The following is a 55,037-nucleotide window of genomic DNA, read 5'->3' as shown; positions in this document are numbered from 1 at the left end:
CACCAGAGCCCGGCCCCTTCCGACCTGCGCACTTGGCGAGGCTCCTGACGTGCTGTAATGCACCGATCACACGTTGAACCGGAACTCCACCACGTCCCCGTCCTGCATCACGTAGTCCTTGCCCTCCATGCGGGCCTTGCCCTTGGCGCGGGCCTCGGGGACCGAGCCGGTTTCGACCAGGTCGGCGAAGGAGATGACCTCGGCCTTGATGAAGCCCTTCTGGAAGTCGGTGTGGATGACACCGGCCGCCTCGGGGGCCGTGGCGCCCTTCTTGATGGTCCAGGCGCGGGATTCCTTGGGGCCGGCCGTGAGGTAGGTCTGCAGGCCGAGGGTGTCGAAGCCGACGCGGGCGAGGGTGGCGAGGCCGGGCTCCTCGGCGCCGACCGACTCCAGGAGCTCCAGGGCGTCCTCCTCGTCGAGCTCGGCGAGGTCCTGCTCCAGCTTGGCGTTGAGGAAGATCGCCTCGGCGGGGGCGACCAGGGCGCGCTGCTCGGTCTTGAAGTCCTCGTCGACCAGCTCGTCCTCGTCGACGTTGAAGACGTAGAGGAACGGCTTGGTGGTGAGGAGGTGGAGGTCGTGCAGGAGTTCGGCGCGGTCCGAGCCCTGGACGATGCCGTGGGAGAAGAGCGTGTCGCCCTTCTCCAGGATCTCCTTGGCCTCCTCGACGGCCTTGACCTTCGGGGCCACGTCCTTCTTGATGCGCGACTCCTTCTGGAGGCGCGGGAGGACCTTCTCGATCGTCTGGAGGTCGGCGAGGATCAGCTCGGTGTTGATCGTCTCGATGTCGTCCTTCGGCGAGACCTTGCCGTCGACGTGTACGACGTTCTCGTCCTTGAAGGCGCGGATGACCTGGCAGATCGCGTCGGACTCACGGATGTTCGCGAGGAACTTGTTGCCCAGGCCCTCACCCTCCGAGGCGCCGCGCACGATGCCCGCGATGTCGACGAAGTCGACCGTCGCGGGGAGGATGCGGTCGGAGGAGAAGATCGAGGCCAGCTGGGCCAGGCGGGCGTCGGGGACGCCGACGACACCCACGTTGGGCTCGATCGTGGCGAACGGGTAGTTGGCCGCCAGCACGTCGTTCTTGGTCAGGGCGTTGAACAGGGTCGACTTGCCGACATTGGGCAGGCCGACGATTCCGATCGTGAGCGACACGTTGCGACTTCCCGTAGTGAGAGGGTGAGCGGGCCAGGGGCTGCTGCCCGTGCCGGCGGGCCGGCCGATCCACCAGTTTACGGGGTTCGGTGCCCCCGGCCGGCGGCCGCGTCGAACACCTGGCCAAGCTCTCCTCTTCGGCTTGGTTTCGGCGTGTCTGGGCCCCGACTGGGCACATTAACCGACCTAAGTTGGTCCGATGGAGCAACGCAGGACCCGCCCCCGCCAGCCCGGACCGCGCCGGGGCGCCCCCCGTGCGCCGCTGCCGCCGCAGGCGAGACGGCGGCCGGGGACGCCCGAGCGCCGGCCCGCTCCGGGAAGGTCGCGTCCGGCGCCGGTGGCGGGACCCGCGCGGCTGCCGGGTCCACGGCTCACGGGGCTCGGCTGCGGCCTCTTCTGCATGGCCGCGATGTTCCTGCTCGGCTTCCTCGACGACCTGCTGTTCGGGGCGTCCCTGACCGTGTACGGCGTGCTGTTCCTGCCGGTGTCCGCGCTGAGCGCGCTGTGGGTGCGCGGGGGCGATCTGCTGACCGCCCCCGTCGTCGTCCCGATCGCCTTCGCCGTGGGTCTGCTGGCCGTCGCCGACGGCGGCGGCGGTTTCCTGGGCGGGGTGATGGGCCTGGTGACGGCCCTGTCCACGCAGGCCGGCTGGCTCTACGGCGGAACGCTGATCGCCGGGGTGATCGTCATCGTCCGCCGGATCCGGATGGTCCGGCGCCGCCGCAGAGCCTGACCACGGGCCGCGGGCCGTGGTGGCCGCTACCTGGCCAGGCGGCTACTTGGCGTGGTGGGCCGCGCGCATCGCCGCGCCCACGATCCCCGCGTTGTTCTGCAGCTGGGCCGGGACGATCTCGGCCTTGACGCCCTGGATGAACGGCAGGAACTTGTCGGCCTTGCGGCTCACCCCGCCGCCGATGATGAACAGGTCCGGGGTGAAGAGCATCTCGACATGCGCCAGGTACTTCTCGACCCGGCCCGCCCACTGCTCCCAGCTGAGGTCATGGTCCTCCTTGACCTTGCTGGACGCCTTCTTCTCCGCGTCGTGGCCGTCCAGCTCCAGGTGTCCCAGCTCGGTGTTGGGGACCAGCTCGCCGTCGACGAACAGGGCGCTGCCGATGCCGGTGCCGAAGGTGAGCAGGATGACCACGCCCTTACGGTCCCGGCCGGCGCCGAACTCCATCTCGGCCACGCCGGCCGCGTCCGCGTCGTTCACCACGGTCACCGGGAGACCGCCGAGCCGCTCGCTGAACAGCGTGCGCGCGTCGGTGTCGATCCAGCTCTTGTCGACGTTCGCCGCCGTGCGGATGTGAGTGCCGTCGGTGATCACGCCGGGGAAGGTGAGCCCGACCGGGCCGCTCCAGCCGAAGTGGTCGACCACCTGCTTGACCCCGTCGGCGACGCTGTCGGGCGTCGCCGGGTGCGGGGTCAGCACCTTGCACCGCTCCTGGGCCAGGTCGCCCTTGTCCAGGTCCACGGGAGCGCCCTTGATCCCGGAACCACCGATGTCCACGCCGAAGATCTGCATGGCTACACGTTACGTCGTACGACTGACAGTCACGACGCCGGAGGACTGTACGGACGGTCCTTACGCCCCGGCGCCGGTGCCGCCGCGCTCGGCGACCAGGGTGGCCGCCTCTTCGCGCAGGTCACGGCGGAGTTCCTTGGGAAGGGAGAAGGTGATGGACTCCTCGGCCGCCTTGACGATCTCGACGTCTCCGTAGCCGCGCTCGGCGAGCCACTCCAGGACCTGCTCGACGAGCACCTCGGGCACGGAGGCACCGGAGGTGACGCCGACGGTCGTCACGCCCTCCAGCCAGGCCTCGTCGATCTCGTCGGCGAAGTCGACCAGGTAGGCCTCGCGGGAGCCGGCCAGCTTGGCGACCTCGACGAGCCGCTTGGAGTTGGAGGAGTTGCGGGAGCCGACCACGATGACCAGTTCGGCCTCGGCGCCCATCTGCTTCACGGCGAGCTGGCGGTTCTGCGTGGCGTAGCAGATGTCGTCGCTGGGCGGCGAGATCAGCTGCGGGAACTTCTCCTTCAGCGCGTCGACGGTCTCCATGGTCTCGTCGACGGAGAGGGTGGTCTGGGAGAGCCAGACAACCTTGGACTCGTCGCGGACCTCGACCTTGGCGACGTCGGCCGGGCCGTCCACCAGCTGGATGTGGTCGGGGGCCTCGCCGGAGGTGCCGATGACCTCCTCGTGGCCCTCGTGGCCGATCAGGAGGATGTCGTAGTCCTCGTTCGCGAAGCGGACTGCTTCCTTGTGGACCTTGGTGACCAGCGGGCAGGTCGCGTCGATGGTGGCGAGGCGGCCGCGCTCGGCCTCCTCGTGGACGACGGGGGCGACGCCGTGCGCGGAGAACATCACGATGTTCCCCGGCGGGACCTCCTCGGTCCGCTCGACGAAGATCGCGCCCTTCTTCTCCAGGGTCTGCACGACGTACTTGTTGTGGACGATCTCGTGCCGGACATAGATCGGGGCCCCGTACTGTTCCAGGGCCTTCTCGACGGCGATCACGGCGCGGTCCACACCCGCGCAGTAGCCACGGGGGGCGGCGAGCAGGACACGGCGGCCAGGCGAAGCAGTCATGGCACCCATCGTAAGGCCGCGTTCGGGGGGTCGAAGATCGCGTCCGGGTGACGATCCCGGGGAGACCGGCGGGCCGGCCGGGTTGTGGTGCCGGTCTGCCTGTCAGTGTGCGCCGTTACTCTCGGCGCATGGCTTTGAACACGTCCGCCGAAGCTCCCGTTCCCGTCGGGGAGATCTCCCGGCTCATCGGGGGGTGGATCGACCGGCTCGGGGCCGTCTGGGTCGAGGGGCAGATCACCCAGCTCTCGCGGCGGCCGGGGGCAGGCGTCGTGTTTCTGACGTTGCGGGATCCGTCGCACGACATCTCGATCGGCGTCACCTGCTACCGGCAGGTGTTCGACGCGGTGGCCGACGTGGTCGGTGAGGGGGCCCGGGTCGTCGTCCTCGCGAAGCCGGAGTGGTACGCGCCGCGTGGGCAGCTGTCCCTGCGGGCCGCCGAGATAAGGCCGGTCGGGGTCGGGGAGCTGCTGGCGCGGCTGGAGATGCTCAAGAAGACGCTGGCCGCGGAGGGGCTGTTCGCCGCGGAGCGGAAGAAGCGGCTGCCGTTCCTGCCGCAGTTGATCGGGCTGGTGTGCGGGCGGGCCTCGGCCGCCGAGCGGGACGTGCTGGAGAACGCCCGGCACCGGTGGCCGGCGGTGCGCTTCGAGGTGCGGAACGTGCCGGTGCAGGGCGTGCACGCGGTGCCGCAGGTCGTGCAGGCCGTGAAGGAGCTCGACGCGATGGAGGAGGTGGATGTGATCATCGTCGCGCGCGGGGGCGGCAGCGTGGAGGATCTGCTGCCGTTCTCCGACGAGCAGTTGGTGCGCACGGTCGCCGGGTGCCGTACGCCCGTGGTGTCCGCCATCGGGCACGAGCCGGACACCCCGCTGCTCGACTACGTCGCCGACCTGCGTGCCTCCACCCCCACCGACGCCGCCAAGAAGGTCGTCCCGGACGTCGGGGAGGAGCTGGAGCGGGTGCGGATGCTGCGGGACCGGGGGCGGCGGAGTGTCGACGCGCTGGTGGCGCGGGAGGAGCGGGGGCTGGCGCATGCGCTCGCGCGGCCGGCCATGGAGGATCCGCACCGGATGGTCGACGAACGCGCCGATCACGTCTCCTCGCTGGTCGACCGTTCGCGGCGCACCCTCGGGCATCTGCTCGACCGCGCCGACTCCGAGCTGACGCACACGCACGCGCGCGTGGTGGCCCTCTCCCCCGCCGCCACGCTGAAGCGCGGTTACGCCGTGCTGCAGAAGGGCGACGGTCATGTGGTGCGGGACCCCGGGGACGTCGAGCCGGGTGAGGCGTTGCGGGCGCGGGTCGCGGAGGGCGAGTTCACGGTGCGGGCCGACGGTTGACGCCGGGTCGGACGAGTCGATGAGAAAGGTCAGTGCATGAGCAGCAGGACGGAAGAGGCCGCCCTCTCGTACGAGCAGGCGCGGGACGAGCTGATCGAGACCGTGCGGCGGCTGGAGGCCGGCGGGACGAGCCTCGAGGAGTCCCTCGCGCTCTGGGAGCGGGGCGAGGAGCTGGCCAAGGTGTGCCGGCGGTGGCTGGAGGGGGCGCGGGCCCGGCTGGACGCGGCGCTGGCCGAGGAGGAGGACGAGGGGGCCGAGGGGGAAGGGGCCGCGGAGGAGGGCTGAGCGGGGCGGTCCGCCTGCGGTCGTTGTGAGGCGGATCACTACGGTCCGGTTTTTGTTGAACCTTGAATCTTCCCTCGCTTATCGTCGTGCCGTCAGCTTATCCGGACCACGGTCCGGATGTGAATCGCGACGCGACCTCTAGGAAGTTCAACCATGTCTCTCGTTCTCGACCCCACCGCTCAGGACCTGCTGTTCCGCGAGGCCCGCACCGCCAACACCTTCACCGACGAGCCGGTGACCGACGAGCAGGTCCAGGCGATCTACGACCTGGTCAAGTTCGGCCCGACCTCCATGAACCAGTCGCCGCTGCGCGTGGTCCTGGTCCGCTCCCCCGAGGCCCGTGAGCGCCTCGTGCCGTACATGGCCGAGGGCAACCAGAAGAAGACCGCCACCGCCCCGCTGGTCGCGATCCTCGCCGCGGACAACGAGTTCCACGAGGAGCTGCCGGAGCTCTTCCCGCACTTCCCGCAGGCCAAGGACGCCGTCTTCGGCGACCGCGCGGTGCGTGAGGGCAGCGCGGCCCTGAACGCCGCCCTCCAGGCCGCCTACTTCATCATCGGCATCCGTGCCGCCGGCCTCGCCGCCGGCCCGATGACCGGCGTCGACTTCGCGGGCATCCAGAAGGAGTTCCTGGACGACGACCACACCCCGTTCGTGGTCGTCAACATCGGCAAGCCGGGTCCGGACGCCTGGTTCCCGCGCTCCCCGCGCCTGGCCTACGACGACGTCGTCACGACCGTCTGAGTCGCAGCACCGGCGCGGATGCGGAAGAGGCCCCCGGCAACGGCGCCGGGGGCCTCTCGCGTTCGCCGGTCGGGGCGCACCCGCGGGGCGGGTCGCCTGCGGGGCGCGTCGCCCGCGTCAGGACGTCTTCAGCGCCGCGGCCATCTTCGTCAGCTGGGTGAAGGAGGCCGTGCCGGCCACCACCGTGGTCGAGCCGGAGGTACCGGCCAGCACCAGCGCGTCGTAGCGGCCGCCGGTGTAGTGCGTCCAGGTGCGGTCGCCGATCTTCTCGGTCGTCTTCGTGGCCGACGCGCCCTGGCTGGCGTCGTCGATGAAGTCCGCGCGCTTCTGAGTCGACTGCTCGACCTGGACGTACTGACCGTCGGGGGTCTGGTAGCCGAGGTGCCAGCGGTCCCCGTCCTCGCCCTGGAAGCGGACCGAGGTGGCCTTCCAGGTGCTGGGCAGACCCTCCGGCGCGGCCACCGGGTAGCTCGCCGCGCGCCGTGCCGTCAGCAGCTCGACCCGGTAGTCGACCCGCTGGATGTCGGGAGCGTGATCGTCGTGCGGGACGAGCAGGTAGATGAAACCCGCCGCGAGGCCGATCAGGGCCAGGGAGAGAATCATGTCCCGGACCGTCTTCTGCTTGCCGTTCGTGCCTGCCACGCCCCCTATCGTCGCAGGTGCCCGCGGCGCTCATCCGTGGGGTCCCCTGCTCATTTTGTCAGCCTGGCGATAGAGTCGACGGGAAAACCCTCATCCGGCCGTCGTCGTATCAGAAAGGTGCGCTCCGATGACCGAGAATCATCATCACCTGCCGTCCGAACTCGATGTCCCCTCCGAGGCCCCCGACCGCAACCTCGCCCTGGAGCTCGTCCGGGTGACCGAAGCCGCGGCGATGGCCGCGGGGCGCTGGGTGGGCCGCGGCGACAAGAACGGCGCCGACGGCGCCGCGGTGCGCGCCATGCGGACCCTCGTCTCCACCGTGTCGATGAACGGCGTGGTCGTCATCGGCGAGGGCGAGAAGGACGAGGCCCCGATGCTCTTCAACGGAGAGCGCATCGGTGACGGCACCGGTCCCGAGGTCGACATCGCCGTCGACCCCATCGACGGGACGACGCTGACCGCGAAGGGCATGCCCAACGCGATCGCCGTGCTGGCCGCGGCCGAGCGCGGGGCCATGTTCGACCCGTCCGCCGTCTTCTACATGGACAAGCTGGTCACGGGCCCGGAGGCGGCGGACTTCGTCGACATCAACGCGCCCGTCTCCGTCAACATCCGGCGGGTCGCCAAGGCGAAGCGGGCCACCCCGGAGGACGTGACCGTCGTCATCCTCGACCGGCCGCGGCACGAAGGGATCATCAAGGAGATCCGGGAGGCCGGCGCGCGCATCAAGCTGATCTCCGACGGTGACGTCGCGGGGTCGATCTACGCGCTGCGCGAGGGCACGGGCGTCGACATGCTGCTCGGGATCGGCGGCACGCCCGAGGGCATCATCTCGGCGTGTGCGGTGAAGTGCCTGGGCGGCACCATCCAGGGCAAGCTGTGGCCCAAGGACGACGAGGAGCGGCAGCGGGCCATCGACGCCGGGCACGATCTGGACCGGGTCCTGACGACGGAGGACCTGGTGACCGGCGAGAACGTGTTCTTCGTCGCCACCGGCATCACCGACGGGGAGCTGCTGCGGGGCGTGCGGTACCGGTCGGAGACCGCGCTGACCGAGTCGATCGTGATGCGGTCGAAGTCGGGGACGGTGCGGCGGATCGACTCCGAGCATCGGCTGCGGAAGCTGCGCGCCTACAGCACGGTCGATTTCGACAAGGCGAAGTAGCGCCCAGGGGGAGGGGGCTGCCGGCCGTACGCGGCTGCAGGTGCACTGTGGCTGGTCGCGCAGTTCCCCGCGCCCCTTTGGGGCGCTGACCCGCGGGGCGCTGAAAAGTGTCCCCAGGCAGTGCGAAAGGCGCCCTCGGTGCGGTGAGGGCGCCTTTTCGTCAGCCTGCCTGTGCTATGCGGTTGGCCGCCGCCGCCCTCGCCGCCTTCTTCAGTTCCATGTCGCGGCGCCTGCGGCGGGCCAGGACCACGCGGCGTTCGGCGGCGGTGAGGCCGCCCCAGACCCCGTAGGGCTCGGGCTGGAGCAGCGCGTGTTCGCGGCACTCGACCATCACCGGACAGCGGGCGCAGACCCGCTTGGCCGCCTCCTCCCGGGACAGCCGGGCGGCGGTGGGTTCCTTGGAGGGTGCGAAGAACAGGCCTGCCTCGTCGCGCCGGCACACCGCCTCGGTGTGCCAGGGGGCGTCTTGGTCCCTGTCCCGCACTGGCACCCGCTGGGCCGGTACGGCAGCTACCTGCAGGGACGAATGCGGCGGTTGCAGCACGGGTCTACTCCTGACGACGGCTTCGCGAGCGAGAGACGATGCAGCAAGGCCTACCCGCTGTGCGCGGGCCTATGCACAGCGTCCTCAACAGCCGTAGGACGGCGGCTTGTTCACGACCCCTGGGGCCGCCGGGCCGGGAGTGATTCGCGACCGTCAACGGTCCAGGTGTTTGCGCAGCTTTCTGTCGACCTTGTCCTGAACCCGGTCCAGGATGTCCTCGATGAGCTTTCCGCGCTTCGGCCGCGCCTCCACATTGCCGAGGACGGCCCACCCGTCGACGTAGACGACCGGCGCGTCGGGATCGACCGAATCCAGCGTGTCCGCCTCGAAGTTGCCCAGCACGCCACCGCCGGTGCCGCGCAGCGACACGTTCTCCGGGACGCGGATCTGGACGTCGCCGAAGACCGAGACCGCCTTGATGACGACCTGCTGGTACTCGAAGATCGCCTCGGTGAGGTCGAGCTCGATCGAGCCGAAGACCGCGTAGGCGTGCAGCCGGCGGCCGGCCCGCCAGCGGCCCCGGCGGCGGGCGCTGCTGAAGACCGCCACCACGTTGCCGTCCGCCTCGACGGGGATCGCGCCGGGCGTCGGCCGGGGCGGCACCGGCGTGTAGGCCAGGGCGGCCGGGCCGGCGTGGGCCGCGGGCAGGTCCCGTATGAAGACCTCCAGCTCACCCACCGTCTTGGCGTTCAGCACCCCCTCCACGCGCTCGGCGTGCTCGTCGGCGGTCAGGCGCCCCTCGGCGAGGGCCTCCCGCAGGATGTCGGCGACGCGGTCGCGGTCGGCGTCCGAGGCGCGCAGCTCGGCGACCGGCGCTCCGGCGTACTCACGAGGGGGCTGCTTCTGAAGGTCCACGGCAGCAGCGTACCGAAACGCGATAGATCGCGACTACCCCTCGTCGCGACCTGTGGAAAACCCGTACGGTCCGCGAACTGAGCCTTACCTCACAGGCTCCCCGTCAGCGGCAGGTTCTAGGCTGGACGCGCCCGCCAGCATCGGCGGGCGGCCGTCCGTCAGAGTGAGGAATGGGCTGAGATGCCTGAGTTCGCGTATACCGATCTGCTCCCCCAGGGCGAGGACACCACCCCGTACCGGCTGGTGACCTCGGAGGGTGTGTCCACCGTCGAGGGACCGGACGGGCGGACGTTCCTCAAGGTGGAGCCCGAGGCGCTGCGCAAGCTGGCCGAAGAGGCCATCCACGACATCCAGCACTACCTGCGCCCCGCGCACCTCGCCCAGCTCCGCCGGATCATCGACGACCCCGAGGCGTCGAACAACGACAAGTTCGTCGCGCTCGACCTGCTGAAGAACGCGAACATCGCGGCGGCCGGCGTGCTGCCGATGTGCCAGGACACCGGCACGGCCATCGTCATGGGCAAGCGCGGACAGAACGTGCTGACCGAGGGCGGCGACGAGGCGGCGCTGAGCCGCGGCATCTACGACGCGTACCTGAACCTCAACCTGCGCTACTCGCAGATGGCTCCGCTCACCATGTGGGAGGAGAAGAACACCGGGTCGAACCTGCCGGCCCAGGTCGAGCTGTACGCCACCGACGGCGGCGCCTACAAGTTCCTCTTCATGGCGAAGGGCGGCGGCTCCGCCAACAAGTCGTTCCTCTACCAGGAGACGAAGGCCGTCCTGAACGAGGCCTCCATGATGAAGTTCCTGGAGGCGAAGATCCGTTCGCTCGGCACGGCCGCGTGCCCGCCGTACCACCTCGCGATCGTGGTGGGCGGTACGAGCGCCGAGTACGCGCTGAAGACCGCCAAGTACGCCTCCGCGCACTACCTGGACGAGATCCCGGCCGAGGGCTCGGAGCTCGGGCACGGCTTCCGGGACAAGGACCTGGAGCAGAAGGTCTTCGAGCTGACGCAGAAGATCGGGATCGGCGCGCAGTTCGGCGGCAAGTACTTCTGCCACGACGTGCGCGTGGTGCGGCTGCCGCGGCACGGCGCGTCCTGCCCGGTCGCCATCGCGGTGTCCTGCTCCGCGGACCGCCAGGCCGTCGCGAAGATCACCGCCGAGGGTGTCTTCCTGGAGCAGCTGGAGACGGACCCGGCGCGGTTCCTGCCGGAGACGACGGACGAGCACCTCACTGAATCCGACAGCGGCTCCGCCGCGGGGTCCTCGGACGTGGTGAGGATCGACCTGAACCAGCCGATGGACACGATCCTCGCGGAGCTGACCAAGTACCCGGTCAAGACGCGGCTCTCCCTCAGCGGTCCGCTGGTGGTGGCCCGGGACATCGCGCACGCCAAGATCAAGGAGCGGCTGGACGCGGGCGAGGAGATGCCGCAGTACCTGAAGGACCACCCGGTGTACTACGCCGGTCCGGCGAAGACCCCCGAGGGGTACGCCTCCGGTTCCTTCGGGCCGACGACGGCCGGGCGGATGGACTCCTACGTCGAGCAGTTCCAGGCGGCCGGCGGGTCGAAGGTGATGCTGGCCAAGGGCAACCGGAGCAAGCAGGTCACCGACGCATGCGAGGCGCACGGCGGCTTCTACCTCGGCTCGATCGGCGGACCGGCCGCGCGGCTCGCCCAGGACTGCATCAAGAAGGTCGAGGTCGTCGAGTACGAGGAGCTCGGCATGGAGGCGGTCTGGAAGATCGAGGTCGAGGACTTCCCGGCGTTCGTCGTCGTCGACGACAAGGGCAACGACTTCTTCCAGGACCCGGCTCCGGCTCCGACGTTCACGACGATTCCGGTGCGGGGGCCGGGGCTGGCCTAGGGCCTGTCCGGTGCGGCGGGGGACGGATGGCGCCCCCGCCGCCCCTACCCGTCCCGTCCTTGAAGGGGGTGGGCCCCCTTCTACCGCCCGGTTCGGGGGCTGCCGCCCCCGGACCCCCGCTTCGGCCTGGACGGCCTCGTCCTCAAACGCCGGACGGGCTGAAAAGCAAGCTCAAAAGCACAGGTCAGCGAGGCATGCAGCCGAACCAGTTCACCGTGTCGCCGTCCGTGGTGTAGCCCATGCATCTGAGGGTTCTGTCCTGGCGCTTCACGGTGCGGTCGACCGGGCCGTTCAGGTACTCCGTCTTGTGGTGGGGCTCCACGAGGGTGTCGACCTCGATGCGGTACCAGCGGCGGTCGCGGGACGGCAGGGTGCAGCCGTGGGCGGTCACGTTGCGGCTGGGGTCGCCGCTCCAGACGGGGCGTTCGGCGCGGTCGCAGTGGGCTCGGGAGCCTGCGGCGCCCGCCGTGCCAGCCGCCGCGCCCAGCAGGGTCGCCGCGCCTATGGACACCGCTGCGAGGGTGCCGAGCAGACCCTTGGGAGTGAAGTTCATCGAGTGGTCCTCCTGCCAGCCGTGGTGACGGCGGGGAGTCGCCCTGTCACCTTGGGCCGATAGTCACACTTGTCCGTGATGTTCGGCCTGGCGGGCGGGGAGGCCGTCCCCCGACCCGGTGACGTCGGTGGTGCCAATGCAGCAGGCGCCGGCCGCGTCCGGAACAACCGCCGTGCCCCGATCGCTGACAAGAACATGAGCGACTACCGCATCGAACACGACTCCATGGGCGAGGTCCGGGTGCCCGCGCACGCCAAGTGGCGGGCCCAGACCCAGCGGGCCGTAGAGAACTTCCCCGTCTCCGGGCAGCGGATCGAACGCGCGCACATCGAGGCGCTGGCCCGGATCAAGGGCGCGGCGGCCAGGGTGAACGCCGAGCTGGGGGTGGTCGACAAGGACATCGCCGGGGCGATCCAGGAGGCGGCCGGGGAGGTCGCCGAGGGGAAGTGGGACGAGCACTTCCCGGTGGACGTGTTCCAGACCGGGTCGGGGACGTCGTCGAACATGAACGCCAACGAGGTCATCGCGACGCTGGCGACCGAGCGGCTGGGGCGGGACGTCCACCCCAACGACCATGTGAACGCCTCGCAGTCCTCCAACGACGTGTTCCCGTCGTCCATCCACATCGCCGCCACGGCCGCCGTCACCCGGGACCTGATTCCGGCGCTGGAGCACCTCGCCGACTCGCTGACCAGGAAGTCCGAGGAGTTCGCCGATGTCGTGAAGTCCGGGCGGACGCATCTGATGGATGCGACGCCGGTGACCCTGGGGCAGGAGTTCGGGGGGTACGCGGCGCAGGTGCGGTACGGCGTCGAGCGGCTGCGGGCCTCGCTGCCCCGGCTCGCGGAGCTGCCGCTCGGCGGGACGGCGGTCGGGACCGGGATCAACACCCCGCCCGGGTTCTCCGCCGCCGTGATCGAGGAGGTCGCCCGGGTCACCGGGCTGCCGTTCACGGAGGCGCGGAACCACTTCGAGGCGCAGGGCGCCCGGGACGGGATCGTGGAGACGAGCGGGCAGCTGCGGACGATCGCGGTCGGGCTGACGAAGATCGCCAACGATCTGCGGTGGATGTCCTCGGGGCCGCGGACCGGGCTCGCCGAGATCGCGCTGCCGGATCTGCAGCCGGGGTCCTCGATCATGCCGGGGAAGGTCAACCCGGTCGTTCCGGAGGCCGTGTTGATGGTCGCCGCGCAGGTTGTCGGGAACGACCAGACGATCGCCGTGGCCGGCGCGGCCGGGAACTTCGAGCTCAACGTGATGCTCCCGGTCATCGGGAAGAACGTGCTGGAGTCCGTGCGGCTGCTGGCCAACGTGTCGCGGCTGCTCGCCGACCGGACCGTGGACGGGATCACCGCGCACCGGGAGCGGGCGCGGGAGTACGCCGAGTCGTCGCCGTCCGTGGTCACCCCGCTCAACAAGTACATCGGGTACGAGGAGGCCGCCAAGGTGGCCAAGAAGTCGCTGGCCGAGCGGAAGACGATCCGCCAGGTCGTCCTCGAGGGCGGGTACGTCGAGCGGGGCGACCTGACCGTCGAGCAGCTGGACGAGGCGCTTGATGTCCTGCGGATGACACGGCCGTAACCGGGTGCGAACGTTTCGCGCCGCCCGGCCAGAACCGTGACGTCCGCCGCAGCGTCGTATGCCTGTGGCACCTAATATCTGTGCATGGCAGACGGTGGAGCGGTGAGACGCGTGATGCGCGGGGAAACGGGCGGTGCGACCGGGAACGGCGCCGGGTCCGGCTTCTGGGCTCCCGGGAGCCAGATCCTGTGGCGGTACCGGGAGAACGCCGGGCACGGCTTCCACATCGCGCGCCCCGTCACCGTCGTCCGGGACGACGAGGAGCTGCTCGTCGTCTGGCTGGCACCCGGCACCGAGTGCGTCAGGCCGGTGCTCGCCGACGGCTCGTCGGTGGGCGAGGAACCGCTGGAGTCCCGCTACACCAAACCCCGGTCCGTCACGCACGGCCACTGGCGCGGCACCGGCGTCCTGAAGCTGGCCCGGCCGGGTGAGCCCTGGTCGGTGTGGCTGTTCTGGGAGCCGGGCTGGCAGTTCAAGAACTGGTACGTCAACCTTGAGCAGCCGCTGGTCCGTTGGGGCGGCGGAGTGGACTCGGAGGACTACTTTCTGGACATCTCCGTGCACCCGGACCGCAGTTGGCGCTGGCTCGACGAGGACGAGTTCGCGCAGGCCCAGCGGGACGGGCTGATGGACTCGGAGACGGCCGCGGCGGTGCGGACGGCGGGTCTGGCCGCGGTGGCCGCCGTCGAGGCCTGGGAGGCGCCTTTCTCGGCCGGCTGGCAGCACTGGCGCCCGGACCCGTCCTGGGCGGTACCGTCACTGCCCAAGGACTGGGACCGTACGCCCGCGCACGTGTCCTCATGAGACCCTTGATGCGCCCCCGGTCCACAACCGTAGGATCGTCCTCCGCAAGGAAACGTGAGCACAACTCCCGGCGCATGCGCCGGGCTTGACCGAACGTCACCGAGGGGCGGCAGGACGTGAGCGAGGGGTACGAGGGCAACACCGGCGAGCGGTGCGCGGGCCGCAGATCGTTTGCCGGTGGCACAGGAACAGCCTCCAGCCACGCCGAAATTCCGTTCCTGGGACACCTAATCCGGGTATCGGCACTTCGGCGGGACCACCTGCGCGCCCGGCGCGCAGCCCCGGACGGACGGATTCGACACGCGTGACGGAGCACCCCACCTCCTACGAGCGCCCACAGCCGGGCGCCGACCCCGCGGAGGCCCGCGGGGCGCTCCTGCGTTCCCCGCAGCCGCAGGTGCAGACACAGGGACAACCGCAGCCCTGCCCGCGCGGCGGCACCGCCTTACCGGCGCAGGCCCGCGCGGGCGAGACGCCCTCCGGTCCCGGTACCAGCACGCCCAAGGAGCACTCCGTCAACGGCCCCGAGCACGCCCAGCCCACCAGCGCTGAGCCCGATCCGCACCGGCCGCGCCCCGCCCCGGAGGGCATCCCGCCGCAGCCCGGCGCCGAGCCGGAGCGGGCGGTGGGCTCCCAGGAGCGCCGTAGCGGACGCGGGCTGCCGCCCGGCCGGCCGATGCCGATGCGGCGGGACGGCGACCGGCTGCGCTTCGTGGGCGCCGCGACCCGCCGGATCGCCCGGGGCATCGACCTGGACGAGATCGTGATGGGGCTGTGCCGGGCGACCGTACCGACCTTCTCGGACGCGATCCTGGTCTATCTGCGCGACCCGCTGCCGGTCGGCGACGAGCGGCCCGTCGGCCCGGTGGTGCTGCGGCTGCGCCGCACCGACCGGATCCCGGAGGAGCGGGACTCCGACGGTTTTCCGCCGCTGCCCGTCCCGGAGCCGGATCCGGCCGACATCGGCCTGGCCGCGCTCACCGCGGAGCTGTGCGAGGTACGGCCGGGCGGTGCGTTGAACGAGGTGCTGCGGGGCGTACGACCGGTTTTCGCCGACTCCCCCGCGGCCCGTGCCGCCCTCCCCGAACTCCTCGGTGAGGGGAAACGAATCGCTCGTCCCCGGTGCCCAGCACGCGATCCTCGCCCCGCTGCGCGGCCGGCGCCGGGTGATCGGCGCGGCCCTGTTCCTGCGCCGCCCGGAGCGGCTGGCGTTCGAGGCCGACGACCTGCTGGTCGCCGCCCAGCTGGCCACGCACAGCGCGCTCGGCATCGACAAGGCGGTGCTGTACGGCCGGGAGGCCTACATCGCCGACGAGCTGCAGCGGACCATGCTGCCGGAGAACCTGCCGAGCGCCACGGGCGTGCGGCTGGCGTCCCGTTACCTTCCGGCCGCCGAGACGGCCCGGGTGGGCGGTGACTGGTACGACGCGATCCCGCTGCCCGGAAGCCGGGTGGCGCTGGTCGTGGGTGACGTCATGGGCCACTCCATGACCTCGGCGGCCATCATGGGTCAGCTCCGGACGACCGCGCAGACGCTGGCGGGTCTCGACCTGCCGCCGCAGGAGGTCCTGCACCACCTGGACGAGCAGGCCCAGCGGCTGGGCAGCGACCGGATGGCGACCTGCCTGTACGCCGTCTACGACCCGGTCTCGCATCGCATCACCATCGCCAACGCCGGGCATCCGCCGCCGGTGCTGCTGCACCTGGGCGGCCGCGCCGAGGTGCTGCGGGTGCCGGCGGGGGCGCCGATCGGTGTCGGCGGGGTGGACTTCGAGGCGGTGGAGCTGGACGCGCCGGCCGGGGCGACGCTTCTCCTGTACACCGACGGCCTTGTGGAGTCCCGGCTGCGGGACGTGTGGACCGGCATAGAGCAGCTGCGCGAGAAGCTCGCCGCGACGGCGCAGTTGACGGGACCGGACCATCCCCCGCCCCTTGAGGCGCTGTGCGACGAGGTGCTCGACATGCTCGGGCCGGGTGACCGCGACGACGACATCGCCCTGCTCGCGGCCCGGTTCGACGGGATCGCGCCGAGCGACGTCGCGTACTGGTTCCTGGAGCCGGAGGACGCGGCGCCGGGGCGGGCCCGGCGGCTGGCGCGGCGGGCCCTGGCCCGCTGGGGCCTCGAAGAGCTGACCGACTCCGTCGAGCTGCTGGTCAGCGAGGTCGTCACGAACGCGGTGCGGTACGCGTCGCGGCCGGTGACGTTGCGGTTGCTGCGGACGGATGTGCTGCGGTGCGAGGTCGGCGACGACGTGCCCCAGCTGCCGCGACTGCGGCAGGCCCGGGCGACGGACGAGGGCGGCCGGGGACTGTACCTGGTGAACCGGCTGGCCCGGCGGTGGGGGGCGACGCGGCTGAGCACCGGGAAGGTCGTGTGGTTCGAGCTGAATCGGTAGCGCCGTAGGGCTTTATGGCGGCGGGTAACTGCGAGCCATCCTGTGTGCCTGTGTGGTCCACCGGTAAATTTTGCGTGCACGGAAGCTCAAGCCGAACTACAGTGACAGCCTCGCCATCGCGCACTGACGCAATGGATCTGGATAATAAAAAAAGGGGGGCGGATGAATCTGCGTAATTTCGTTGCCAGGGCCACGGTCGTGGTAACGGCGGGGGCCATTTTCTCGCTTTTCGGGGGGCCCGCCCAGGCCAGCTCGGGCTGGGACTACATAGGCGTGACGGAATTCCCCCGCAACTCTTCTGACTACATACGCACGACGGGCAACGCACTGTCGACTGGTGGCGACCTCGAGGCCTGCATTACCACCGCCAGCACCAAATCGCATGCCTACGACCTTTGGGAGTACGACCCGAACAACGCCGATGACTTCGTGGATGCGGTCAACGGCTCCGGATGCTGGATCTTCAGGGACATCGGCAAGTACGTCGACGGCGACAACAACCGGGCGGAGTTCTACATCGGCACCTACGACGACGATGCCCTCCGGGTCTATTGGTACGACTGATCATTTACGCCGCCAGAACGAGCTGAGCTGAACCGCAACTGAGAGAGCCAACGCAGGGGGCACTGGGTGGAGTTCACCGGGTGCTCCCTCTGGCACATTCGCTACTGGCAGTCTCCGGGTCCAGGGGGTTGTTGGTGATGCCGTCCGTCGGCGTGGTTTCCGGTGTCGGGGACTCCGTAGGGGTCGGGGGCTGCGACGCGGGCAGGTTCTGGTATGCCCCGGGTTCAATGGGGTCGGGTTACCGGAGAATCGACTACTCGTCTGCCTTCGGAGGCCCGTTATGCCCCGCAGCCACCACCCGAGTTCCGCCGCCTTATCCTCGATCTGGTCGCCTCCGACCGGAAGATCGCCGAGGTGGCCACGCTCCTCGGGATCAGCGAGCAGACCATCCATATCTGGCGCCGCCAGAGTCTGATCGGCACCGGACAGATGCCCGGCACCCCAAGCCACCGCCTCCCCAAAAAGCGGTCCGAGGGCATCCGGGTGATGGCCAGTGAGGGGCATTCGGCGCAGTGGGCCTGCCGAGCGCTGCACGTGACCGCAGTACGCCATCCATCCGCGGACTGCTTGGAAATGTCGAACGGCTTTCCCGGCGCTTTCGACTCGTTCACACGAATCCTCCCGGGGAACCCCCAGTTGACCGAATAAACACAGTCACGAACGACCCGGCCCCTTCGCTCCACCCCGATTACAGGGGTTTCATCACTACTACGAGCCGGTCCGCCAAACCTGGATGCACCAGACCGAGCCTGCACTGGCGGATACGCCCGCCCGGCCGGCAGCGGCCGGGCCTCTCAGACCACCTCTACGCAGTTCGAAATACTTCTTCGGCACGGGACGGACTCTTTCCAGGACTCGCAACCGCCGATAGAAACCACCCTGGATCGAAGGGGCGGGTGCACCATTCCGCCATCGATTCCAAGGCTTTGTCGGTGATGGTGGAGACGGTCTCCTTCGCCGTCGTCATACCGTAGACCTCCGCGAGGTGGGCGACGATCTCGCCGGACGTGAGGCCCTTCGCGGTGAGCGAGTGCCCAGCCGCTCGCGGGGGACCTGCACGATCACCGGTCCGACCTCCGTCATCACCTTCTTCCTCCGACAGCCGTTGCGCGTGTTGCCACCTGAGCGCGACCCGCGCCCGCCGACCCGGCCGACCTCCGCGGCCAGGTGCAAGTCCGTCTCCGCCTCCAAGGCGGCCTGCATCAGGTGCTGGGCCAGTTCGGGCAGGATCCCGCCCTCGCCCATCAGTCTCAGCCCGCCCTCAGCGGTCCTCTCGGCGGCCAGCGCGGCCAGTTCCTCCAGCAGCTCGCTGCGCAGACCATTCGCGGATACCGGCATCGACTTCACGTCGGCACCCTCGACGGCCTCGCCGACACCGGCAGCGACACCCCGCTACCCGTCCCGATCAGGTGATCCGTCATCGTTCCCATCAGGTGACTCCTTCGTGGAGGCTCACACCTGATTCATGGCTCTGGCTCACATTCGGTGGTAACCGTGCGTCACGTTCGTCCAGGCCCTGAATGCGTGGCTCGCGGGCGGGCACTGTCGATGCGTCCCGGGGGAGAGGACCCAGCCTGACAACCCCTCGTATGCCCCTCCGGACTGCGCGTCTTGCCGTCAGTAACCATTGGCGCGATGCATTACCACCGGATGTGAGCCAGAGCCTGATTCATGACACTCCCACGCGGCGGAGCCGCATATCAGATTCAGCCCCGCGCCCTGCGAAGCAGCGGGACGCGGGGCGAACGCTACTGCTGGTCGGCCGGGTCCAGCGGGTTGTCCGTGGTGCCGTCCGTCGGGGTCTCCTCCGGGGTGGACGGGGCGCTGGTCGTCGGCGTCGGGGACTTCGTCGGGGTCGAGCTCGGCGTCTGGGACGGTGTCTGCGACGGGGTCGCCGACTTCGTCGGGGTCGAGCTCGGGGTTTCCGACGGGGTCTCGGACGGGGTGAGGCTGGGGGTCGGCGTCGTGGACGGCTTGACGGCTGCGCCCAGCTTGGTGTCCAGCTCGAACTTGGCCTTCTTCGTGACGCCGAAGGTGTACGCCGCCCAGATCTGCGCCGGGTAACCGCCACCGTTGATACGGCCGGTGCCGGGGATCAGGCCCGTGGCGCCGGTCAGCGGGACCTGGTTGTGGGTCTTGGCGTCCTCGCCGAACAGCCCGACCGAGGTGACCAGGTCCGGCGTGTAACCGGTGAACCAGGCCGACCTGTTGTAGTCGGACGTACCCGTCTTGCCGGCCACCTGCTGACCCCTGCGCAGCGGGTTCTGGGCCACCGACACCTTGGCCGTACCGTCGTCGACCACACCGGTCAGGACCGACGTCACCTGGTCGGCCGCCTCACGGTTGATCACCTGTTCACCGATCGGGTCCGGCAGGTCGACCTTGCGGCCGGTCTTCTCCGCGGACGCGAGGATCGACGGGGTGACCTTCTGGCCGTGGTTGTCGAGGGTGGCGTACGCCGAGGCCATCTCCAGCGGGCTCGCGCCCATGGTGCCCAGGGTCATCGCGGGCACCGCCTGGAGGCTCTCGGTGTCCAGGCCGAGGTCGTCGGCGGTCTGCAGCACGTTCTTCATGCCGACGTCGACGCCCATCTGCGCGAACACCGAGTTGACGGACTTGTTCATCGCCGTCTGCACGGTGATGTTGCCGTAGTCCGCGTCGTCCTCGTTCGGCGGCGAGAAGGCGATGTCGCTGCCCTTGACCGCACGGCCGCTGGTGCCGTCGTAGATCGTGTTGGCGTTGATGTCCTTGCCGTCCTGCGTCTTGGCGTCCCGGTCGAGGGCGGAGGCGAGGATGATCGGCTTGAAGGTGGACGCGGGCTGGTAGTCGGCGCGGGTGGCGTTGTTCGTGTAGTGCTTGTAGTAGTCGACGCCGCCGTAGAGGGCGACGATCTTGCCGGTCTTGGGGTCGACGGAGACGGCACCGGCCTGGACGTTCTTGTCGACCTTGCGCTTCTTGCCGTCGAGCTTGCTGGTGAGCTGGCTCTTGACGGCCGCCTCCAGCTTGGTCTGCTTCTTCGGGTCGATGTTCAGGGTGATCGTCCAGCCCTGGTCGACCACCAGGGCCTCGGCGTCGGACCGGCTGATGTTCTGCGACTTCATCAGCTGGTTCTCCAGCTGGGTGTTGGCCAGGTCGACCAGGTAGCCCTTCTGGCCCTCCAGACCGGACGCGGCCTTCGGCTCCTTGGGGATCGGGAACGTCATGGCGTCACGCTTGGACTTGTCCAGCCAGCCTTGGCCGACCATGTTGTCCAGGGTGTAGTTCCAGCGGTTCTTCACCAGCTTCCTGCCGACGGGGCCCGCCACCGCCCAGTCGTACTGGCTCGGCGCCTGCAGCAGCGAAGCCAGGTAGGCGCCCTGCTCGACCGAGAGCTTCTCGGCGTCGACGCGGTAATAGGCCTGGGCGGCCGCCTGGATGCCGTAGGCGCCGCGGCCGTAGTAGCTGGTGTTGATGTAACCGGCGAGGATGTCGTCCTTGGAGTTCTCGCGGTCCACCTTGAGGGTGATGACCAGTTCCTTCAGCTTGCGCGTGACCGTCTGGTCCTGGTCGAGGTAGTAGTTCTTGACGTACTGCTGGGTGATCGTCGAACCGCCCTGGACGCCGCGGCCCCGCAACGTGTTGTAGAGGCCGCGGGCCATGCCCTTGAGGTCGATGCCGTTGTCGTTGTAGAAGGTCTTGTTCTCCGCCGCGACGAAGGTGTGCTGGACCTCCTTGGGGACCTTGGAGAGGTCCACGATCTCGCGGTTGACGGTGCCCTTGCGGGCCAGGACCGAGCCGTCGCTGTACTTGTAGACGTTGCTCTGCGTCTGCGCGAGTGCGTTGCCCTCGGGGACGCTCACCATCATGTACAGCGCGATGAAGGAGCCGATGCCCAGCAGACAGACGGTGAAGAACGCGCCGAGCATCTTCTTCCAGGTGAACAGCCTGCGTATGCGGCCCTTGGCGGGCTTGCCCGGCGCACCTGGCTTGCCGGGCGGACCGGGCTTGCCCGGCTTCCTGGCGGCGGCCCGGCGGCGCTCGGCGCGGGTGGCGCCCTCGGCCGCCTCGGCGGCCGGGGACTCGACCACCGTCGTGGTCCCGCCCTCCCCCGTGATCTCGGGCTCGACCTGCTCGGACGTGCGGTTCCGCGGCGCGGCGCGGCGGCCGCCACGCTGTCGCGCTCTTCTCTCGTCCGCTCGTCCCATGAGTCCGTCTGCTCCGCTTCGTCTCGGCTGTCACACGTGTGTACGGGTGTCACACAAGTACGTGGCTCAGGTCAGTCCAGAAAACTAACACCGCTCGCTATGACAAAGGACGCGCGATCTGCCCTTTTTCGGACGTGACAATCAGCACCCCCACCCAACGGAACCGACGAGCGGAGCAGGCCGAGGGTTGCGCGACACTGCCGAGTGATATCACTTCGATCACACAAAGCCGGCCGGGATTGCGCTTCCGGAGGGCCCCGTCCCCGCACCCGATGCCTGGTCAGGGCGGCACCCGCGGGCCCTCCTCGGAGCGCAGGACCCCGGGCGGCCGCGCGCCTCAGCGGGCGGGGGCCGGCAGCGGCTCGGGCGACCACGTGCCGACGTACTCCGCCTCCGGGCCCACCCCGACTCCGCCGGAGCTCACGCCAGCTCCTCCTTGAACCCCTGCCGCCAGGAGGGGTAGCGCGGCTCCCAGCCCAGCTCGCGCTTGGCCTTGGCGTTGGAGAAGCCGCGGCCCTGGGTCATGACGACGACCGCCTGTTCGCCGGCCACGAGGCGGGCCAGCCACACCGGCACCCGCAGCGGGCGCCTCGCCCCGGCGCACTCCGCCAGGTACGGCAGCCACTCGGCGGCCGGCGCCGGTTCGTCGTCGACGATGTTGAAGACGCCCCGCGCCTTCTGTTCGACGGCCAGCACGGTGGCGCTCGCCGCGTCGTCGAGGTGGATCCAGCTGCTGTGGCCGGTGGCGCGGCCGACCAGGGGGTACAGGCGCCTGCGGACCAGCTCCACCTGGTCGTCGATGGCGCCGGGGCCGTAGAACGCGCCGTAGCGCAGGGCCGCGCCCCCGGCGCCGAGCACCGCGTCCTCCAGGTGGCGCAGGGCCAGCATGCCGCCGTGCGCGGGCGTTGCCGGCATCAGGTCCAGCGGGTCCTCCTCCGTCTTCACCCAGCCGCCCGCGCGGACGCCGTTCCAGCTGCCGTGGCTCTGCGCGACGACATGGGGGACGCCGGTCGCCTCGGCGGCGGCGAGCAGATGGTCCGTACCCTCGGTGCGCAGCCGGTTGGTGAGGGCGAACCAGCGGTCGGGGTGCCGGATGTCCGGCTTGCCGGCGTGCGCCGGGGAGATCGCGGTCAGCTGATGGACGATCACGTCCGGGCGGGCCCCGGCCACCGCCGCGCCGACCGAGAGGGCGTCCAGGCCGTCCATGACGACTCCGTCCGCGCCCAGTTCCCTCAGCAGTCCCAGCTTGGCCGCGCTCGTCGTCGTGGCCGTCACGCGGTGCCCCCGCGCCACCAGCCGCGGCACCAGCCGCCGTCCCAGAACCCCACTGCCACCTGCCACGAAGACCCGCACGGTCATCACCTTCCCGGTCCGTTCCGGAGCCGTGGACCGACTCCCGGACCGGAGACGAGACAGACCCGCGCCGCTGTGACACCGCGCTGTCGCACAACCGTGACAAACGGCTCCCACGTGCGCGTTCGCACGCCCCGCCATGATCTACACACTCCGCGTATACATGCGGCGTATACACCGTGTGTAGAGTCCTCGTCATGTCCATCGGTCACACCCTTTTGGGGCTCCTGGAGTCCGGCCCGCGCCACGGTTACGACCTGAAGCGGGCCTTCGACGAGAAGTTCGGTCACGACCGGCCGCTGCACTACGGCCAGGTCTACTCGACGATGTCCCGGCTGCTGAAGAACGGGCTCGTGGAAGTCGACGGCATCGAGGCGGGCGGCGGACCCGAGCGGAAGCGGTACGCCATCACCGACGCCGGGGTCACCGACGTCGAGCAGTGGCTGGCGACTCCGGAGAAGCCGGCCGAGTACCTCCAGTCGACCCTGTACACCAAGGTCGTGCTGGCGCTGCTGACGCACCGCGACGCCGGCGAGATCCTCGACGGCCAGCGCTCCGAGCACCTGCGCAGCATGCGCATCCTCACCGACCGCAAGCGCCACGGCGACCTCGCGGACCAGCTCGTCTGCGACCACGCGCTCTTCCACCTGGAGGCGGACCTGCGCTGGCTGGAGCTGACCGCGGCCCGGCTCGACAAGCTCCGTGCGGAGGTGGCCAAGTGAACGCCCCCGCTGCTCCGGCCGGTTCGCTGCTCACCGCCGAAGGGCTGCGCAAGGCCTACGGCCCGACCCTCGCCCTCGACGGGGCCGGGTTCTCCATACACCCGGGCGAGGTCGTCGCCGTGATGGGTCCCTCCGGGTCCGGCAAGTCGACACTGCTGCACTGCCTCGCCGGGATCGTGCCGCCCGACGCCGGGTCGATCATGTACGCCGGCCGGGAGATGGCCACCATGAGCGACGCCGAGCGCAGCGCGCTGCGGCGCAGCGAGTTCGGGTTCGTCTTCCAGTTCGGCCAGCTGGTGCCCGAACTGACCTGCGTGGAGAACGTCGCGCTGCCGCTGCGGCTGAACGGCACCTCCCGCAAGGAGGCCGAGAAGGCCGCGCTGGGCTGGATGCAGCGCCTGGAGGTCGACGACCTCGCGAAGAAGCGGCCCGGCGAGGTCTCCGGCGGGCAGGGTCAGCGGGTCGCGGTGGCGCGCTCGCTGGTGACCGGGCCGCGGGTGCTGTTCGCGGACGAGCCGACCGGCGCGCTCGACTCGCTCAACGGCGAGCGGGTGATGGAACTGCTGACGGACGCCGCCCGTTCCACCAACGCGGCCGTCGTCCTCGTCACGCACGAGGCGCGGGTGGCCGCGTACTCCGACCGCGAGATCGTCGTACGGGACGGGAAGTCCCGGGACATGGAGCGGGCGGTATGAACGCCAGGCAGTGGTCCAGGGATCTGGCCATGGGGGTCCGGTTCGCCTTCGGGGGCGGACGCGAGGGCTGGTTCCGGGCCGCGATGACGGCGGTGGGCGTGGGCCTCGGGGTGGCGCTGCTGCTGCTCACCACGGCCATCCCGAGCGCACTGGCCGTGCGCCACCAGCGCGACGTGGCACGGGCGGACTACACGTACGTCTTCGGCAAGCCCATGAAGGCCGGTGAGAAGACGTTCGTCGTCGCGGACATCGAAACCCCCTACCGGGGCAACGACATCCGCGGCCGGATCGTCCAGCGGGAGGGCGCGAAGGCGCCGGTGCCGCCCGGGCTCACCGCGTACCCGGCGCCCGGCGAGATGGCCGTCTCGCCCGCGCTGAAGCGGCTGCTCGGCTCCCCCGACGGGACCCTCCTGCGGGCCCGGCTGCCGTACCGGATCACCGCCACCATCGCGGAGAGCGGGCTGACCGGCTCGCAGGAGCTCGCCTACTACGCGGGCTCCGCCGACCTCGCCGCCCACATCCACCCGCCGGACGTGGCCCGGATCGACCACTTCGGCAGCCCCCGGTCCCCGGACGAGGAGTCCGACCCGGTCCTCACCCTGCTCGTCCTCGTGGTGTTCGTGGTGCTGCTGATGCCGGTCGCCGTGTTCGTCGCGGCCGCCGTCCGCTTCGGCGGCGAGCGCCGCGACCGGCGGCTGGCCGCGCTGCGGCTGGTCGGCTCCGACGGCCGGATGGTACGGCGGATCGCGGCCGGCGAGGCGATGGCGGGCGCGCTGCTCGGACTCGTCCTCGGCGTCGGCTTCTTCCTGGCCGGCCGCCAGTTCGCGGGCAGCGTCGAGGTGTTCGGCATCAGCGTGTTCCCGAGCTATCTCAACCCCTCCCCCGTGCTGGCCGCGCTGGTGGCGGTCACCGTCCCGGCGGCGGCCGTGCTGGTGACCCTGTTCACGCTGCGCGGGGTGGTCATCGAGCCGCTCGGCGTGGTGCGTACGGCGAAGCCCGCCCGCCGCCGGCTGTGGTGGCGACTGCTGCTCCCGGTGGCCGGTCTGGCGGCGCTCTACCCGATGATCGGTCAGGGCCGCGGCGACGGCGACTTCAACCAGTACCTGGTGACCGGCGGCGTCCTGCTCCTCCTGGTCGGCGTCACGGCGCTGCTGCCGTGGGTCGTGGAGACGGTCGTGGGCCGGCTCGGCCGGGGCACGGTGGCCTGGCAACTGGCCGTCCGGCGGCTGCAGTTGAGCAGCGGTACGGCGGCCCGCATGGTCAACGGCATCGCGGTGGCGGTGGCCGGGGCGATCGCGCTCCAGATGGTCTTCGCCGGTGTCGAGGCGGACTACACCAAGGTGACCGCCAACGACCTGAACCGCGCCCAGATGTCGATCCAGGTTCCGGACGGCGTCTCGGTGCCCGAGGTCGCCCGGGCCATGACCGCCACCAAGGGGGTGCGGAAGGTGGTGTCGATCGCCGACGGCCAGGCCGGCGACCTGAAGAAGGACCCGAGCCAGACCGCCCAGGTGAGCGTGGGCAGTTGCGCCTCGCTGCGGGAGATCGCCACCCTGCCGTCCTGTCACGACGGCGACGCCTTCGCGCTGAAGGGGTCCGACAGCGACTCCGAGACCGCGAAGCTGCTGGCGACCGGGGAGAAGCACGGCCGGACGCTGTACCTCAACCCCTCCTACACCGGTGACACCGAGGGCTCCCCGAGCCGCTGGGAGGTGCCGGCGGGGCTGAAGCAGGCGCAGACCCGCGAGGACCCCACCGGCTACAAGCGCGGCGGCCTCCTGCTCACCCCGGGCGCGCTGCCGGCCGGCGCCGACACGGCGGTGCAGGGCGTGGTCTACCTGTCCACCGACTCCGGGGTGCGCGACGTCAACGAGTACGTGATCAACACGGCGGTCCGGATCGACCCGCTGATGCACGCCGAGGCGCTGACCTCGGTCGAGCGGGACGGCCAGTTCGAGTCCATCCGCACCGGGCTGTTCGTGGGCGCGGCCGCCGTCCTGGCGCTGATCGGCGCGAGTCTGCTGGTCGGCCAGCTGGAGCAGTTGCGCGAGCGCAAGAAGCTGCTGTCGGCCCTGGTCGCCTTCGGCACCCGGCGCCGCACGCTGAGCCTGTCGGTGCTGTGGCAGGCGGCCATCCCGGTCGGGCTGGGCCTGGTGCTGGCCGGCGTGGTGGGGCTGACGCTGGGCACGGTGCTGCTGCGGATGGTCGGCTCCACGGTGCGCGTGGACTGGCCGGGCGTGCTGGCGATGACCGGCTTCGGCGCGGCGGTCGTCCTGGCGGTGACCCTGCTGAGCCTGCCGCCGCTGCTGCGGCTGATGCGCCCGGACGGGCTGCGCACCGAATAGGCCGAACGACAGGTGTCAGGAACCGGCGCCGAGGACCCGGACGGGCAGCGGCCGCAGCGCCTCGCGCAACGCGGCCGCCAGCTCCCGGTACTCGGCGCCGCGCGCTGCCCCCGCGCGCATCGCGAGGGCGACCCGGCGGCTCGGCGCGGGCTCCGCGAAGGAGCCGGTGCGGAGCTGCTCGCTGCGGCTGGTCTCGACCTTGACGGCGGTGTGCGGCAGCAGGGTGCAGCCGAGCCCGCCGGCGACCAGCTGGACGAGGGTGGCGAGCCCGGCGGCCGTGGTGGTCACCGCGACATCCTTCCGCCCCGCCTCCCGGCAGATGTCCAGGGCCTGGTCGCGCAGGCAGTGTCCCTCGTCCAGGAGCAGCAGGTTCAGCTCCTTCAGCGCCTCGCGGGCGATGCCGGTGCGGCCGCCGAGCGGATGCCCGAGCGGCGTGACGAGCACGAAGTCCTCGTCGAACAGCGGGAGTTCGACGACCCCGGGGATGCCCAGGGGGACCGCGAGCAGCAGCAGGTCGAGGCGGCCGGCGGCGAGCCCGTCCAGGAGGCTGGCGGTCTGCTCCTCGTGGACCTGGAGGTCGAGGTCCGGATAGCGGTCGTGGACCAGTCCGAGGACGGTGGGCAGCAGATACGGCGCGACGGTGGGGATCACCCCGAGCCGCAGCGCGCCGGTGAACGGCGCCCGCACCGCCTCGGCCTCCGCCAGCAGCGCCTGCACCTCGTCCAGCACCGCCCTCGCCCGGACGGCGAGCCGCGCGCCGGCGGGCGACAGCAGCACCTTGCGGGTGGTCCGTTCGAGCAGCGTGACACCGAGCGTCTCCTCAAGGGCCGCGACGGCCCCCGACAGCGCGGGCTGGCTCATGCCTATCGCGGCCGCCGCGTCCCGGAAGTGCAGGTGCTCGGCGACGGCGGCGAAGGCGCGCAGCTGCGCGAGACTGGGCTGCCGCCGCTTGCCCCCGGCACCGCCGACACCGGCCCCGACACCGTTCCCCAGGGGATTACCCAGAGCCACTAATAGCCACCTCCGATCAACTCGACCGAGTGTAGCTATTTCAGGAATCAATGCACCTTGTGCCACGATCGGCGGCGTCCAACCCATCGGAGCAGGCCCCGCGATCCGGGGTCGCTCCGCGCTGCAAGGAGAGCGTGTGCTCACTGTCGGTGACAAGTTCCCCGAGTTCGAACTGACCGCCTGCGTCTCGCTGGAGAAGGGCCGGGAGTTCGAGACGATCACCCACAAGACCTACCAGGGTTGGAAGGTGGTCTTCGCGTGGCCCAAGGACTTCACCTTCGTGTGCCCCACCGAGATCGCCGCGTTCGGCAAGCTGAACGAGGAGTTCGCCGACCGTGACGCGCAGATCCTCGGCTTCTCCGGTGACTCCGAGTTCGTCCACCACGCCTGGCGCAAGGACCACGACGACCTGCGCGAGCTGCCGTTCCCGATGATGGCCGACTCCAGGCACGAGCTGATGCGCGACCTCGGCATCGAGGGCGAGGACGGCTTCGCCAAGCGCGCCGTCTTCGTCGTCGACCAGAACAACGAGATCCAGTTCTCCATGGTGACCGCGGGCTCGGTGGGCCGTAACCCCAAGGAGGTCCTGCGGGTCCTGGATGCCCTGCAGACCGACGAGCTCTGCCCGTGCAACTGGACCAAGGGCGAGGACACCCTGGACGCGGTCGCGCTCCTCGCGGGTGAGTGACCCGTGTCCCTCGACTCCCTCAAGTCCCGTGTCCCGGACTACGCCAAGGACCTGAAGCTCAACCTGGGTTCGGTCATCGGCAACTCGGAGCTGCCGGCACAGCAGCTGTGGGGCACGGTCCTGGCGACCGCCGTCGCCGCCCGCTCCCCGATCGTGCTGCGCGAGCTGGCGCCGGAGGCGAAGGCGAACCTGTCGCCGGAGGCGTACACGGCGGCGAAGGCCGCGGCCGCGGTGATGGCGATGAACAACGTCTTCTACCGCACCCGCCATCTGCTCTCCGACCACGAGTACGGCACCCTGCGGGCGGGGCTGCGGATGAACGTCATCGGCAACCCCGGGGTCGACAAGGTCGACTTCGAGCTGTGGTCGTTCGCGGTGTCCGCGATCAACGGCTGCGGGATGTGCCTGGACTCCCACGAGCAGGTGCTGCGCAAGGCCGGGGTCGGCCGTGAGGTGGTCCAGGAGGCGTTCAAGATCGCGTCGGTGGTGCAGGCGGTGGGCTCCACGCTGGAGGCCGAAGCCGTCCTGGCCGAGCTGGAGTAGACACCGGCGCTCCCGAGACCCCGCTCACCCCTCGTAGGCGGGGTCTTCCACACCCCTGGGGGCTGCGCCCCCAGACCCCCCTTCGGCCTGAACGGCCTCGTCCTCAAACGCCGGACGGGCTGAAGTCTGAGGCTGAGCGCCGTCTTCGGGCACAGTACGGGCTGAAGTCTGTGGCTAAGCACCGCCTTCGGGCGCGGGACGGGCTGAAGTCTGTGGCTGAGCAACGTCGTCGGGCGCCGGGCGGGCCGAAGAATGCGGCTGGGCAGCGTCGTCGGGCGCGGGACGGGCCGAAGAATGCGGCTGAGCGCCGTCTTCGGGCACGGGGCGGGCCGAAGAGTGTGGCTGAGCAACGTCCTCCGGCGCGGGGCGGGCTGGAGAGTGCGGCTGAGCGCCGTCTTCGGGCACAGGACGGGGCGGTTTCGGGGGCTGGTCGTCTTCGGCGGGCGTCGGGTCTGTCGGTGCCGGGGACTGGTCGTCCTCGTCGGGGTCGGTGCCTCCGTAGCGTTCCTGTGAGTACCGGTGGAGATAGCTGACCACCGTGTTGGTCACCGCCACCAGCGGCACCGCCACCACCGCGCCGCCCAGACCCGCCACCAGGCTGCCGGCCGTGACCGAGAGGACCACGGCGAGGGGGTGGACGCGGACCGCGCGGCCCAGGATGAACGGCTGCAGGATGTGGCCCTCGATCTGCTGGACCGCGAGGACGACGGCCAGGGTCAGCACCGCGGTGACGACGCCCTGGGTGACCAGGGCCACGATCACCGCCAGCGCGCCGGAGGCCACGGCGCCCACGAGCGGGATGAACGAGAACAGGAAGATGAAGACGGCCAGCGGCACGGCCATCGGGACATGCAGGAAGTAGATGCCGATGCCGATGAAGATGGCGTCGATGAGGGCGACGAGGACCGTGCCCCGGACGTAGGCGGTGAGGGTGCGCCAGGCGCGCGGGCCGGCCCCGGCCACGCCCTCCCGGGCGGCAGCGGGGACCAGCTTGAGGAACCACTGCCAGATGCGGTCGCCGTCGTACAGCAGGAAGAGCGTCGAGAAGAAGACCAGCAGGATGCCGGTGAGGGCCTCCACGATGACCTGGACGCCCTCCAGGCCGAACGAGGTGATCTCGTCGGTGTTGGCGCCGATCGCCTCGCGGAGGTTCTTGGCGATCTGGTTGATCTGTTTGTCGGTGACGTGGAAGGGGCTCTTCAGCAGCCAGTTGCGCAGGTCGTCGATGCCGCTCTGGATCTGGTCGGAGAGGGTGTCGATGTTCTCCATGACCTGCCAGGTCACGAACCAGCCCATCAGGCCGATCACCACGAAGCCGGAGATGGCGGTGAGCGCGGTGGCGGGGCCGCGCGGGACGCCGTAGCGGCGCAGGCGGGCGACCGTGGGCTGGAGCAGGGCGGTGATCAGCAGGGCGACGACGAAGGCGAAGACGACCAGTTGTACGGAGCTGATGACCCGCATCAGGATCCAGACCGCGCCGGCCAGCACCAACAGCCGCCAGCCGACCTCGGCGGCGACGCGCACCCCCCACGGGACAGCCGTCACCGGGTCGGGACGCGGCACCGGCTTCCGGACGGGCGCGGGGGCCTGCGGAGCCGGGGTGGGGGCAGGGGCCGGGGCGGGCGCCGGAACGGACACAACCGGAGCGGGCGGCTCCGGCTCGGCGTGCTCCCGCTCCACCTCGGCCCGGCGCTCGTCCAACCGCTCGCCCATCTCGGTCAGTCCAGCACCGATGCGGCCGAGCCACCCAGGCACGCGCGACATGATCCGCCCTCTCCCCACCACTCCCCCCTGGAGTCGTCCGCAACGACCGTACAGGGCAACAGCCCCTCCCCCTAGGACGGGGAGGGGCTGCGGAAGGTTGAGAGAGGTTCGCTGCTGCGCGCCCCTTCTTTCATGCCTTCAGGGGCGCGGGGAACTGCGCGACAAGCCCCCACCGGCCGGCAGATGTCCATGAACCGCGGACACCCCCGAACAGCAGCGCCGATTGTCGGCCGAACCCGGCGGAACGCCTAATACCAGTGGTTCGCCTGCCAGAACGACCAGGCCTCACAGGGGCTGCCGTACCGGGAGTTCATGTAGTTGAGGCCCCACTTGATCTGCGTGGCCGGGTTGGTCTGCCAGTCGGCGCCCACGGAGGACATCTTGGAGCCGGGCAGAGCCTGGAAGAGACCGTAGGCACCGGAGGAGGCGTTGACCGCGCGGTAGTTCCAGCTGGACTCGTGGTCCACGATGTTGCTGAAGCACTGGTACTGGCCGCTGGCCACCATCTGCTGAGCCATCGCCTGGATCTGCGCCACGGTGTACGAGCTCTGGACCGGGAAGCTGGCGGAGGACCGGCTGGCCGCTTCCTTCGCCTCGGCGCGCTCCTTGGCTTCCTTCGCCGCCTTCTCGGCCTCGGCCTTCTTGGCCTCGGCGGTCTTGGCTGCGGCCACCCGGGCGGCCTGCTCGGCGTCCTTCTTGGCGCTCGCGTCCGCCTGGATCGCCACGGCGTCGGCCTGCTGCGTCAGGGACGCGGTCTGCACCTGGGCCTGCTCACCCGCGGGCAGATCCGCGAGGAGCGTGGTGTCGGCTGCCGTAGCCTCAGCGTCGTTGTTCGGCTGGGCAACACTGCCCGAGGCCACACCCACGACGCTTCCGACGGCGGTGACCGCGGTGGCCGAGGCCACTGCGAATCCCCGGACCGAGATCCGGCTCACACGGTTTCCTTCCAGCATCGCCCGCTTCGGTGACCCTGGCGGACGCAATCTTGCCCCCGACACTGGTCTCCTCACTACTGGGTCACGGGAGACACGGGCCCGGTGGGCAACTCCTGGGAGGGAGCGCCGCGTGGTGCTCGGGCGGCATACGACGTCGCTATGGAATTAGCAGTGATGCTTCTGTTGTTCCGTACCGCTGGGGGTACGGGTGTGTCGTATGCGGGGCCTGACAGGAGTGAGACTCTGCCGTAACCCGACGCCGGGTGGCAATTCAGAGTTGCGTGTGAAAGCTCACATCCGGTTTCTCCCAGGGGATTTCAGGAAACCGACACACGCGAAGGCGCCGCCCGGCTAGGCTCGGGGCCTTTGCCGGACGGCGCCAACGGATGGGTAATCAGCCCAAGTTGGACACAGGGCTCAGATGGCTCAGATGTGTCCGTCCTCCAGCATTTCGGTCACAAGGGCGGCGATCTGGGACCTCTCGGACCGGGTCAGGGTGACATGCGCGAACAGCGGATGCCCCTTCAGCTTCTCCACCACGGCGACCACACCGTCGTAACGCCCGACGCGCAGATTGTCCCTTTGCGCCACGTCGTGAGTCAGAACCACCCGTGAATTCGCGCCGATCCGGGACAGAACGGTCAGCAGGACGTTCCGTTCCAGCGACTGCGCCTCGTCCACGATCACGAACGCGTCGTGCAGCGAGCGGCCGCGGATGTGGGTGAGCGGCAGGACTTCGAGCATGCCGCGCGCGGTGACCTCTTCGATGACCTCGCGGCTGGTGACCGCGGAGAGGGTGTCGAAGACCGCCTGCGCCCAGGGGCTCATCTTCTCCGCCTCGGAGCCCGGCAGATAGCCCAGCTCCTGCCCGCCGACCGCGTACAGCGGACGGAAGACCATCACCTTCTGGTGCTGACGGCGCTCCAGGACCGCCTCCAGACCCGCGCACAGCGCCAGCGCGCTCTTGCCGGTGCCGGCCCGGCCGCCCATCGACACGATCCCGACGTCCGGGTCGAGCAGCAGGTCGAGCGCGATGCGCTGCTCGGCACTGCGGCCCTTGATGCCGAACGCCTCACGGTCGCCGCGCACCACACGGACGTTGCCCTCGGCCGTCACCCGGCCGAGCGCCTTGCCGCGCTCCGACTGGATGGTCAGGCCGGTGTGCACGGGGAGGTCCGAGACCTCCGGGACGTACACGTGACCTTCCTCGAAGAGGATGTCCACCTGCTCGCCGGACAGGGTCAGTTCGGACATTCCGGTCCAGCCGGAGGAGTCCGTGATGGCGAGTTCGGCGCGGTACTCCTCGGCGAGGAGGCCGACCGACGAGGCCTTGATCCTGAGCGGCAGGTCCTTGGAGACGACGGTGACGTCGTATCCCTCGGCCTGCAGGTTGCGGGCGACCGCGAGGATGCGGGAGTCGTTGTCCCCCAGGCGGTAGCCGCTGGGCAGCACGCTGGGGTCCGAGTGATTGAGCTCGACACGGATCGTGCCACCGAGTTCCCCGATCGGGATCGGGGCGTCCAGACGGCCGTGCCGGACCCGGTAGTCGTCGAGCAGGCGCAGCGCCTGCCTGGCGAAGTAACCGAGTTCGGGATGGTGCCGCTTGGCCTCGAGTTCCGTGACCACGACGATCGGGAGCACGACCTCGTGCTCCTCGAAGCGGGTCATGGCGTTCGGGTCGGCCAGCAGGACGCTGGTGTCGAGAACATAGGTGCGCCGGTCGGACTTGCGGCGCGTTGTGCTGGTCACCACGGAAGGACGTACCCCCTCGGATGAGGTCGGGGAGCGACGAAGGCGAACTGGACCGGTTGACGGCCGCCCTGCACGGGCCGAAAACCGGCCCCCCGCTGCTTCTTCCGTGCCGTGACCGCACGGTCGGGCTGGTGCAAAGGGCCTCCCGGGCGGGCGGCCCCGAGCCGCCCACTGAGAACCGATGCCCGTGGTTCGGACATCGACCTGCATGGCTTATGCCCTCGAACATGCGCCACCATGCCACGGTCCGCAACGACGGGAAAGTGAACTCCGTGTTACTCGCGCCCCGATATGGGTGATTTACGCCTCATGGGCGGGGTGGGGTCATCCAGCGTGACGACGGGGTTATCCAGCGTGGCGGCAGTGGCGGGCGTCGTATGCCGCGTTGACGTCCGCCGTCACGAAGACGTCACCCGCCGTAGCGGCGGTGCCGGGCCGCGTAGTCCCGCAGGGCGCGCAGGAAGTCGACCTTGCGGAACGCGGGCCAGAAGACCTCGCAGAAGTAGTACTCGGCGTGGGCGGTCTGCCAGAGCATGAATCCGGACAGCCGCTGCTCGCCGCTGGTGCGGATCACCAGGTCCGGGTCGGGCTGGTCGCCGGTGTAGAGGTGACGGCCGATCGCGTCGACGGTGACGGAGTCGGCGAGGTCCTCCATCGCGACGCCCTTGTCGTGGGCGTCCACGATCATCGAGCGGACCGCGTCGGCGATCTCCTGGCGGCCGCCGTAGCCGATGGCGACGTTCACCAGTATTCCGTCGACGTGCGCGGTGGCCTCCTCGGCCTCCTTCAGCGCGGTCTGCATCGGGGAGGGCAGCAGATCGGGGGTGCCGACGTGGTGGACGCGCCAGCGGCCGTCGGCGGCGAGGGTGCGGACGACGTCCTCGATGATGCCGAGGAGGGGGACCAGTTCCTCCTTGGCGCGGTCGAAGTTGTCCGTGGACAGCAGCCAGAGGGTGACGACCTCGACGTCGGTCTCGGAGCACCAGCCGAGGAACTCCTCGATCTTCTCGGCGCCGGCGCGGTGTCCGTGCACCGTGCTGGATCCCGCGGCCTTCGCCCAGCGGCGGTTGCCGTCCATGATGACGCCGATGTGCTTGGGCACCTGAGCGTGGTCCAGGTGGCCTTCCACCCGGCGCGCGTAGAGCCTGACGAGCAGGCCGCGCAGCTTGTCGCGCAGGTTCACTTGAGTCCGCCCCTCGTGATTCGGATGCGGGGGGTCCGCCCGCCGAAGCCTACCCCGCGGGGAGTTGGGGGCGGCGCGGTGGTGACGGCGCCCACGGGGGTGGGGGTTGCGGTCGGCCCGCGACCGCGGGTCGGTTGCGGCTGGTCGCGCAGTTCCCCGCGCCCCTTTCAGGGCGAGGCCCTGAGGCTCCTTGAAAAGCGGGTGAGAAGTGCGGACAAAAAACGGGCCGGTCCGTGGGGGGGAGACGGACCGGCCCGAGGGGGGGCTTCCACCATAACCCTTCGTAAGTGATGCTGCGCGCATCAGCGCGCATCAACTACTCTCCGGAGTCGTCCGACGACGCCCCGACGGGGCTGAAACGCTGGATTCGCGGGTCCCGATTGGCCGATTCGCAGCGGAATCCCAGGAAAAGTAGCCGCTTACGGGGAGATCAAGAGGGTTTGAGCCGTCTTGGGGATGCCTCGGCGAGTTGCGCGCCCGTCCCCCCGACGGGCTACCCCGGGTGCGAACGGCGACTTGACGGGAGCGAGTGGGGCGATACGGCACCGCGCAGCCCCCTCCTCTGCGCGGTACCGCCCGCGCAGCTTTGCTCACGCGAATTGCCTTGGTCTGAACTTACGTGAGCCAACCGGGTGATACGAAACGAAACGGGTAACGATGTGAGAACGTCGTGAAGACAGAGGGTGAACGGGAGAGATCGGCGTTCACTTATGCATAGATCCACGAGCTAGATCACGGTTTGCCCGCATCCATCCCGCACGTCACGACATGCCCCATCTCGATCGCTTGGCCTGCCTGACGACCGGTCGGACGCCCGGAAACCCGGACGGCGGTTCTTGGCCATTCTTCGCCGCCTGGCATTGCAAGGCCGGTGGATCACGGCCGGCGCGCCGGTTTGCGGGCGTCGAAGAGATGCCGCGAGCTGTGTGCGACGAACGGGCCCTCGGTCTCGATCCGCCGGTGCAGGGCACGGAGTCGGGGCTCGTACTCCTCGACCGTGAAGCCCGGGACCATCCACACGACCTTCCGCAGGAAGTGCACGACGGCCGCGATGTCGTGGAACTCCATCCGCAGCCGCTCCGCCCGCAGCCCGACGACCTCCAGCCCGGCCGCCTCCGCCGCCGCGCGCTCGCCGCCGGGGTGCCGGCCGGCCCGTACGGCCTCCGGCTGCGGGCCGAGGAAGAGCTCGACGAGTTCGAAGGCGCTGGCGGGCCCGACGTGCTGCGCGAAGTAGGTGCCGCCCGGGCACAGCACGCGCGCGATCTCGGCCCAGTGGGCCCGCACCGGGTGCCGGCTGAGGACCAGGTCGAAGGTCTCGTCGGCGAACGGCAGCGGGGCGTCCTCGGGTGCGGCGACGACCACGGCACCGCGCGCGCTCAGCAGGGCGCTCGCCTTCGTGACGTTCGGCGGCCAGCCCTCGGTGGCGGCGAGCAGCCGGGGCCGGTCCGGGGCCGCCGTGCCGAGGGCGAAGTCGAACACCTCGCCGCCGCCGGTCTGGATGTCGAGCGCGGCCGCGGCGCGGGCCAGGCGCCGGCCGGCCGCACGGGCGTACTTCCAGGACGGGCGGGCCTCGGTGGCCCGCCCCTGGAACCAGGAGAAGTCCCACCCCTCGGTCGGCACGGCGGCACCCTCGGCGACGAGGTCCTCGAAGGTGCGGTGCGTCCGCTGCTCTGTCATGGCCCGCATAATCGCAGCGGGTTGTCGGTGCCCGCTGCTAATTTCGCCCGCCATGAAGACCGATGAGATGTACACCGCCGGTGAGAAGGAAACCCTGCACGCGAGCCTGGACCGGCACCGGGACGCGGTCCTGTGGAAGCTGCGGGGCCTCGACGACGAACAGCTCCGCCGGCCGATGACCCCGTCGGGGACGAACCTGCTGGGGCTGGTGAAGCACCTGGCGTCGGTGGAGTACGCGTGGTTCGTGGCGAGCTTCGGCGGCGAGGTCGAGCCGCTGTGGTTCGACCCGAGCACCGACGACGACCTGATCATCGACCCCGATGAGACGACCCGCCAGATCGTCGACTTCTACGGCCGTGCCCGCGCCGCGGCCGACACGGTGATCACGGAACGCCCGCTGGAGGCCCTCGGCCACCCGGACTGGCGGGACCACTCCGTCTCCCTGCGCTGGGTCCTCGTCCACATGATCGAGGAGACGGCGCGGCACGCCGGGCACATGGACATCGTGCGGGAACTGATCGACGGGGCGACGGGCGACCATCCGCGCGCCGCCGCGACGTCGTGACCGGGCCACCGGGGTCGGGGCCAGCGGGGTCGGCGGCCACGCGTCGGGGGATTCAGCCGGCGTGCCCGGCGCCGCCCTCGCGCAGCACCAGCAGCACGAACCCCTCGTCCACGGGGTGCCGCGGGTCGTCGTACGGCACGAAGCCACTCTTCTCCAGGAGGCGTACGGAGGCGGTGTTCCCGGCGAAGAGGTCGGCGAACAGGGGCCGTACGGTCTCCTCTTGGAGGAAGAGGGCGAGGGCACGGCTGCCGACGCCTCTCCCCCAGTAGGCCCGCCCGAGCCAGTACCCGGTGAACCGGCGCTCGCCCTCCCACCAGGCGACGATGTTCCCCGCGACCTCCCCGTCCGCCACGACGGTGCGCACCAGCCCGGTCGGATTCCCGAGCACCCGCTCTCTCCAGTGCCGCAGAAAGGCCTCCCGCGGCCGGGGCGTGAACCTCGACCGCCGGACGGCCTCCGCGTCATGCTCGTACGCGAGGAAGATTTCCAGGTCGTCGTCCTGTACGGGCCGCAGCCGAACGTCGTTGGTCGTCATACCGGCGAGTGTGGCACCCACCACTGACAACACCGCCCGCCCGACTCCCGGCCGCCCCTTCCCCCCTCTAGGGCACCAGCGGCCGGACCTCCTCCGCGGTGAACCGCACGAAGGCCTCGGGGTCGGGCTCGTCCGCCGTCGGCTGGAGGATGACGGTGTCCGCGCCGGCCTCCACGAGCCGCTGCACGGCCTTGGCGACGGCGCCCGCGTCACCGGCGACGCCGAGGTCGGGGACGGACTCCAGCCCCTCCGCGGCGAGTTCGGCACGGAGCCGGGCGGGGGCGTCGGGGCCGGTGGCGGTGAGCAGATAGACGACGACCCGGTGCGGCTCCCCCGCGTCGCGTCCCGCGGCCAGCCGCCCCTCCTCGATGAGCCGCAGGGCCCGGCGGACGCGGTCGGGTGAGGTCGCGGCGGTGAGAACGGTCCCGTCGGCGGCGGCACCGGAGAGGCGCAGCGTACGGGGGCCCTCGGCGCCGGCGAGGACCTCGACGGGGCCGGCGGGCGGCCAGTCGAGCGCGACGTCGTCGAGGTGGACGTACCGCCCGCCGACGGTGAGCCGTTCCCCGCGCAACAGCGCGCGCAGGGCGTCGAGATGCTCGCGCAGCAGGGTCAGCGGGGAGTCGGCGCGGGCGCCCACCTGGCCCATCCAGTCCTGCACACCGTGCCCGACGCCGACGACCGCGCGCCCCGGGAACATCCGGTGCAGCGCGGCGACCTCCATGGCGGTGACGGCGACGTTCCGCAACGGCACGGGCAACAGCCCGACCCCGACCCGCACCCGCTCCGACCAGGCAAGAGCGGCCGCGGCCGTGGAGATCCCACCCTCCCGAAAACAGTCCTCCCACAACCACAGCTCTTCGAGCCCCACCCCCTCGGCAACCCGAACGACGTCCCGAAGCCGCTCGGGGGGAAGCTGGGGACGGAATACGGCGCCGAGTGATGTCATGGGGGAGGTCCTACCCGGGGACCGACTCCGCCACAACTGAATTGCGTTCCGGTGGGCCAGGGCCAGGTACAGGTGTCACCCTCCGATAGAGCTGACGTCCGGAACACGGACCCCGGCTCGGCGGGCGAGTTCCCGTGCCTGAGGGCCGGCTCCATGGGCGTCAGCGGGGACACCAGGGTTGTAGCTCGGGCGCTGATGGATGACGTAGAGGCGGCGGGGCCCGGGTACTGCGAGCACGGCTGCGAAGCGGGGATCACCGGCGAACCAGATCTCCCGTACCTGTGCCTTCCGCTCGGGTTTGGCCCGCTTACCCAGGCGTCCGCCCCACCAGATGGAGCGCACGTGTGAGTGCATCACCATCGTCACCTGCTGGTCCGGCAGCTCAGGATTGGGGAACTTCAGCCAGGCGTAGCCGTTGCGGACACCGGGGATGTTGCCGATCCCGCTCTCCGGAGCTTCGTACATCTGCCAGGGGTACTGACGCAGGAGAAGCCGCGCGCGAAACGCTCCCCGCCAATAGGCCCATTGGAGAAACGTCCGGTAGAAGGTGTAGGCCATCGGGACGAAGAAGAGCCACAAGGTCCAGGTAATGGACGTGATCACGTACAACGCCAGCAATGCCACCCAGGCAGCAGGCCACAGGACCTGGCCGAGGGCGGCGCAGATCAACAGCCTGGTCCAGGCCCGGCGGGTCGCCTGATCGTCCCAGGCCGTGGAGTGGGTGGGCGGCATGTCAGTCCTTGTCGGGTACGTCATCGGCTACGTCCAGGAGGGGATTTTCGAAACTGACCGTACCGGCGACCCCCTTGAGCAGCGCACGGTAGAGCCTCGCTCGTGTGACGGATGCCGTGGCGAGCGAAAGAACCGCGATGCGTCGGCCGTCGGGACATGGCACGTAGGCCGTGGCCTGGAGCAGTTCGCACGGAGCACCGAGATTCAGTTCCGGTGGCGCGGTCATGCGTGTCTGCACGATCGCGGCCGGGCCGCACGGCAGATCCAGCGTTTCGATGTACTCCGCGCCTTCGGTGCCGACCGCCGCGCGCGCCACGAGTACGCTGCGCGGAGCCCATTCCGTGTCCCGCCACGCAAGCGTGTAGAGAGACAACAGCGGACTGCTGTCTCCTTCGTCATCTGCGTGCAGGCCAAGGCAGCAGTGCACCGCTCCTGCTTCGACCAGCAGTTGGGCCAGCCGGTGCACCGGGCCAAGTCCGGCCAATGGCGCCGTCGTCTCTGCCGGCTCGCTCTCGGCTGTCGTCAGTTCCTTGAGGGGAAGCGGGATGAAGCCCGGGGGCAACGCGAACCAGATGTCGGCGTCCACGTTCCTGGCCGAGTCATCGATCACGTAGGGAGCACCGTTCACGATGCTTCACCTGCACCGCGCAAGAGGAAGTGAAGGGCGCCCATAGCCGCTGGGACATCGATGCCCAGGGTTCTGGGTCCGTCGAGGAGGTTGCTGACCGTCTTGGCCGCGCCGTTGTCCAGGGTGTCGACAAAACTGCTGGTCACGCCATAGACAGCTGTGCTGGCCCCCAAGATCGTCGCAGGCTTGTCGATCTTCTCCACGATCGGCGCAAGCCTGCCGCCGAACACCCGGGAATGGGCCAGCAGGCTGACTGCCCCGCCGGCGGCCACGGCCTCCGACTTGATCGAGGAGCCGACCGATTTGAATGAGGTTCCGGCGTTGGCTCCGGCCCTCGCCAGTCTCTGCCCGAGGGTCAGCACCTCGTCGCCCTCTCCCACAAGCGAGAGCAGTTCACCCGACTCCCCCACAGAGCGGAGTCCGAGGTAGCTGCCCTTGGCCACTACCCCCAACCCCGGCAGCATCCCCAGGAAGTCCCCCGCGACCCCGAGCAGGTTGCCCCAGAAGTCGACGTCCGGTTCGCCCTTGGTGAGGCCGTCCTCCAGCGATGCCAGGACCTCGGGGTCGCCGACCCGCAGGCCGAAGGCCATTCCGCTGAGGAGGCCCGCCGCCAGGAACAGCATCCAGGGTGCGACGGCCGTGAGGCCCAGCAGGGCGATCACACCCAGCACGGCGGCACACGCGCTGAGGATGTCGGGGAGGTTGTCGCCCAGCCAGTCGGTGAACTTTTCCCACGCGTTCGGTTCCTGCGGCGCCAGCTTGTGCGTGGCGCCGCTGATGTGCCGGGCCCGCCTGCGCGCGGTCTCGTCGTGCTCGCCGGCAAGCGAGCGGGCACGCTTCAGTACGTCGTCCAGGTCCCCCTGCGCGGCCGTGACCTTGCTGTTCGCCTTGTGCAGGGCCGAGTCGGCGCCATCGTGCGCCTTGCCCTTGCCCGCGGCGCTCTCCGCCTCGTCCGCGTGCCGCTGCGCCCGCTGCAACGCCTCGCGGGCGTCCTTGGCCTCGCCGTCGAGTCTCTTCGCGCGCCGCTGGAACTCCTCCAGCTCCGTGCCCCAGAGATCCAGTTGCCTCGCCGCCTTGTCGACGGAGTGGGCGCCGTTCCTCAGGTTGAGCGGCAGCGGGCCGCCCTCCAGTCGCTCCCGGAAGGCGACAGCCGCGTCTCCTTCCCAGTAGCTGCCGTTCATCAGCTTCGTGACCTTGGAGTGCGCCCTCTCCATCTCCTTGGCGCAGTCGGACAACCTCCGGTGGATGTCCCGCACCAGGTCGGTGCTGCCGGGCGCCGGGTCGAAGCCGAGATGGGGGTAGGGGCTCGTGGCCGTCACTTGCCCCCGCCCCTGCTCCGGGTCTTCTCCAACGCCTTCTCCAGAGCGACATCCACCTCGTGGAAGTCGTCCTTCGCCTTCTTCGTGATGTCCGTGAGCTCCCCGATCTGCTCGGCGATCTCCTTCGCCCCGTAGTGCCAGTCCTCCTGGAACCGGTCGCACGCCTTGTCCAGGTCGTCCGTACCGAGGCCACTGACCCCCGGGTCGTGCAACACCTTCTGCAACGCCGTGAACGACTCCTGCGCCTTCTTCAAGTCCTTGAAGAACCTGTCCAGTTCGGTTCCGTCGACCTTCAAACGGTCAGCCATGCGCCTTCCTCGTCACGTCGGTCTCCGTGCCAGAGGAATTGCGGGCAGTCGGAGGCAGGGCCGCAGAGGCAGTGGGCACCGCGGAGGGAAGCCGGGCAGGGCGGTTCACCGGGGGACTCCAGGTGGGGCTAGAGGTCTCTTGAACCGCCCAACGATTTCCACGGACTCAGGTGACACCTGTCCGGACCCGAAGGGGGCAAGAAGGGTCATCGCCGTACGCACCATGCGGCCGGGGAGATAGAGGATGCGGTGAGGTCCTTGCGCAGGGCCAGCCGGAAGGGCCTGGCTCCGCCCGGTTCGGAGACCACGGCGCCGGGGCCGGGCAGGCCCGCACACCAGACGTGGGTGAGCCGCACACTCACGTGGCGTTTGAAGGGGGTGGACGTCAACACCTCCCGCCCGATACGGAGGATCGCGGGGACCCTCGCCTCGCGTCCCGTGACGGGGTCGTACTCCCTGGGCCGCCATCCGTGCATGCCGGGTACGACGACCTCGCACTCCACCAGCCGCCACGGGTACGCACCCAGCCTGCGGTGCATGCGCAGCGCCGTGACGGCTCCCCAGACGTTGAGGGGCAGCAGGACCGGCGTGACGAAGACGCCCCTGACCAGGATCGGTATGAACTGCTCGGCGTCGGCGGCCGCGGCAAGGGCGATCGCCAGGAAGAAGCCAGGCCATACGACGAGGAGAAGCACCGCCTGGCGGATCAGCCGGCGGTGGATCGCGCCACGGGTGGGCGGATGCTCCACGGCCGGCTGCGAGGCCCAGGGAAGCGGCGGAAGGGAATCCCTCACGAACGCCCACCACCGCCGACGGTGGCCCCGAAGGGATCCTCGAACGTGACGGTGCGGGCGATCTGGCGGAGGATCGCGCGGTACTGCTCGCGCCGGCGTACAGCGGCGGTGCTCAGGGTGAGGAGCGCGATGGCGGTGCCGTCCGGGTGCGGAAGGTGGCCGTGAACCTGCAGCAAGGGCTGCGCAGGAAGACCTGACCCGGCGGCAGCCGTGCGGAGCGTCTCGCTGAACGCGGCCGGACCGCAGGGAACCTCCGCGAAGTCGATGTCCGTGTGGCCTTCCGCCGTCACGAGAACGCGGGCAGCGGTGACTGCGCGCGGAGCCCACGCGGTGTCCACCCAGGTGATGGTGAAAAGGGAGAGCAGCGCGCTTTTGCCCAGGTCCGCTCTGCTCGCCGTGTCGTCCCGGTGCAGGCCGACAGCGCAGTGAGCTGTCCCGTTCGTGTACACGCTGCGCAGCATGTGCTGGACGGCGGTCAGGGTTGCGGCGAATTTCTGCCGGGACTCCTCGTCCGGGGCAGCGTCGAGGATCGGAGCCAACGCCTCGCTGAGTCGCTCCGCTTCGGGGGAGCCTGTCGGCGTGCCGAGGGCCGCGAGGGGAACGGCCGTGAATCCGGCGGGCATGGCGAACCAGATGCCGTCGCCGGATTGCTCGGCACTGGGGTGGACGGTGACGTTCGAAACCGGTGCGGCGGTCATGACGAGGCGCTTCTCATCCCTGCGCGGAAGGCTGTGACGGCTCCGGGAGGTACCGGGCACCGGCGCGGCCCGCACGCCCGACGGCGGCCGCGTCGGCACCCCAGCCCTCCGGGGCACACCTGCTGTCGAAGACCGGCCGCTGGTAGAGCAGATGCAGCCGCTTCGGCACCTGACCGCCACGGCCGGGCGCGGCGACCACACCGAGAAAGCGCGGGTCGCCCGCGAACCAGAGTGGTTCGATCTGCGCCCGGCGCTCGGGCTTCGTACGAGGGCCGTCCAGCCGGCGCATCCACCAGTACGAGCGGTGGTGCTTGAGAAACACCAGCGGGATCCTCTCCTCCGGTGCGGTCGGGTCGCGGAACTCGAACCAGATTCCGTCGTCACGGGCACCGGGGTACCTTCCGAGTCCGCTCGGCACCTTTTCGAGGATCTGCCAGGGGTACTCACGCAGGACGCGTCGGATGCCCAGGGCCGCGGGGAAGTAGGTGAGCTGGATGAAGAACCGGTAGAAGCCGTAGAGGAAGTACGGCATGAAGATCCAGACCACCCAGTTCGGCGTGTAGGTGGAGATGCCGATGAGCGCTACCCATCCGGCAGGCCATCCGATGAGTCCGACCACGTTCATGGCCATGTGCCGTGCCCACGCGGCGCGGGTGGGGGTGTGGTCCCAGGCTGTGGGGTGACCGGTGGGATGCATGGGGGGTTGCTTTCTCGTCGGGAGAGGAAGGATGGACAGCTCGGCCTCAGACGGCTCTCACACGGGCCTGAAGACGCGCCGGATCAGATCGACGGTCTCGGCCGTGTCGATCGGCCCCAGGAAGAAGCCGTCGACGCCGGTGCCGACGTTCGCCACGGTGTCGTTGTCCAGTGAGTCGCTCAAACTCGTGGACAGGCCGTAGGAAGCTGTGGCGAGGCCGGCCCACGGGGCGGCCTTCTCGGCGGCCTCGACCGTCTGGGTCAGGCGTGGCGCCTTTGCCACCACCCATTCCGTGAACGGGTTCTTCAGTTCGGCGAAGGCTTTGGCCGACTCCACGGTCTTTCCTCCGGCCGCGGCCAAACGCTGCCCCACCGTGAGTACGTCACCGGCTTCGCCCACCGATCTGAACAGCACGGGGGCGCCCTTGGCGGCGGCACCGAGGCCGGGAAGCATGCCCAGCCCGTCAGCCGCCACGCCGATCGCGTTGCTCCAGAAATCGGCGTCGAACTCTCCATGGCGAATGCCGTCCCACAGCGATGCGCGCACCGCGGGATCCGCCAGCCGGGTCGCGACCGCGCCGGCGCTCAGTGCCGCCGCGGCCAGGAGCAGCACCGCCGCTGCCATACCGCCCGTGACCACGAACAGAGCGATGACACCGAGGAGTGCAGCGGTCCAGCTGAGGATGTCCGGCAGGTTGTCGGTGATCCAGTCGAGGGCTTCGTCGAAGAGGCCTGGCTCGTTCGGTGCCAGTTTCTGTGTGGCGTCGGTGATCCTGCCCGCCCGGTAGCGGGCCCTCTCCTCGTGTTCCCCGGCGAGCTTCTTCGCCCGGATGATGATCGCGTCGAGGTCGGCCTGGGCCGTCTCCACCGCCGTGTTCGCGTGGGTGAGCGCCTTCTGGGCCGCCTCGTGCTGCGCACCCTTCTTCTGCAGATCAGGGTCGCTCTTCGCGCTGCCCGCCCGGCCCTTGGCCACGGCCAGCGCATCCCCTGCGTCCCTGGCGTCGCTCTCCAGTTTCTTCGCACGGCGCTGGAAATCCTCCAGCTCACCTTCCCAGCCATCGAGTTGGCGGGCCGCCTTGCGGATGGAGTGCGCGGCGTTCTTCAGGTTGAGCGGCAACGGCCCGCCGTCGAGTTCCTCCCGGAAGGCGACGGCGGCGTCACCCTTCCAGTAGCTGCCGTCCATCAACTTGGTGACGAGGCCATGGGACTCTTCCAGGACCTTGGCGCAGTCGGTGAGCTTGACGTAGAGGTCGTGGACCGTGTCCGTGCTGCCCGGTGCGGGATTGAAGCCCAGATGCGGATAGTCCGCGCTCGAAACTCCCGAACGCGACTTGAGGCCCTGTGGTTTGTCGTAATCCGCACGGCTCTGCGCGTCGAGCACGCCGGCCGGCCGCCCGGTGCCGGGGGTGTGGGTCACTTCGCCCCCTTCCCCTTGCCCGACCCGGCCTTCTTGAGGGCTTCCTCCAGCGCCTTGTCCACCTCGTTGTAGCTGTCTCTGCTCTTCCCGATGATCTCGGCGAGGTCATCGGTCTGCTCACCGATCTGTTCGGTGCCGTACTTCCACTCCTCCTGGAAGTACTGACACGCGCCGTCCAGGTCGTCCGTCCCGAGTCCGCTGACCGTGGCGTCGCTCAGCGCCTTGCGCAGCCCGTTCAGCGAACTGCTCGACTTCTTCAGCAACTTCATGAAGTGCGCGAGCTCGTCGCCGTCAACGACCAGCCGGTCGGCCACGCGCTTCCCCCTCGTCCGGATCCGCTTCCTCTTCCCGTCCCTTGCTCCAGCACCCGTCGGCGACCCGAGTAAGAGATCAGTGAGGAACTGTAACGGTTCCGATCGTGAACTACCGGGCGGCCGGGGACGGAGCGGGAGCAGCGGCCCGTGAGTCCCTTTCACACGCGCATTCGGGCGTCGGGCCGCGTCGGGCTCGGTCATGCCGATCGCTTCGGGAGGCGTTCGGATGTGACCGCAGGAAGGGGGATGCGCGGCCCCCCTACCGCAGGACCTTCATGATCAGGTCATGGATCACGAACTGCCCCGGCGAGCAGTTCTCCTTGAGCAGGTGGAGGTCGGCCGGGCCGAACCAGTCGTAGGCGCTGTGCTTCGTCCACTCCAGTGCGGGACGGCCGAGATCGCCGTCGACCTCCACCAGGTAGTCGGCCTCGTGGCGCAGCCCGTCGCCGTCGTCGCCGGTCCAGGACGTGACGCCCAGCAGCTTGCGGACACGGCGCAGGCGCCAGCCGGTCTCCTCCTCGACCTCGCGGGCGAGCGCCGCCATGAGTGATTCACCCGGCTCGACGTGTCCGCCCACGATGTCCCAGGTGTCGGGAAACAGGCGCTGCTCAGGGCCACGCTTTTGAGCGAATGCCTCTCCTCGGTGATTGAGGATCACCGCACCGACGGTCCAGAGTTCCCCCGGCGCGGGCACGGGAATCTCGACACCCATGTCCACCACGACCTGCGGATCGTTCGCTGCCATGGGCGTCAGCCTAGGGGGATCGCATCCGGTCCGGCCCGACGTCGCGTGACGCGGCCCGCCACGCCGATCGGCCGACGGATGCCCTGTGCGTACCGCCGACCCTGTGCTGTACTCCGCTGTACTTCTTCTGCGCGATGTCCATCTGTTCGCCGGCGGCATGTCCAGCCGTGGATCCGGCTCTTCACGCCCTCTGGTGACCTGGGCGAACCTCAGGGAGTCCTCGATGCAGATCGCTTCGTTGCCGTACCTCGATGAACACGCGACGGTCGTCGCCGCGGGGACCGCCGACGTCTGGCGCGCTCTGACCGAGACGCTGGACCGGTCCTTCTCACGCCCCGGATCGGCCGCCTACACCAGGCTGGTGGGATGCGCCGACCGCTCGGCGTCCGGGCCACGGCCCCTCGCCGCAGGCTCTACGCTTCCCGGCTGGCGGGTGGTCACCGCAGTCCCGGAGCGTGAGCTGGTCCTCCAGGGACGGCATCGGCTCTCGTCCTACGCCCTGATCTTCCGCCTCGAACACGCCGGTCCGGGGCAGTCACGGCTCCGCGCCGAAAGCCGGGCGGCCTTCCCGGGCCTGGCCGGCGGCCTCTACCGACGTCTCGTCGTCGGAACGGGCGGGCACGTGATCGGCATGCGGCGCCTTCTCGCGGCGGTCCGCCGCCGATCCGAGTAGGAGACGGGCGGGCCTCGCCGGCAAGGGGATCCCGTATGTCGCCGTGCCTGTACGTTCGTTCACGTCATGCGGCAGCGAGCGGGGCGGGCGGAGGCGGCTGGGATGGCACGGTGGAGAGACGGGCGCGGGACGCTGCTCGTGCATGGTCGCGGGGATGGGGATGGGGTGAAGGCCGTTCCCTTGGAGATCGCTGCCTCCTACCGGGCGCGTACCAGAGGGCTGCTGGGGCGTGACGGTCTTGACGGGGCGATCCTGTTGTCGCCCGCCAGTGGGATCCACACCTTTCGGATGCGGATGGCGATCGATGTCGCCTACCTGGATCGCCGTCTCAAGGTCATCGCCGTGCGCACCATGCGGCCGGGGCGTCTCGGTCTGCCCCGGCTCCGGTCCCGGCATGTGCTGGAGGCGGAGGCCGGGGCGATGGCGGGGTGGGGTGTGGCGGCGGGGGTGAGTGTGAGTGTGACTGTCGAGGAGGGGCGGGGCGGCTGACCGTACGGCGTGGGAGCCGTGCCGTGGAGGGGCTTCAGGAGCCCGTCCGCGGGAACGTGACCTCCACCCGGCGGTTCTTCTTCCTTCCCTCCTCCGTCGAGTTGTCCGCGATCGGGTACTGCTCGCCGTAGCCGCGGACGTCGAAGGTGATGTTCGGGTCGTTCAGGTCCTGGTCCAGGACGCCCTGTACGGCGTTGGCGCGCTGGCGGGAGAGGACGTCTCCGTGGGCGGAGGTGCCCAGGTTGTCGGTGAAGCCGAAGACGCGGACCTGGGTCGGGTTCTGTTTCCTGATCTCGTCCGCGATCGCCGCGATCCGCGCCTTCGCCGCCTCGCTCAGCTTCGCGCTGTCCTTGCTGAACAGCACCTCGGCCTGGAGGGCGAACGTCACGTCAGTGTTGGTGTCCGTACGGCGCTCGTCACCGCTCTGGTCCTCGACGACCGACTTGATGTCCAGGACCTTGGGCGCGGCAAGGGTGGCGCCTTCCGGGAGCTTCAGGTCGGGGTCCGTCGGGTCGATCTTCACGGGGGCGGTGGCCGAGGGTTCGGTGCCCGGAGGGACGCTCGGGTCGCCGCCGTCGGCCCGGGCGGTCGCCGCGCCGTAGAGATTCGCGACGACGAGGAGCGTCGCGGCGCCCAGGGTCAGGGGGAGGCGTGGTGTGGTCACTTCGGCCTCACCCGGAGATCTTGACGGTGCCGCTGGAGAAGGTGGGGAGTTGGAGGGTCACCTCGGTGGTGTCGGCCGGCGGGGCGGGGAACTGCATGAAGACGGGGATGGTCTGGCCGGCGTCCACATTCGTGATGCCGGTACTGGTGAGCGGTCGGCCGTCCGTGTCACGGAGGACGTAGTAGCGCTTCTTCCCCTTCGAATCCACAAGCGTGGCCCCGCCGAGGGAGAAGCCGTGCTTGGTGATCTCCGTTTCGTCACCACTGACCTGGGCGGGGATGACCACCGAGTCGGCGCCGTCGTTCTTGATGTCCCCGTTGACGGTGACAAAGCCGCCCGAGTCCCGCTGAGCAGAGGTGACCTGCAGGAGAAGGCCGTCCGTTCCCTTGAGTTCGGCCAATGGGGTCTCGGACTGGCCTTCCTGAGCACTCGGGTTCGATCCGGTACTTTGCGAGGCGGAGGACGACGTCTTGGGCTTGTCCGCCTTGTTGTCGCTCCCGCTGCCGCAGCCGGTTGCCACGGCCATACCCGCCGCGACCAGCAACGCGACCGTCCCCCTGCGAGCCATCGCAGTGAACCGAATGCTCATCGCACCGCTTCCTTCTTCACTCGTCGATTCGCTTGTCAGTCGGCCAGGTGGACGTCGAAGAGGTCCTCGGGTCCCGGGAGATCCGTGAGGTCCTGCGGGTCCAGGGTCCAGTTCCGGTCCCTGCAGGTGAGCTCGGGCAGTACGCCACCCCCACCGGACAGCGTGAACGTGCAGAGAGATTCGATCACGGCGGTGGCGTGTGCCGTCGACCTCATGTTCTCGGTCCCCGGCACGACCGAATCGCCCACGGTCTTGTTCGTCTCGGCATCGACCTTGTAACTCAGTGGCGGTTCGGATGTGCACTGAGCCGTCGCGTCGTTCTGGGACGCCAGTTGGGCAGCGCGCCAGCAGGAATCCGTGACGTCCACGTGGCCGTCGAATATGTCCTGCCACTTGGTCGGGTCGAGCACGTCCTGCACCCACAGGTCGGTGAGTTCGTCACGCGTGTTCATGGCCGCGGCGAGCGCTGCCGCGTCGGCGGCCGTCTGGGCACCGTTCCGGTTCACTGCGGCCTGGCCGACCGCGAGATATGCGAACGCGAGAAAGAGCAGGCCTCCCACCACCGTGATGTAGATGGGGAAGGCCTGCCCCGAGTCGCCGTAACGGCGAGCAGGCTTCACGTGATCTTGTTGATTTCCGCAGTGATCTTGGTGAGGATCGTCTGGCCGATGCTGGTACCGGTGACCGCCAGCACGATCGCCACCACCACCGCGATGATCCCCAGGTATTCCACCGCGGTCTGTCCCCGGTCGTCGGCACGGCGCTGCATTGCGACAAGCATCCTCAGCATCAGGTCGCTCATGGTGCTCCCCTCCGGGTTCGGTTCCGATCCTCGTAACGTATGACGGAACATACCCATCCGCGGAGGGTCCCAGGACCCAAATCCGGACCCAGTTCACCCGGTTCATCTCAGGCCACCCCCAGCCACTTGGCCGTCGCCTGGGCGCGGGTGGTGGTGTGGAGCTTGGCGAAGATGCGGTTGATGTGGTTCTTGACCGTCTTCTCGCTGATGAAGCAGACGGCGGCGATCTGCTGGTTGTTCATGCCGGACGCGATGAGGTCCATGATCTCCGCCTCTCTGCCGCTCAGTTGAAACCGGGACTGAGATGACTGTCCCACGAATGGTTGCAATTGCGAAAGGTAGTTGGGGGATGATTTATTAGGTAGGGCTCGCAGTTCTGGTCGCGCGTGTGCAGTTGCGTCGCCTCTGACGTGGGCCAGCAACGCGTTCGTCGCCGTCGGGGTGAAGTGCGGGCGGCCGCCGCCCACGTCCCGTACCGCCTGTGTCAGCTGCTGGGTCGTGAACTCGCCGTGGACCAGGTAGCCCCCGGCGCCCAGCCGGACCGCCTCCTGCACGAGGTCCGTCTCGTCGCTGTACGTCAGCATCATGACCGGGGCGACGCGCACCAGGTGGGGCAGGGCAGCCATGCCGTCCACGCCGGGCATGCGGACGTCCAGGAGGATGACGTCGGGACGGTGGTGCAGGGCCGCCTCGTAGGCCGCGCGGCCGTCCTCGGCCTCCGCCACCACCGTGAGGTCTTCCGCGGTGGAGAGGACGGCTGTGAGGCCCGCGCGGATCACCGGGTTGTCGTCGGCCACCAGGACGCGCAGTCCCCCCGGCTCGACGGTCACGTCGTCGGTCATGTCAGTGGCACCTCCACTCGGACCTCCGTGCCCTTGTCGGTGGTCAGTTGGATACGGGCGCCCACCGACGCCGCCCGTTCCGTCATGCCGAGCAGGCCGAAGTGGCCGGTGCGGCGCAGGTCTTCGAGCGTCGTGTCCGGGGGCAGGCCCCGGCCGTCGTCGTGGATCGTCACCACCAGGTGGGTGGGGGTGGCGGACGCATGGACGTCGACCTTCGTCGCCTTCGCGTGGCGGTGCGCGTTCTCCAGGGCCTCCGCCGCGATGCCCAGCAACTGGCGGGCGGTGGGGGGCGGGAGCGGGACCGGGGTGGCCGGGCCGTCGTACCGGGCGGGGAGGGCCGTGCGGGCGGTGAAGCCGGTCGTCAGCGACTCCAGTCGGGACAGTACGTCGGCCTCCGTGTCGGCACGGAGGTCCGTCAGGAGTTCGCGGGATTCCGCCGCCGCCCTGCGCGCCGCCCTCGCCAGCAGCTCCGCCTGCTCCCTGATCAGGGCCGGGTCCAGACGGTCCGGGGGCGCGGCCGCCGACGCGGCGAGGCCGTCGGCGACCAGCGCCACGCCGTACAGCGTCTTGGTCACCGAGTCGTGCATCTCGCGGGCCAGCCGGGCGCGTTCCGCGCTCGCCGCCTCCGCCGCTGCGAGGCGGGCCCGGGTCTCGGTCAGGGCGTCGGTGGCGGCGCCGAAGCGGAGCATCAGGTTGCGCAGGGCCGAGCCCATCGCGCCGGTGATGACGCAGAGGCCGGGGAGGAGGAGGGACTCGGCCGGTGCGGAGTGGTGCTTCAGCGTTTCCTGCGCCATCAGGAGGATCAGCGACTGGAGGGAGGCGAAGACCGCCGCTCCACGCCAGCTGTAGAGGAGGCCGGCGAGGAGCGGGGTGCAGACGCTGACGTACGCGAGGGTGGTGTCGGGGCCCGCGGAGATCAGGAGGAAGGAGCCGAAGAGGGTGTCGGCGGCCAGGAGGGTGGGGTGGCACAGGAGGAGGGGGCCGAAGCGCTGCCAGTCCCGGAAGAGGACGTACGAGACCATGAACGTGACGACCACGGCCGAGCCGACCAGGCGGGCGCCGAGACCGGGGGTGGCGTTGAGGAGGGCGGCGGGGGTCGCCACGGCGATCATCGCCAGGCGAAAGCCGAAGACCTGGCGGCCCATCGCCTGAAGGGCCCGGATCTCGACCCTCTCGCCGATTCCGCCGACTTCGCCGACTTCGCCGACTTCGCCAGCGTCTCCGGTGCCCCCGGCGTCTCCGGCGCTCCCGGCCTTCCTGGTAGCCACGGTCCTCATCTCCGCCTACTTCCCTGTGACCGACCCGAAGTCGGTCCCCGAGCCCAGCAGCAGGCCCGCGGCCAGCAGCAGCAGGGTCGCCGGGACCATGAACGTGGTGATCATGAGGGTGGCCCTCGGTACCGCCCGGGCCGCCTTGCGGCGGGCGTTCTGGGCGTCGGTGCGGCGCATGTCCTTGGCGAGCGCGACCAGGGTGTCGACGATCGGTGCGCCCAGTTCCTCGCCCTGCTGGAGTGCCGTGACGAACATCGCCACCTGTTCGGAGTCGTTGCGGCGGCGGAGTTCCGCGAAGGCCTGGCGGCGGCTCATGCCCAGATCCATCTGGCGGAGCGTGATGCGGAGTTCGTCGGCCCAGGGGCCCTCGTAGTGGGTGGCCACCCGGTCCAGGGCCTGGCGGAAGCCGAGGCCGGCGCCGACGACCACCGCGAGGACGTCGAGGAAGTCCGGCAGGGTGCGTTCGATGACGTCCTTGCGGATGCGGATCGCCGACCAGATGCCGACCTCCGTCCAGAACGCGCCGAACAGGAGGAGCAGGACGGCGACCAGCCACTGGCCGCGGAGGAGGAAGACCACGAAGCCGGTGCCGCCGAGGGCGCCGTAGACGGCGCGGCGGGCCGCGTAGCGGTCGATCGTGAGGCCGCCGGGGTTGCCCGCCAGGTCGATCCTGCGGCGGTACTTGGCCACCTGGCGCGGGCCCATGAGGCGGAGCACGGCGGGGGCGTACCGCATGCCCATGCGGTCGATGAGGGAGTTGGCGGCGCCGGTACGGGTGGCGCCCACCTCCAGGGCGATCGCCAGGTCGGCGGGGAGCTTGGCGTCGGCGCGGTACATGCGGACGCCCGCGAAGACGCCGTAGACGGCGAGGGCCATGAGGAGGGCCAGGAGGAGTGCCATGTGACATACCACCTCTACCTATACGTCGATGCGGCTGAGGCGGCGGATGAGGACGAAGCCGACGGCGTACAGGCCGAAGGCGATGATCACGGCCGCCTGGCCGAGGCCGGTGCCGGTCATGCGGGCCAGGGTGTCGTCCTTGACCCCGTTCATCAGGAACAGGGCGCCGACGCCGAGCGCCGGGACGGCGTACGACGTCATCGTCACCTGGGAGAGCTGGGTGCGGACCTCCCGGCGGGTCTCCTTGCGCTCCTCCAGGGTCTCGGTGAGGTTGCGCAGGGCGGAGACGACCTGGCCGCCCGCCCGGTTGGAGAGGACGAGCGTGGTGACGAGGACGACCAGTTCGCGGGAGGGGAGCCGCTCGGCGAGCTCGCCGAGCGCGTCGTCCATGGAGTGGCCGATCGCCAACTGGTCGGCGACCCGGCCCAGTTCCTCGCCCGCCGGGGCCTCCAGCTCCTCCGCCGCCATGCCGATCGCGGTGCGCAGGGCGAGGCCGGCGTGGGTGGCGTTGGCCAGGATGCGGGACAGTTCGGGGAGTTGGGCGATGAACCGCTCGATGCGTTTCTGCCGCTGCCAGTTGAGGAACTGGACGGCGGCGAAGACGCCGAGCAGGCCGGCGATCGGGCCGAAGAAGGGGGCGAGGGCGGCCTGGCCGATGAGCCAGAGGGCCGCGACGGTGGCGAGCATGTAGGCGAGGAACTCGCCGGGTGTCACGTCCAGGCCGGTTGCCGCCAGGCGGAGTTCCAGGCGGCGGCCGACCGCCGTGCCGCGCAGCCGCCGGTCCAGGTTGCGGAAGCGGCGCCGGCGGCCGGTGAGCGGGGCCTGGCCGGTGTAGGAGAGGCGGTCCACCAGGGCGGCGCGCTGGGCCCTGCCGGAGGCGTAGGTGTGCAGGCCCACCACGGCCAGGAGACAGGCCAGCAGGGTGATGCCGGTGGTGAGGGTGACGAGGTCGTGGAGGGACATGGGCCGCCTACCGGGCTTCTCGGGTGGTGAGCTGGTCGAGGTGCTGGGCCACGCCGAAGGCCTGCGGGATCGGCTGGCTCGCCATGTAGAGGCGGTCGGCGGTGCGGCGTGGCAGCGGGAAGTACTGGAAGGAGCCGTAGACCCGGCCGTCGTGGGTCATGGGCTGGGCGTCGAAGCGGGCCACGGTCGCCAGCCGGTACGGCTCGCTGCCGTGGCTGTCGAGCATCGCGATCTCGGTGATCCGGCGGGCGCCGTCCGCGAACCGGGTCAGCTGGACGATGACCTCGACCGCGCTGTTGATCTGGTCGTGCAGGGCGACGAAGGGGACCTCGACGTCCGACATGGAGGCCAGGGTCTGGAGGCGGGTCAGGGCGTCCTCGGCGCTGTTGGCGTGGACGGTGGCGAGCGAGCCGTCGTGGCCGGTGGACATGGCCTGCAGCATGTCGAGGGACTCGCCGCCGCGGACCTCGCCGACCACGATCCGGTCGGGGCGCATCCGCAGCGAGTTGCGGACCAGGTCGCGGATGGTGACCTGGCCCTTGCCCTCGACGTTCGCCGGGCGGGACTCCAGGCGGACCACGTGGGTCTGCTGGAGCTGGAGTTCGGCGGAGTCCTCGATGGTGATGATGCGTTCGTGGGCCGGGATCAGGCCGGAGAGGGCGTTGAGGAGGGTCGTCTTTCCGGTGCCCGTCGCGCCGGAGACGATGATGTTGAACTTGGCCTGCACCAGGCCCGCCAGCAGGAACACCATGTGCTCGTCGAGCGAGCCGAAGCCGATGAGTTCCTGGAGGGTGTAGGAGCGCGGGAAGCGGCGGATGGTGAGGGTCGGGCCGGTCAGGGAGAGCGGGGGGATGATGACGTTGACGCGTTCGCCGGAGGGGAGGCGGGCGTCGACCATCGGGTTCGACTCGTCGACGCGGCGGTTGACGGTGGAGACGATGCGTTCGATGGTCTGCATCAGCTGGTCCGCCGAGACGAAGCGGAGCGGCAACTGCTCGACTCGGCCGCCGCGTTCGACGAAGATCGCGTCGGGGCCGTTCACCATGATCTCCGTGATCGACGCGTCTTCGAGGAGCGGTTCCAGGATGCCGAGGCCGAGGGCCTCGTCGACGACCCGGCGGATCAGCTGGGAGCGTTCGGCGGTCGACAGGACCGGGCCCTCGCGGCTGATGATGTGCCCGAGGACGCGTTCGAGACGGGCCCGGCGCTCGGCGGCGGCCAGCGCGCTCATCTCCGCGAGGTCGATCTCCTCCAGGAGTTTGGCCCGGTAGGAGGAGACCAGGTGGCCGTCCTCGCCCCGGCTGCCGTTCTCCTCGGGGGAGTTGATGCGTGCCCGCAGGCTCATGGTGGTCCGTGCTCCTCGTTCAGTGGTCGACGGGCATCGTGGCGGACTTGGTGGCGTTGCCGAGGTCCTTCCAGAGGATCTTCGGGATGTGCACCGTGGCGGTGACGGTGACCGAGTCGCCGCCGCCGGTGGTCGCGCAGGTCACGCTGAGGCTGACCGCGGCGGCGCAGGCGGGGGCGGCCGCCTGCCCCAGCGAGGCGGCGCGGGCCCCCGCGCGGGCGGCGGTACCGGCCTGCTCGGCGGCGTAGGCGACGGCGCCGAGCTGGATGCCGGCGAGTCCGACGATCAGGAGGATCGGGAGGAAGCCGAGGTACTCGATGGCGACCTGGCCACGGTCGCGGTGCCTGCGGCGTGGAAGGCGGGAGTGCATCTCAGTTCTTCACCTCCTCGACCGTGCCGGCGTGGCCGTGCACGGTGACGGGGAAGTCGATCGAGCCGGGGAACAGGACCGGGACGCGCAGGGAGACGTCCGCGGTCACCGTGCCGGTGCCGCCGCACTGGTCCACCGTGGCTCCCTCCCGCCAGGCCCCGGAGAGGTCCTCCAGCGCGGCGCTCTGGCAGACGCCGAAGCGTTCCCCCCGGGGGACGGCCGTGCCCGCCCGTACGCCTTCGTCGGCAGCGTTCCCCGCGAGGGTGAAGGCGTACCCCACGAGGACGGCCTGCCACATGAGCACCAGGGTGAGGATGATGACCGGGGTCATTCCGAGGAGTTCGATGGAGACCTGGCCGCGGTCGTGCGGTCGTCGGTCGGGTGCGGCGCCGTCGTGGCTGGTCGCGCAGTTCCCCGCGCCCCCAAAAACAGGGCGAACGCCTCCCGTACGCCTGGTGCCATGCGGGCGCCGTCGCCGCACACGTACACC

At 70.0% G+C, this 55,037-nt stretch carries 56 protein-coding genes and 2 pseudogenes; 19 read left to right on the top strand and 39 right to left on the bottom strand.

What is annotated here, in order from left to right; translation table 11 throughout:
* Positions 1-66: 66 nt before the first annotated feature.
* Entirely contained in the window at positions 67-1,155 is a 1,089-nt protein-coding gene (gene ychF / locus ABZ887_RS22350; protein WP_361292057.1) for a redox-regulated ATPase YchF, read from the bottom strand.
* A 199-nt stretch (positions 1,156-1,354) separates the two neighbouring features.
* Here ychF and ABZ887_RS22345 point away from each other — a divergent pair, with 199 nt between their 5' ends.
* Positions 1,355-1,888 (top strand): DUF6542 domain-containing protein, encoded by a 534-nt coding sequence (locus ABZ887_RS22345; RefSeq protein ID WP_361292055.1) that lies wholly within the window; start codon positions 1,355-1,357, stop codon positions 1,886-1,888.
* A 42-nt stretch (positions 1,889-1,930) separates the two neighbouring features.
* On the opposite strand, the gene ppgK is transcribed toward ABZ887_RS22345, so the two are convergent.
* Entirely contained in the window at positions 1,931-2,680 is a 750-nt protein-coding gene (gene ppgK / locus ABZ887_RS22340) for a polyphosphate--glucose phosphotransferase (RefSeq protein WP_361292053.1), read from the bottom strand.
* Between the two features lie 60 nt (positions 2,681-2,740).
* Positions 2,741-3,754 carry a 4-hydroxy-3-methylbut-2-enyl diphosphate reductase gene (locus tag ABZ887_RS22335; RefSeq protein WP_361292051.1) on the bottom strand — a complete coding sequence of 338 codons (1,014 nt, stop codon included), beginning with the start codon at positions 3,752-3,754 and terminating at the stop codon, positions 2,741-2,743.
* A gap of 119 nt (positions 3,755-3,873) precedes the next feature.
* Between ABZ887_RS22335 and xseA the strand changes: the two genes are divergently transcribed.
* From xseA to ABZ887_RS22320, 3 genes are all read left to right on the top strand, one after another.
* Entirely contained in the window at positions 3,874-5,082 is a 1,209-nt protein-coding gene (gene xseA, locus ABZ887_RS22330; protein WP_361292049.1) for an exodeoxyribonuclease VII large subunit, read from the top strand.
* A gap of 36 nt (positions 5,083-5,118) precedes the next feature.
* Positions 5,119-5,367, top strand: a complete 249-nt coding sequence (locus ABZ887_RS22325; protein ID WP_361292047.1) for an exodeoxyribonuclease VII small subunit — start codon at positions 5,119-5,121, stop codon at positions 5,365-5,367.
* A 153-nt stretch (positions 5,368-5,520) separates the two neighbouring features.
* Positions 5,521-6,111, top strand: coding sequence for a malonic semialdehyde reductase (locus tag ABZ887_RS22320; protein ID WP_361292045.1), 591 nt, complete (start codon positions 5,521-5,523; stop codon positions 6,109-6,111).
* A gap of 117 nt (positions 6,112-6,228) precedes the next feature.
* On the opposite strand, the gene ABZ887_RS22315 is transcribed toward ABZ887_RS22320, so the two are convergent.
* Positions 6,229-6,753, bottom strand: a complete 525-nt coding sequence (locus ABZ887_RS22315) for a DUF4245 domain-containing protein (protein WP_361292043.1) — start codon at positions 6,751-6,753, stop codon at positions 6,229-6,231.
* 127 nt (positions 6,754-6,880) lie between these two features.
* Between ABZ887_RS22315 and glpX the strand changes: the two genes are divergently transcribed.
* Positions 6,881-7,918: a class II fructose-bisphosphatase gene (gene glpX / locus ABZ887_RS22310; RefSeq protein ID WP_361292041.1), complete on the top strand. Its 1,038-nt coding sequence runs from the start codon at positions 6,881-6,883 to the stop codon at positions 7,916-7,918.
* A 160-nt stretch (positions 7,919-8,078) separates the two neighbouring features.
* On the opposite strand, the gene ABZ887_RS22305 is transcribed toward glpX, so the two are convergent.
* On the bottom strand, positions 8,079-8,462 hold the full coding sequence (locus tag ABZ887_RS22305) for a WhiB family transcriptional regulator (RefSeq protein ID WP_089099070.1): 384 nt from the start codon (positions 8,460-8,462) through the stop codon (positions 8,079-8,081).
* A 153-nt stretch (positions 8,463-8,615) separates the two neighbouring features.
* Entirely contained in the window at positions 8,616-9,317 is a 702-nt protein-coding gene (locus ABZ887_RS22300) for a DUF1707 domain-containing protein (protein ID WP_361292039.1), read from the bottom strand.
* A gap of 180 nt (positions 9,318-9,497) precedes the next feature.
* Here ABZ887_RS22300 and ABZ887_RS22295 point away from each other — a divergent pair, with 180 nt between their 5' ends.
* The gene (locus tag ABZ887_RS22295; protein ID WP_361292037.1) at positions 9,498-11,192 is read left to right on the top strand and encodes a fumarate hydratase; all 1,695 of its coding nucleotides are present in this window, start codon (positions 9,498-9,500) and stop codon (positions 11,190-11,192) included.
* A gap of 184 nt (positions 11,193-11,376) precedes the next feature.
* Here the strand turns inward: ABZ887_RS22295 and ABZ887_RS22290 are convergent, their stop codons facing one another.
* Positions 11,377-11,745 carry a hypothetical protein gene (locus ABZ887_RS22290; protein ID WP_361292035.1) on the bottom strand — a complete coding sequence of 123 codons (369 nt, stop codon included), beginning with the start codon at positions 11,743-11,745 and terminating at the stop codon, positions 11,377-11,379.
* Positions 11,746-11,925: 180 nt separating this feature from the next.
* Between ABZ887_RS22290 and ABZ887_RS22285 the strand changes: the two genes are divergently transcribed.
* The 5 genes and pseudogenes from ABZ887_RS22285 (at position 11,926) to ABZ887_RS22265 (ending at position 17,738) form a co-directional block, all read left to right on the top strand.
* Positions 11,926-13,326 carry a class II fumarate hydratase gene (locus ABZ887_RS22285; protein WP_361292307.1) on the top strand — a complete coding sequence of 467 codons (1,401 nt, stop codon included), beginning with the start codon at positions 11,926-11,928 and terminating at the stop codon, positions 13,324-13,326.
* 114 nt (positions 13,327-13,440) lie between these two features.
* A complete protein-coding gene (locus ABZ887_RS22280; RefSeq protein WP_361292305.1) occupies positions 13,441-14,130 on the top strand; it encodes a DUF402 domain-containing protein in 690 nt (229 codons plus the stop codon).
* 304 nt (positions 14,131-14,434) lie between these two features.
* Positions 14,435-16,526: pseudogene (locus tag ABZ887_RS22275) on the top strand (SpoIIE family protein phosphatase).
* A 162-nt stretch (positions 16,527-16,688) separates the two neighbouring features.
* Positions 16,689-17,090, top strand: coding sequence for a hypothetical protein (locus tag ABZ887_RS22270; RefSeq protein WP_361292033.1), 402 nt, complete (start codon positions 16,689-16,691; stop codon positions 17,088-17,090).
* A 213-nt stretch (positions 17,091-17,303) separates the two neighbouring features.
* Positions 17,304-17,738 (top strand): helix-turn-helix domain-containing protein, encoded by a 435-nt coding sequence (locus ABZ887_RS22265; protein WP_361292031.1) that lies wholly within the window; start codon positions 17,304-17,306, stop codon positions 17,736-17,738.
* A gap of 157 nt (positions 17,739-17,895) precedes the next feature.
* On the opposite strand, the pseudogene ABZ887_RS22260 reads toward ABZ887_RS22265, so the two are convergent.
* The 3 genes and pseudogenes from ABZ887_RS22260 to ABZ887_RS22250 form a co-directional block, all read right to left on the bottom strand.
* Positions 17,896-18,293: pseudogene (locus ABZ887_RS22260) on the bottom strand (transposase).
* A gap of 545 nt (positions 18,294-18,838) precedes the next feature.
* Positions 18,839-21,274, bottom strand: coding sequence for a transglycosylase domain-containing protein (locus ABZ887_RS22255; protein WP_361292029.1), 2,436 nt, complete (start codon positions 21,272-21,274; stop codon positions 18,839-18,841).
* 420 nt (positions 21,275-21,694) lie between these two features.
* Positions 21,695-22,633 carry an NAD(P)-dependent oxidoreductase gene (locus ABZ887_RS22250; protein ID WP_361292027.1) on the bottom strand — a complete coding sequence of 313 codons (939 nt, stop codon included), beginning with the start codon at positions 22,631-22,633 and terminating at the stop codon, positions 21,695-21,697.
* Between the two features lie 191 nt (positions 22,634-22,824).
* On the opposite strand from ABZ887_RS22250, the gene ABZ887_RS22245 reads away from it, so the two are divergent.
* The 3 genes from ABZ887_RS22245 to ABZ887_RS22235 are packed head-to-tail and all read left to right on the top strand — an operon-like array spanning position 22,825 to position 26,389.
* Positions 22,825-23,349 carry a PadR family transcriptional regulator gene (locus ABZ887_RS22245; RefSeq protein WP_361292025.1) on the top strand — a complete coding sequence of 175 codons (525 nt, stop codon included), beginning with the start codon at positions 22,825-22,827 and terminating at the stop codon, positions 23,347-23,349.
* Positions 23,346-24,044, top strand: coding sequence for an ABC transporter ATP-binding protein (locus ABZ887_RS22240; protein WP_361292023.1), 699 nt, complete (start codon positions 23,346-23,348; stop codon positions 24,042-24,044). Before ABZ887_RS22245 ends, ABZ887_RS22240 begins: the two co-directional genes overlap by 4 nt.
* The gene (locus ABZ887_RS22235; protein ID WP_361292021.1) at positions 24,041-26,389 is read left to right on the top strand and encodes an ABC transporter permease; all 2,349 of its coding nucleotides are present in this window, start codon (positions 24,041-24,043) and stop codon (positions 26,387-26,389) included. The genes ABZ887_RS22240 and ABZ887_RS22235 overlap by 4 nt, the downstream gene beginning before the upstream one ends.
* Before the next feature lie 15 nt (positions 26,390-26,404).
* Here the strand turns inward: ABZ887_RS22235 and ABZ887_RS22230 are convergent, their stop codons facing one another.
* Positions 26,405-27,313 carry a LysR substrate-binding domain-containing protein gene (locus tag ABZ887_RS22230; RefSeq protein ID WP_361292303.1) on the bottom strand — a complete coding sequence of 303 codons (909 nt, stop codon included), beginning with the start codon at positions 27,311-27,313 and terminating at the stop codon, positions 26,405-26,407.
* Between the two features lie 223 nt (positions 27,314-27,536).
* Between ABZ887_RS22230 and ABZ887_RS22225 the strand changes: the two genes are divergently transcribed.
* Together ABZ887_RS22225 and ABZ887_RS22220 are read left to right on the top strand one after the other, a co-directional pair.
* Positions 27,537-28,088 (top strand): peroxiredoxin, encoded by a 552-nt coding sequence (locus ABZ887_RS22225; protein WP_361292019.1) that lies wholly within the window; start codon positions 27,537-27,539, stop codon positions 28,086-28,088.
* 3 nt (positions 28,089-28,091) lie between these two features.
* Positions 28,092-28,631: an alkyl hydroperoxide reductase gene (locus ABZ887_RS22220; protein ID WP_361292017.1), complete on the top strand. Its 540-nt coding sequence runs from the start codon at positions 28,092-28,094 to the stop codon at positions 28,629-28,631.
* Between the two features lie 174 nt (positions 28,632-28,805).
* Here ABZ887_RS22220 and ABZ887_RS22215 read toward each other — a convergent pair whose 3' ends face one another.
* The 5 genes from ABZ887_RS22215 to ABZ887_RS22195 form a co-directional block, all read right to left on the bottom strand.
* On the bottom strand, positions 28,806-30,395 hold the full coding sequence (locus ABZ887_RS22215; protein WP_361292015.1) for an AI-2E family transporter: 1,590 nt from the start codon (positions 30,393-30,395) through the stop codon (positions 28,806-28,808).
* 248 nt (positions 30,396-30,643) lie between these two features.
* Positions 30,644-31,348 carry a transglycosylase SLT domain-containing protein gene (locus tag ABZ887_RS22210; protein ID WP_361292013.1) on the bottom strand — a complete coding sequence of 235 codons (705 nt, stop codon included), beginning with the start codon at positions 31,346-31,348 and terminating at the stop codon, positions 30,644-30,646.
* Between the two features lie 408 nt (positions 31,349-31,756).
* Complete coding sequence (locus tag ABZ887_RS22205) at positions 31,757-33,082, bottom strand: PhoH family protein (protein WP_361292011.1); 1,326 nt, start codon at positions 33,080-33,082, stop codon at positions 31,757-31,759.
* A 409-nt stretch (positions 33,083-33,491) separates the two neighbouring features.
* Entirely contained in the window at positions 33,492-34,265 is a 774-nt protein-coding gene (locus ABZ887_RS22200; RefSeq protein ID WP_361292009.1) for an isoprenyl transferase, read from the bottom strand.
* 876 nt (positions 34,266-35,141) lie between these two features.
* On the bottom strand, positions 35,142-35,942 hold the full coding sequence (locus tag ABZ887_RS22195; RefSeq protein ID WP_361292007.1) for a methyltransferase domain-containing protein: 801 nt from the start codon (positions 35,940-35,942) through the stop codon (positions 35,142-35,144).
* Positions 35,943-35,994: 52 nt separating this feature from the next.
* On the opposite strand from ABZ887_RS22195, the gene ABZ887_RS22190 reads away from it, so the two are divergent.
* Positions 35,995-36,507: a DinB family protein gene (locus tag ABZ887_RS22190; protein WP_361292005.1), complete on the top strand. Its 513-nt coding sequence runs from the start codon at positions 35,995-35,997 to the stop codon at positions 36,505-36,507.
* A gap of 52 nt (positions 36,508-36,559) precedes the next feature.
* On the opposite strand, the gene ABZ887_RS22185 is transcribed toward ABZ887_RS22190, so the two are convergent.
* From ABZ887_RS22185 to ABZ887_RS22130, 12 genes are all read right to left on the bottom strand, one after another.
* Positions 36,560-37,042 carry a GNAT family N-acetyltransferase gene (locus tag ABZ887_RS22185; protein WP_361292003.1) on the bottom strand — a complete coding sequence of 161 codons (483 nt, stop codon included), beginning with the start codon at positions 37,040-37,042 and terminating at the stop codon, positions 36,560-36,562.
* Positions 37,043-37,109: 67 nt separating this feature from the next.
* Positions 37,110-37,988: an LLM class flavin-dependent oxidoreductase gene (locus tag ABZ887_RS22180; RefSeq protein ID WP_361292001.1), complete on the bottom strand. Its 879-nt coding sequence runs from the start codon at positions 37,986-37,988 to the stop codon at positions 37,110-37,112.
* A gap of 75 nt (positions 37,989-38,063) precedes the next feature.
* On the bottom strand, positions 38,064-38,720 hold the full coding sequence (locus ABZ887_RS22175; protein ID WP_361291999.1) for a hypothetical protein: 657 nt from the start codon (positions 38,718-38,720) through the stop codon (positions 38,064-38,066).
* A 1-nt stretch (position 38,721) separates the two neighbouring features.
* Positions 38,722-39,348 carry a hypothetical protein gene (locus ABZ887_RS22170; protein ID WP_361291997.1) on the bottom strand — a complete coding sequence of 209 codons (627 nt, stop codon included), beginning with the start codon at positions 39,346-39,348 and terminating at the stop codon, positions 38,722-38,724.
* Positions 39,345-40,667: a hypothetical protein gene (locus ABZ887_RS22165; RefSeq protein ID WP_361291995.1), complete on the bottom strand. Its 1,323-nt coding sequence runs from the start codon at positions 40,665-40,667 to the stop codon at positions 39,345-39,347. Before ABZ887_RS22165 ends, ABZ887_RS22170 begins: the two co-directional genes overlap by 4 nt.
* A complete protein-coding gene (locus ABZ887_RS22160; protein ID WP_361291993.1) occupies positions 40,664-40,975 on the bottom strand; it encodes a hypothetical protein in 312 nt (103 codons plus the stop codon). The genes ABZ887_RS22165 and ABZ887_RS22160 overlap by 4 nt, the downstream gene beginning before the upstream one ends.
* Positions 40,976-41,181: 206 nt before the next feature.
* Positions 41,182-41,769 (bottom strand): hypothetical protein, encoded by a 588-nt coding sequence (locus ABZ887_RS22155; protein WP_361291991.1) that lies wholly within the window; start codon positions 41,767-41,769, stop codon positions 41,182-41,184.
* Positions 41,766-42,467, bottom strand: a complete 702-nt coding sequence (locus ABZ887_RS22150; RefSeq protein WP_361291989.1) for a hypothetical protein — start codon at positions 42,465-42,467, stop codon at positions 41,766-41,768. Before ABZ887_RS22150 ends, ABZ887_RS22155 begins: the two co-directional genes overlap by 4 nt.
* A gap of 13 nt (positions 42,468-42,480) precedes the next feature.
* The gene (locus ABZ887_RS22145; RefSeq protein ID WP_361291988.1) at positions 42,481-43,164 is read right to left on the bottom strand and encodes a hypothetical protein; all 684 of its coding nucleotides are present in this window, start codon (positions 43,162-43,164) and stop codon (positions 42,481-42,483) included.
* A 57-nt stretch (positions 43,165-43,221) separates the two neighbouring features.
* Positions 43,222-44,580 carry a hypothetical protein gene (locus tag ABZ887_RS22140; RefSeq protein ID WP_361291986.1) on the bottom strand — a complete coding sequence of 453 codons (1,359 nt, stop codon included), beginning with the start codon at positions 44,578-44,580 and terminating at the stop codon, positions 43,222-43,224.
* A complete protein-coding gene (locus ABZ887_RS22135) occupies positions 44,577-44,894 on the bottom strand; it encodes a hypothetical protein (RefSeq protein WP_361291984.1) in 318 nt (105 codons plus the stop codon). The genes ABZ887_RS22140 and ABZ887_RS22135 overlap by 4 nt, the downstream gene beginning before the upstream one ends.
* 259 nt (positions 44,895-45,153) lie before the next feature.
* Positions 45,154-45,639 carry an NUDIX domain-containing protein gene (locus tag ABZ887_RS22130; RefSeq protein ID WP_361291982.1) on the bottom strand — a complete coding sequence of 162 codons (486 nt, stop codon included), beginning with the start codon at positions 45,637-45,639 and terminating at the stop codon, positions 45,154-45,156.
* A gap of 223 nt (positions 45,640-45,862) precedes the next feature.
* Here ABZ887_RS22130 and ABZ887_RS22125 point away from each other — a divergent pair, with 223 nt between their 5' ends.
* Both ABZ887_RS22125 and ABZ887_RS22120 read left to right on the top strand, forming a co-directional pair.
* Positions 45,863-46,312 carry a hypothetical protein gene (locus ABZ887_RS22125; RefSeq protein WP_361291980.1) on the top strand — a complete coding sequence of 150 codons (450 nt, stop codon included), beginning with the start codon at positions 45,863-45,865 and terminating at the stop codon, positions 46,310-46,312.
* A 102-nt stretch (positions 46,313-46,414) separates the two neighbouring features.
* The gene (locus ABZ887_RS22120) at positions 46,415-46,801 is read left to right on the top strand and encodes a DUF192 domain-containing protein (RefSeq protein WP_361291978.1); all 387 of its coding nucleotides are present in this window, start codon (positions 46,415-46,417) and stop codon (positions 46,799-46,801) included.
* Between the two features lie 34 nt (positions 46,802-46,835).
* On the opposite strand, the gene ABZ887_RS22115 is transcribed toward ABZ887_RS22120, so the two are convergent.
* The 11 genes from ABZ887_RS22115 to ABZ887_RS22065 all read right to left on the bottom strand — a co-directional run bounded on the left by ABZ887_RS22115 (position 46,836) and on the right by ABZ887_RS22065 (position 54,878).
* On the bottom strand, positions 46,836-47,465 hold the full coding sequence (locus ABZ887_RS22115; RefSeq protein ID WP_361291976.1) for an OmpA family protein: 630 nt from the start codon (positions 47,463-47,465) through the stop codon (positions 46,836-46,838).
* 7 nt (positions 47,466-47,472) lie between these two features.
* Entirely contained in the window at positions 47,473-48,054 is a 582-nt protein-coding gene (locus tag ABZ887_RS22110; protein ID WP_361291974.1) for a hypothetical protein, read from the bottom strand.
* 35 nt (positions 48,055-48,089) lie between these two features.
* A complete protein-coding gene (locus ABZ887_RS22105; RefSeq protein WP_361291972.1) occupies positions 48,090-48,674 on the bottom strand; it encodes a pilus assembly protein TadG-related protein in 585 nt (194 codons plus the stop codon).
* Entirely contained in the window at positions 48,671-48,856 is a 186-nt protein-coding gene (locus tag ABZ887_RS22100) for a hypothetical protein (RefSeq protein ID WP_217551317.1), read from the bottom strand. The genes ABZ887_RS22105 and ABZ887_RS22100 overlap by 4 nt, the downstream gene beginning before the upstream one ends.
* A 107-nt stretch (positions 48,857-48,963) precedes the next feature.
* Positions 48,964-49,698 carry a response regulator transcription factor gene (locus ABZ887_RS22095; RefSeq protein WP_361291970.1) on the bottom strand — a complete coding sequence of 245 codons (735 nt, stop codon included), beginning with the start codon at positions 49,696-49,698 and terminating at the stop codon, positions 48,964-48,966.
* On the bottom strand, positions 49,695-50,843 hold the full coding sequence (locus ABZ887_RS22090) for an ATP-binding protein (protein WP_361292301.1): 1,149 nt from the start codon (positions 50,841-50,843) through the stop codon (positions 49,695-49,697). The genes ABZ887_RS22095 and ABZ887_RS22090 overlap by 4 nt, the downstream gene beginning before the upstream one ends.
* A gap of 138 nt (positions 50,844-50,981) precedes the next feature.
* Positions 50,982-51,869, bottom strand: coding sequence for a DUF5936 domain-containing protein (locus ABZ887_RS22085; protein WP_361291968.1), 888 nt, complete (start codon positions 51,867-51,869; stop codon positions 50,982-50,984).
* Positions 51,870-51,887: 18 nt separating this feature from the next.
* Positions 51,888-52,832, bottom strand: a complete 945-nt coding sequence (locus ABZ887_RS22080; protein WP_361291966.1) for a type II secretion system F family protein — start codon at positions 52,830-52,832, stop codon at positions 51,888-51,890.
* Positions 52,833-52,839: 7 nt separating this feature from the next.
* A complete protein-coding gene (locus ABZ887_RS22075) occupies positions 52,840-54,177 on the bottom strand; it encodes a CpaF family protein (protein ID WP_361291964.1) in 1,338 nt (445 codons plus the stop codon).
* Between the two features lie 19 nt (positions 54,178-54,196).
* Entirely contained in the window at positions 54,197-54,547 is a 351-nt protein-coding gene (locus ABZ887_RS22070; protein ID WP_361291962.1) for a TadE/TadG family type IV pilus assembly protein, read from the bottom strand.
* Position 54,548: 1 nt separating this feature from the next.
* Positions 54,549-54,878: a pilus assembly protein gene (locus ABZ887_RS22065; RefSeq protein ID WP_361291960.1), complete on the bottom strand. Its 330-nt coding sequence runs from the start codon at positions 54,876-54,878 to the stop codon at positions 54,549-54,551.
* Between the last annotated feature and the right edge of the window lie 159 nt (positions 54,879-55,037).

It is taken from the genome of Streptomyces sp. NPDC047061 (assembly GCF_040643955.1).
In the GTDB taxonomy this organism is placed as follows: domain Bacteria; phylum Actinomycetota; class Actinomycetes; order Streptomycetales; family Streptomycetaceae; genus Streptomyces.
The sequence above is the reverse complement of the archived record's forward strand: the minus strand, read 5'-3'. Positions and strand labels throughout refer to the sequence as shown.

What these genes read in the sequence shown, in the direction of transcription:
- ABZ887_RS22345 (WP_361292055.1), top strand. Translation starts at nt 1,355, where the DNA reads ATGGAGCAACGCAGGACCCGCCCCCGCCAGCCCGGACCGCGCCGGGGC.
- ppgK (WP_361292053.1), bottom strand. Translation starts at nt 2,680, where the DNA reads ATGCAGATCTTCGGCGTGGACATCGGTGGTTCCGGGATCAAGGGCGCT.
- ABZ887_RS22335 (WP_361292051.1), bottom strand. Translation starts at nt 3,754, where the DNA reads ATGGGTGCCATGACTGCTTCGCCTGGCCGCCGTGTCCTGCTCGCCGCC.
- xseA (WP_361292049.1), top strand. Translation starts at nt 3,874, where the DNA reads ATGGCTTTGAACACGTCCGCCGAAGCTCCCGTTCCCGTCGGGGAGATC.
- ABZ887_RS22325 (WP_361292047.1), top strand. Translation starts at nt 5,119, where the DNA reads ATGAGCAGCAGGACGGAAGAGGCCGCCCTCTCGTACGAGCAGGCGCGG.
- ABZ887_RS22320 (WP_361292045.1), top strand. Translation starts at nt 5,521, where the DNA reads ATGTCTCTCGTTCTCGACCCCACCGCTCAGGACCTGCTGTTCCGCGAG.
- glpX (WP_361292041.1), top strand. Translation starts at nt 6,881, where the DNA reads ATGACCGAGAATCATCATCACCTGCCGTCCGAACTCGATGTCCCCTCC.
- ABZ887_RS22295 (WP_361292037.1), top strand. Translation starts at nt 9,498, where the DNA reads ATGCCTGAGTTCGCGTATACCGATCTGCTCCCCCAGGGCGAGGACACC.
- ABZ887_RS22290 (WP_361292035.1), bottom strand. Translation starts at nt 11,745, where the DNA reads ATGAACTTCACTCCCAAGGGTCTGCTCGGCACCCTCGCAGCGGTGTCC.
- ABZ887_RS22280 (WP_361292305.1), top strand. Translation starts at nt 13,441, where the DNA reads ATGCGCGGGGAAACGGGCGGTGCGACCGGGAACGGCGCCGGGTCCGGC.
- ABZ887_RS22270 (WP_361292033.1), top strand. Translation starts at nt 16,689, where the DNA reads ATGAATCTGCGTAATTTCGTTGCCAGGGCCACGGTCGTGGTAACGGCG.
- ABZ887_RS22265 (WP_361292031.1), top strand. Translation starts at nt 17,304, where the DNA reads ATGCCCCGGGTTCAATGGGGTCGGGTTACCGGAGAATCGACTACTCGT.
- ABZ887_RS22255 (WP_361292029.1), bottom strand. Translation starts at nt 21,274, where the DNA reads ATGGGACGAGCGGACGAGAGAAGAGCGCGACAGCGTGGCGGCCGCCGC.
- ABZ887_RS22250 (WP_361292027.1), bottom strand. Translation starts at nt 22,633, where the DNA reads ATGACCGTGCGGGTCTTCGTGGCAGGTGGCAGTGGGGTTCTGGGACGG.
- ABZ887_RS22245 (WP_361292025.1), top strand. Translation starts at nt 22,825, where the DNA reads ATGTCCATCGGTCACACCCTTTTGGGGCTCCTGGAGTCCGGCCCGCGC.
- ABZ887_RS22235 (WP_361292021.1), top strand. Translation starts at nt 24,041, where the DNA reads ATGAACGCCAGGCAGTGGTCCAGGGATCTGGCCATGGGGGTCCGGTTC.
- ABZ887_RS22215 (WP_361292015.1), bottom strand. Translation starts at nt 30,395, where the DNA reads ATGTCGCGCGTGCCTGGGTGGCTCGGCCGCATCGGTGCTGGACTGACC.
- ABZ887_RS22210 (WP_361292013.1), bottom strand. Translation starts at nt 31,348, where the DNA reads ATGCTGGAAGGAAACCGTGTGAGCCGGATCTCGGTCCGGGGATTCGCA.
- ABZ887_RS22195 (WP_361292007.1), bottom strand. Translation starts at nt 35,942, where the DNA reads ATGACAGAGCAGCGGACGCACCGCACCTTCGAGGACCTCGTCGCCGAG.
- ABZ887_RS22190 (WP_361292005.1), top strand. Translation starts at nt 35,995, where the DNA reads ATGAAGACCGATGAGATGTACACCGCCGGTGAGAAGGAAACCCTGCAC.
- ABZ887_RS22185 (WP_361292003.1), bottom strand. Translation starts at nt 37,042, where the DNA reads ATGACGACCAACGACGTTCGGCTGCGGCCCGTACAGGACGACGACCTG.
- ABZ887_RS22180 (WP_361292001.1), bottom strand. Translation starts at nt 37,988, where the DNA reads ATGACATCACTCGGCGCCGTATTCCGTCCCCAGCTTCCCCCCGAGCGG.
- ABZ887_RS22175 (WP_361291999.1), bottom strand. Translation starts at nt 38,720, where the DNA reads ATGCCGCCCACCCACTCCACGGCCTGGGACGATCAGGCGACCCGCCGG.
- ABZ887_RS22160 (WP_361291993.1), bottom strand. Translation starts at nt 40,975, where the DNA reads ATGGCTGACCGTTTGAAGGTCGACGGAACCGAACTGGACAGGTTCTTC.
- ABZ887_RS22150 (WP_361291989.1), bottom strand. Translation starts at nt 42,467, where the DNA reads ATGACCGCCGCACCGGTTTCGAACGTCACCGTCCACCCCAGTGCCGAG.
- ABZ887_RS22145 (WP_361291988.1), bottom strand. Translation starts at nt 43,164, where the DNA reads ATGCATCCCACCGGTCACCCCACAGCCTGGGACCACACCCCCACCCGC.
- ABZ887_RS22130 (WP_361291982.1), bottom strand. Translation starts at nt 45,639, where the DNA reads ATGGCAGCGAACGATCCGCAGGTCGTGGTGGACATGGGTGTCGAGATT.
- ABZ887_RS22125 (WP_361291980.1), top strand. Translation starts at nt 45,863, where the DNA reads ATGCAGATCGCTTCGTTGCCGTACCTCGATGAACACGCGACGGTCGTC.
- ABZ887_RS22120 (WP_361291978.1), top strand. Translation starts at nt 46,415, where the DNA reads ATGGCACGGTGGAGAGACGGGCGCGGGACGCTGCTCGTGCATGGTCGC.
- ABZ887_RS22110 (WP_361291974.1), bottom strand. Translation starts at nt 48,054, where the DNA reads ATGAGCATTCGGTTCACTGCGATGGCTCGCAGGGGGACGGTCGCGTTG.
- ABZ887_RS22100 (WP_217551317.1), bottom strand. Translation starts at nt 48,856, where the DNA reads ATGAGCGACCTGATGCTGAGGATGCTTGTCGCAATGCAGCGCCGTGCC.
- ABZ887_RS22095 (WP_361291970.1), bottom strand. Translation starts at nt 49,698, where the DNA reads ATGACCGACGACGTGACCGTCGAGCCGGGGGGACTGCGCGTCCTGGTG.
- ABZ887_RS22090 (WP_361292301.1), bottom strand. Translation starts at nt 50,843, where the DNA reads ATGGGCCGCCAGGTCTTCGGCTTTCGCCTGGCGATGATCGCCGTGGCG.
- ABZ887_RS22085 (WP_361291968.1), bottom strand. Translation starts at nt 51,869, where the DNA reads ATGGCACTCCTCCTGGCCCTCCTCATGGCCCTCGCCGTCTACGGCGTC.
- ABZ887_RS22080 (WP_361291966.1), bottom strand. Translation starts at nt 52,832, where the DNA reads ATGTCCCTCCACGACCTCGTCACCCTCACCACCGGCATCACCCTGCTG.
- ABZ887_RS22075 (WP_361291964.1), bottom strand. Translation starts at nt 54,177, where the DNA reads ATGAGCCTGCGGGCACGCATCAACTCCCCCGAGGAGAACGGCAGCCGG.
- ABZ887_RS22070 (WP_361291962.1), bottom strand. Translation starts at nt 54,547, where the DNA reads ATGCACTCCCGCCTTCCACGCCGCAGGCACCGCGACCGTGGCCAGGTC.
- ABZ887_RS22065 (WP_361291960.1), bottom strand. Translation starts at nt 54,878, where the DNA reads ATGACCCCGGTCATCATCCTCACCCTGGTGCTCATGTGGCAGGCCGTC.